The organism is Kitasatospora sp. NPDC048194 (assembly GCF_043202455.1).
Lineage (GTDB): Bacteria > Actinomycetota > Actinomycetes > Streptomycetales > Streptomycetaceae > Kitasatospora.
On sequence record NZ_JBIDAK010000021.1, the window covers coordinates 57444 to 115114 of the forward strand.

The 57671-nt window shown below is 73.4% G+C and carries 46 protein-coding genes (2 of these 46 cut by a window edge); 13 read left to right on the forward strand and 33 right to left on the reverse strand.

The window, feature by feature from the left end:
• Positions 1-1256, forward strand: the 3' portion of a protein-coding gene (locus tag ACGF07_RS23930) for an alpha/beta fold hydrolase (RefSeq protein ID WP_392901858.1). The gene continues 58 nt to the left of window position 1, outside the view; the window shows 1256 of its 1314 coding nt (coding positions 59-1314); its start codon lies beyond the left edge, outside the window; it ends in the stop codon at positions 1254-1256.
• Positions 1257-1287: 31 nt separating this feature from the next.
• Here the strand turns inward: ACGF07_RS23930 and ACGF07_RS23935 are convergent, their stop codons facing one another.
• Positions 1288-2838 (reverse strand): DUF4192 domain-containing protein, encoded by a 1551-nt coding sequence (locus ACGF07_RS23935; protein ID WP_392901860.1) that lies wholly within the window; start codon positions 2836-2838, stop codon positions 1288-1290.
• A 239-nt stretch (positions 2839-3077) separates the two neighbouring features.
• Here ACGF07_RS23935 and ACGF07_RS23940 point away from each other — a divergent pair, with 239 nt between their 5' ends.
• Together ACGF07_RS23940 and ACGF07_RS23945 are read left to right on the forward strand one after the other, a co-directional pair.
• A complete protein-coding gene (locus tag ACGF07_RS23940; protein WP_392901862.1) occupies positions 3078-5273 on the forward strand; it encodes a RecQ family ATP-dependent DNA helicase in 2196 nt (731 codons plus the stop codon).
• Between the two features lie 438 nt (positions 5274-5711).
• Positions 5712-6431, forward strand: coding sequence for a hypothetical protein (locus tag ACGF07_RS23945; RefSeq protein WP_392901864.1), 720 nt, complete (start codon positions 5712-5714; stop codon positions 6429-6431).
• A 354-nt stretch (positions 6432-6785) separates the two neighbouring features.
• On the opposite strand, the gene ACGF07_RS23950 is transcribed toward ACGF07_RS23945, so the two are convergent.
• From ACGF07_RS23950 to ACGF07_RS23960, 3 genes are all read right to left on the reverse strand, one after another.
• A complete protein-coding gene (locus tag ACGF07_RS23950) occupies positions 6786-7469 on the reverse strand; it encodes a hypothetical protein (protein WP_350737949.1) in 684 nt (227 codons plus the stop codon).
• A gap of 101 nt (positions 7470-7570) precedes the next feature.
• On the reverse strand, positions 7571-8269 hold the full coding sequence (locus ACGF07_RS23955; protein ID WP_350737946.1) for a ribonuclease HII: 699 nt from the start codon (positions 8267-8269) through the stop codon (positions 7571-7573).
• Between the two features lie 268 nt (positions 8270-8537).
• Positions 8538-9200 (reverse strand): TetR-like C-terminal domain-containing protein, encoded by a 663-nt coding sequence (locus ACGF07_RS23960; RefSeq protein ID WP_392901866.1) that lies wholly within the window; start codon positions 9198-9200, stop codon positions 8538-8540.
• A 478-nt stretch (positions 9201-9678) separates the two neighbouring features.
• Here ACGF07_RS23960 and ACGF07_RS23965 point away from each other — a divergent pair, with 478 nt between their 5' ends.
• Positions 9679-11229, forward strand: coding sequence for an MFS transporter (locus ACGF07_RS23965; RefSeq protein ID WP_392901868.1), 1551 nt, complete (start codon positions 9679-9681; stop codon positions 11227-11229).
• 293 nt (positions 11230-11522) lie between these two features.
• Here ACGF07_RS23965 and ACGF07_RS23970 read toward each other — a convergent pair whose 3' ends face one another.
• From ACGF07_RS23970 to nrdR, 15 genes are all read right to left on the reverse strand, one after another.
• Positions 11523-13028, reverse strand: a complete 1506-nt coding sequence (locus tag ACGF07_RS23970; protein ID WP_392901870.1) for a DUF4153 domain-containing protein — start codon at positions 13026-13028, stop codon at positions 11523-11525.
• Positions 13029-13295: 267 nt separating this feature from the next.
• Positions 13296-14411: a carbohydrate ABC transporter permease gene (locus ACGF07_RS23975; protein WP_392901872.1), complete on the reverse strand. Its 1116-nt coding sequence runs from the start codon at positions 14409-14411 to the stop codon at positions 13296-13298.
• Entirely contained in the window at positions 14408-15445 is a 1038-nt protein-coding gene (locus tag ACGF07_RS23980; RefSeq protein ID WP_392901873.1) for a carbohydrate ABC transporter permease, read from the reverse strand. Before ACGF07_RS23980 ends, ACGF07_RS23975 begins: the two co-directional genes overlap by 4 nt.
• 163 nt (positions 15446-15608) lie before the next feature.
• Positions 15609-16994, reverse strand: a complete 1386-nt coding sequence (locus ACGF07_RS23985; RefSeq protein WP_392901875.1) for an ABC transporter substrate-binding protein — start codon at positions 16992-16994, stop codon at positions 15609-15611.
• A 400-nt stretch (positions 16995-17394) separates the two neighbouring features.
• Positions 17395-18609, reverse strand: coding sequence for a cytochrome P450 (locus tag ACGF07_RS23990; protein WP_350737926.1), 1215 nt, complete (start codon positions 18607-18609; stop codon positions 17395-17397).
• 96 nt (positions 18610-18705) lie between these two features.
• The gene (locus ACGF07_RS23995; protein ID WP_350737923.1) at positions 18706-19950 is read right to left on the reverse strand and encodes a cytochrome P450; all 1245 of its coding nucleotides are present in this window, start codon (positions 19948-19950) and stop codon (positions 18706-18708) included.
• On the reverse strand, positions 19947-20582 hold the full coding sequence (locus ACGF07_RS24000; RefSeq protein ID WP_392901877.1) for an ATP/GTP-binding protein: 636 nt from the start codon (positions 20580-20582) through the stop codon (positions 19947-19949). The genes ACGF07_RS23995 and ACGF07_RS24000 overlap by 4 nt, the downstream gene beginning before the upstream one ends.
• A complete protein-coding gene (locus ACGF07_RS24005) occupies positions 20563-20931 on the reverse strand; it encodes a DUF742 domain-containing protein (protein WP_350737917.1) in 369 nt (122 codons plus the stop codon). The genes ACGF07_RS24000 and ACGF07_RS24005 overlap by 20 nt, the downstream gene beginning before the upstream one ends.
• Entirely contained in the window at positions 20928-21437 is a 510-nt protein-coding gene (locus ACGF07_RS24010; RefSeq protein ID WP_392901879.1) for a roadblock/LC7 domain-containing protein, read from the reverse strand. Before ACGF07_RS24010 ends, ACGF07_RS24005 begins: the two co-directional genes overlap by 4 nt.
• Complete coding sequence (locus ACGF07_RS24015) at positions 21437-23329, reverse strand: sensor histidine kinase (protein WP_392901881.1); 1893 nt, start codon at positions 23327-23329, stop codon at positions 21437-21439. Before ACGF07_RS24015 ends, ACGF07_RS24010 begins: the two co-directional genes overlap by 1 nt.
• Positions 23330-23656: 327 nt before the next feature.
• Complete coding sequence (locus ACGF07_RS24020) at positions 23657-24220, reverse strand: Clp protease N-terminal domain-containing protein (protein WP_392901883.1); 564 nt, start codon at positions 24218-24220, stop codon at positions 23657-23659.
• Between the two features lie 3 nt (positions 24221-24223).
• Positions 24224-24460: an RNA polymerase subunit sigma-70 gene (locus ACGF07_RS24025; protein WP_350737908.1), complete on the reverse strand. Its 237-nt coding sequence runs from the start codon at positions 24458-24460 to the stop codon at positions 24224-24226.
• Positions 24461-24492: 32 nt separating this feature from the next.
• Entirely contained in the window at positions 24493-25272 is a 780-nt protein-coding gene (locus tag ACGF07_RS24030) for an SDR family oxidoreductase (protein WP_392901885.1), read from the reverse strand.
• 213 nt (positions 25273-25485) lie between these two features.
• A complete protein-coding gene (locus tag ACGF07_RS24035) occupies positions 25486-28353 on the reverse strand; it encodes a vitamin B12-dependent ribonucleotide reductase (RefSeq protein ID WP_392901887.1) in 2868 nt (955 codons plus the stop codon).
• Positions 28354-28557: 204 nt separating this feature from the next.
• Positions 28558-29055, reverse strand: a complete 498-nt coding sequence (gene nrdR, locus ACGF07_RS24040) for a transcriptional regulator NrdR (protein ID WP_350737899.1) — start codon at positions 29053-29055, stop codon at positions 28558-28560.
• Between the two features lie 343 nt (positions 29056-29398).
• Between nrdR and lexA the strand changes: the two genes are divergently transcribed.
• Complete coding sequence (gene lexA / locus ACGF07_RS24045; protein ID WP_392901889.1) at positions 29399-30280, forward strand: transcriptional repressor LexA; 882 nt, start codon at positions 29399-29401, stop codon at positions 30278-30280.
• Between the two features lie 290 nt (positions 30281-30570).
• Here lexA and ACGF07_RS24050 read toward each other — a convergent pair whose 3' ends face one another.
• From ACGF07_RS24050 to ACGF07_RS24070, 5 genes are read right to left on the reverse strand one after another with little or no spacing between them, the layout of a single operon-like run.
• Positions 30571-32679 (reverse strand): ATP-dependent DNA helicase, encoded by a 2109-nt coding sequence (locus tag ACGF07_RS24050; RefSeq protein ID WP_350737896.1) that lies wholly within the window; start codon positions 32677-32679, stop codon positions 30571-30573.
• A gap of 12 nt (positions 32680-32691) precedes the next feature.
• Complete coding sequence (locus ACGF07_RS24055; RefSeq protein ID WP_392901891.1) at positions 32692-34515, reverse strand: IucA/IucC family protein; 1824 nt, start codon at positions 34513-34515, stop codon at positions 32692-32694.
• Complete coding sequence (locus tag ACGF07_RS24060) at positions 34493-35902, reverse strand: SidA/IucD/PvdA family monooxygenase (RefSeq protein WP_350737890.1); 1410 nt, start codon at positions 35900-35902, stop codon at positions 34493-34495. The genes ACGF07_RS24055 and ACGF07_RS24060 overlap by 23 nt, the downstream gene beginning before the upstream one ends.
• Before the next feature lie 7 nt (positions 35903-35909).
• The gene (locus tag ACGF07_RS24065; protein WP_392901936.1) at positions 35910-36605 is read right to left on the reverse strand and encodes a GNAT family N-acetyltransferase; all 696 of its coding nucleotides are present in this window, start codon (positions 36603-36605) and stop codon (positions 35910-35912) included.
• Positions 36497-38356, reverse strand: a complete 1860-nt coding sequence (locus tag ACGF07_RS24070; protein ID WP_392901893.1) for an IucA/IucC family protein — start codon at positions 38354-38356, stop codon at positions 36497-36499. Before ACGF07_RS24070 ends, ACGF07_RS24065 begins: the two co-directional genes overlap by 109 nt.
• 337 nt (positions 38357-38693) lie before the next feature.
• On the opposite strand from ACGF07_RS24070, the gene ACGF07_RS24075 reads away from it, so the two are divergent.
• Positions 38694-39920 (forward strand): trypsin-like serine peptidase, encoded by a 1227-nt coding sequence (locus tag ACGF07_RS24075; RefSeq protein WP_392901894.1) that lies wholly within the window; start codon positions 38694-38696, stop codon positions 39918-39920.
• Positions 39921-39948: 28 nt separating this feature from the next.
• Positions 39949-41079, forward strand: a complete 1131-nt coding sequence (locus ACGF07_RS24080) for a trypsin-like serine peptidase (protein WP_392901896.1) — start codon at positions 39949-39951, stop codon at positions 41077-41079.
• A 142-nt stretch (positions 41080-41221) separates the two neighbouring features.
• Here ACGF07_RS24080 and hflX read toward each other — a convergent pair whose 3' ends face one another.
• From hflX to miaA, 5 genes are all read right to left on the reverse strand, one after another.
• The gene (hflX, locus tag ACGF07_RS24085) at positions 41222-42724 is read right to left on the reverse strand and encodes a GTPase HflX (protein ID WP_350748354.1); all 1503 of its coding nucleotides are present in this window, start codon (positions 42722-42724) and stop codon (positions 41222-41224) included.
• Positions 42721-45072: a RelA/SpoT family protein gene (locus ACGF07_RS24090; protein WP_392901898.1), complete on the reverse strand. Its 2352-nt coding sequence runs from the start codon at positions 45070-45072 to the stop codon at positions 42721-42723. The genes hflX and ACGF07_RS24090 overlap by 4 nt, the downstream gene beginning before the upstream one ends.
• A gap of 188 nt (positions 45073-45260) precedes the next feature.
• Positions 45261-46172 (reverse strand): diaminopimelate epimerase, encoded by a 912-nt coding sequence (dapF, locus tag ACGF07_RS24095; protein WP_350748360.1) that lies wholly within the window; start codon positions 46170-46172, stop codon positions 45261-45263.
• Positions 46173-46295: 123 nt separating this feature from the next.
• Positions 46296-46808: a hypothetical protein gene (locus ACGF07_RS24100; protein WP_350748361.1), complete on the reverse strand. Its 513-nt coding sequence runs from the start codon at positions 46806-46808 to the stop codon at positions 46296-46298.
• A 228-nt stretch (positions 46809-47036) separates the two neighbouring features.
• Positions 47037-47996, reverse strand: a complete 960-nt coding sequence (miaA, locus tag ACGF07_RS24105) for a tRNA (adenosine(37)-N6)-dimethylallyltransferase MiaA (RefSeq protein ID WP_350748364.1) — start codon at positions 47994-47996, stop codon at positions 47037-47039.
• A gap of 153 nt (positions 47997-48149) precedes the next feature.
• Here miaA and ACGF07_RS24110 point away from each other — a divergent pair, with 153 nt between their 5' ends.
• Positions 48150-48395: an antitoxin gene (locus ACGF07_RS24110; RefSeq protein ID WP_392901901.1), complete on the forward strand. Its 246-nt coding sequence runs from the start codon at positions 48150-48152 to the stop codon at positions 48393-48395.
• A 133-nt stretch (positions 48396-48528) separates the two neighbouring features.
• Here the strand turns inward: ACGF07_RS24110 and ACGF07_RS24115 are convergent, their stop codons facing one another.
• Both ACGF07_RS24115 and miaB read right to left on the reverse strand, forming a co-directional pair.
• Positions 48529-49227: a hypothetical protein gene (locus tag ACGF07_RS24115; protein WP_392901903.1), complete on the reverse strand. Its 699-nt coding sequence runs from the start codon at positions 49225-49227 to the stop codon at positions 48529-48531.
• Between the two features lie 82 nt (positions 49228-49309).
• Positions 49310-50848: a tRNA (N6-isopentenyl adenosine(37)-C2)-methylthiotransferase MiaB gene (miaB, locus tag ACGF07_RS24120; protein ID WP_350739838.1), complete on the reverse strand. Its 1539-nt coding sequence runs from the start codon at positions 50846-50848 to the stop codon at positions 49310-49312.
• Positions 50849-50944: 96 nt separating this feature from the next.
• Here miaB and ACGF07_RS24125 point away from each other — a divergent pair, with 96 nt between their 5' ends.
• Positions 50945-51964 carry a TAXI family TRAP transporter solute-binding subunit gene (locus tag ACGF07_RS24125; RefSeq protein ID WP_392901905.1) on the forward strand — a complete coding sequence of 340 codons (1020 nt, stop codon included), beginning with the start codon at positions 50945-50947 and terminating at the stop codon, positions 51962-51964.
• Between the two features lie 19 nt (positions 51965-51983).
• On the opposite strand, the gene ACGF07_RS24130 is transcribed toward ACGF07_RS24125, so the two are convergent.
• Together ACGF07_RS24130 and ACGF07_RS24135 are read right to left on the reverse strand one after the other, a co-directional pair.
• Complete coding sequence (locus tag ACGF07_RS24130) at positions 51984-53417, reverse strand: sensor histidine kinase (RefSeq protein ID WP_392901907.1); 1434 nt, start codon at positions 53415-53417, stop codon at positions 51984-51986.
• 6 nt (positions 53418-53423) lie between these two features.
• The gene (locus ACGF07_RS24135) at positions 53424-54182 is read right to left on the reverse strand and encodes a response regulator transcription factor (RefSeq protein WP_350739905.1); all 759 of its coding nucleotides are present in this window, start codon (positions 54180-54182) and stop codon (positions 53424-53426) included.
• A 380-nt stretch (positions 54183-54562) separates the two neighbouring features.
• Between ACGF07_RS24135 and ACGF07_RS24140 the strand changes: the two genes are divergently transcribed.
• From ACGF07_RS24140 to ACGF07_RS24155, 4 genes are all read left to right on the forward strand, one after another.
• Positions 54563-55336: an amino acid ABC transporter ATP-binding protein gene (locus tag ACGF07_RS24140; protein ID WP_350739846.1), complete on the forward strand. Its 774-nt coding sequence runs from the start codon at positions 54563-54565 to the stop codon at positions 55334-55336.
• Between the two features lie 118 nt (positions 55337-55454).
• Positions 55455-56360 carry a glutamate ABC transporter substrate-binding protein gene (locus ACGF07_RS24145; RefSeq protein WP_350739849.1) on the forward strand — a complete coding sequence of 302 codons (906 nt, stop codon included), beginning with the start codon at positions 55455-55457 and terminating at the stop codon, positions 56358-56360.
• Between the two features lie 54 nt (positions 56361-56414).
• Complete coding sequence (locus ACGF07_RS24150) at positions 56415-57065, forward strand: amino acid ABC transporter permease (RefSeq protein ID WP_350739852.1); 651 nt, start codon at positions 56415-56417, stop codon at positions 57063-57065.
• Positions 57062-57671 carry the 5' portion of an amino acid ABC transporter permease gene (locus ACGF07_RS24155; protein ID WP_350739855.1) on the forward strand. 239 nt of this gene lie beyond the right edge of the window, so only the first 610 of its 849 coding nucleotides appear in the window; the start codon lies at positions 57062-57064; the stop codon falls past the right edge of the window. The genes ACGF07_RS24150 and ACGF07_RS24155 overlap by 4 nt, the downstream gene beginning before the upstream one ends.

A 57671-nucleotide genomic window follows, 5' to 3' on the forward strand; every position in this document is an offset into this window, starting at 1 on the left:
CCCTCGACCACAGCGCCCCCGACGGCGAGCAGATCGAGGTGTACGCCCGCGAGGTGGTGGCCTGCGGCCGTGAGAAGGACGACCTGCCCTGGCTGGTCTTCCTCCAGGGCGGCCCCGGTGGCAAGGCCGCCCGCCCGCTCGGCCGCGACACCTGGCTGGACCGCGCCCTGGAGGACTACCGGGTCCTGCTGCTCGACCAGCGCGGTACCGGACGGTCCACGCCCGCGACCCGGCAGACCCTCGCTCGGCGCGGCGGCCCGCAGGAGCAGGCCGACTACCTGGCGCACTTCCGCGCGGACTCGATCGTGCGGGACGCCGAGCTGATCCGCCGGCGCCTGCTCGGCGCCGACAGGCGCTGGAGCGTGCTCGGCCAGAGCTTCGGCGGCTTCTGCACCCTCACCTACCTCTCCTTCGCTCCTGAAGGTCTGACCGAGGCCTTCATCACCGGCGGCCTCGCCGGTCTCGACAGCTCCGCCGATGACGTCTACCGCGCCGCCTACCCGCGCGTGATCGACAAGAACGAGGCCCACTACGCCCGCTTCCCGCAGGACGTCCAGGCCGTGCGGCGGATCGCCGCCCATCTCGCCGACGCCCCCGCCACCCTGCCCGACGGGGGGCTGCTGACCGTCGAGGCCTTCCAGTCCCTCGGACTCATGCTCGGCCGCGGCAGCGGCTCTGGCGCCCTCCACTACCTGCTGGAGGAGGCCTGGGTGGAGGGCCCGGCCGGGCCCGAGCTCTCCGACACCTTCCTGGCCGGCGTGCAGGCCCGGCTCTCCTTCGCCGAGGGACCGCTCTACGCCGTGCTCCACGAGTCGATCTACGGCCAGCGCTCGGTGGACCAGGGCGGCACCGCGTGGTCGGCCGAGCGGGTCCGCAAGGAGTTCCCCCGGTTCGACGCCCGGGCCGCGCTGGCGTCCGACGCGCCGGTGCTGTTCACCGGGGAAATGATCTACCCCTGGATGTTCGACACCGACCCGGCGCTGCGCCCGCTGAAGGAGACCGCGGACCTGCTCGCCGCCCACGCCGACTGGCCCGACCTGTACGACCCGGCCCGCCTGGCCGCCAACACGGTGCCGGTCGTGGCGGCGGTGTACCACGACGACATGTACGTGGACACCGCCGACTCGCTCCGAACCGCCCGTGCCGTGCGCGGCCTGCGGACCTGGGTCACCAACGAGTGGGAGCACGACGGCCTGTCGGTGAGTGGCGGCAAGGTGCTGGACCGGCTGATCAAGATGGCCCACGGCGAGGTGTAGCAGCCGCGGGAGGGCCGGCACGGCGAGCGGATCAGTGCGCACGACGGCCCGCTCTCGCCGCCTGCCGGGCGCCCCGGCACCGATGGAGCCCTGTACCGGCTCGGACGGCGGCCGACGCACACGCCGCCGCCCGACCGAGCCGGATGCCCCGGGCAGGCCGGCGCCCGGCCACCGGCCCGCCACCCGGCGTCGGTCCGCACCCGAGCGCCGGGAGCACGGCCGCAGACCCGGGCCCTGGCCCGTTCCCGTCCGGTACCGGCCCGGGTGAGCCTCCGGAGTCGCTGGATCCGCCGACGCCGCCGGGGCCGCGTTCGGCCGGGGTGGGAGCCGTAGCCGCCCCCTTCCGGCGAGCGCCCCGTCGGCGTCGACGCCCACCCCCGGACGACCCGGACCGCCCACCGGGAGCTTCGGGGTCCTCACCCGCAGTCGGAACGGACCCCGGTCCGGGGCCGCCGTCCTCTGCGACCCTGGGCCTTGACGCCGACTCAGCCACGCGTTCCTCACGGCGCCGCCGCTGGGCCTCGACGGCGGCCATCAGTGCGTTGGGCGTCATACCGTCGTTCATCGACTCGTACAGCAGCTCGGCCAGCAGGTAGCCGGGGGCGAGCCGCAGGACATGGCCGAGCACCACCCGAGCGGTCGCCGTATCCCCCGCGGCCCAGGAGGCCCAGGCCAGCAGAGTGAGCGGAGCCACCGCACAGCCCTCGTACGGCGGCACGGCGCGCCGGGCGAGGAAGCGCCACAGGCGTTCGGCGGAAGCGAGTTCGGCGGGCCTGACGTACTCGACGCCGCGGTCCCGGGTGAGGCGGTCCCGCAGGGCGAGCAGCAACCTGGCCGTGCGCTCCTCGTCGAGCTCCCGGGCGCCGGCCGCGAACTCGGCGAAGGCCTGCTCCAGCAGTGCGATGCCGTGCTCCCGGGAGACCGCGCCGGCGACGGCCTCGGCGCGGGCGAGCGCCGCGCGCTGGACGGCGTCCTCCGGCGGGCCGACCGGGGCCAGTCCGCCCGTGATCGCCTTCCGGCTGCCGCGCGGCACCAGGCCGGCCACCGTCGCCGCGGCGGCCGCCGGGCCCGGACCGGGCCCGCGCCGCACCGGATTGCCGGCCGGGTCGCAGCACCCCTCGCGACGGCACAGGAAGGACCACCACCGGCCGTCGGAGACGCACAGCGACTCCTTCACCGCCACTCCCCTGCGCCCGAAGGCCGCGCGGAGGTGGTCGGCCAGCGGCCTCAGGCGCTCCACCACGGGCGGGGCGTGCGCCGTGCCCCGGTCCTGGCAGAGGTAGAGGAGCACCTGGAGCGGCCTACTGCCGTGCCGCTCCGAGAGGGCAACCAGCAGAGCGGCCGTCTCCTCGGCCGCCGCGGTCCAGTCCGCGGGCGAAGCCGGGAGGTCTGCCCGGATGACACCGCCCTGGTGAAGGTCGGAGCCCTGGAGGCCGACCGCGACGATGCTGTCGTCGGGGTAGAACCCCAGGAGGTAGGGCAACAGCTCGGCCATGTCGGCCGGACCGCGCATGACGACGGGCCGCTGCTCGGAAGCCGGGCCGAGGGACAGGGTGACGTGTTCGTTGTTCATCGCGTTCATGGCCGCAAGACTGAACGCAATCCGAGATCAGCGCCTGACTTCCTTTTTTCCTGTGGATAACCCCGGCCACGAATTTCCCATCGCTCATTCGGAGCACACTAAACCCACACCGTCGAGTGGATTTCGACGGCCGTTCAGCGGATCAACAGATGAATTCCACCCCGCCATCCACCCTGCCTTCCCCCTGCGAGCCCCGCCCCGTTCGCCCCTTGTCGGCGCCATGGGGTTACATCGACGCCATGCAGCAGCCCGACATCCACACCACCGCCACCGCCGACCGCGAGCAGGTCCGGGCCCGGGCCGAGTCCGTCCTCCAGGAGCTGGCCGGCCCCGCCGCCGCCCTGCGCGAGGACCAGTGGACGGCCATCGAGGCCCTCGTGGTCGACCACCGCCGCGCCCTGGTCGTCCAGCGCACCGGCTGGGGGAAGTCCGCGGTCTACTTCATCGCCACCGCCCTGCTCCGCGCCCGGGGCGCCGGGCCGACGGTGATCGTCTCCCCGCTGCTCGCCCTGATGCGCAACCAGGTCGACTCCGCGGCGCGGGCCGGCATCCACGCCCGCACCATCAACTCGGCCAACACCGAGGAGTGGGACGAGATCCAGGCCGAGGTCGCCGCCGGGAAGGTCGACATCCTGCTGGTCAGTCCCGAGCGCCTGAACAACCCGGACTTCCGCGACCAGGTGCTGCCGAAGCTCGCCGCCTCCACCGGTCTGCTCGTGGTCGACGAGGCCCACTGCATCTCCGACTGGGGCCACGACTTCCGGCCCGACTACCGACGGCTGCGCACCATGCTCGCGGAGCTCCCGCCCGGCGTCCCGGTACTGGCCACCACCGCCACCGCCAACGCCCGGGTCACCGCGGACGTCGCCGAGCAACTCGGTACGGGCACCACCGACGAGCACGCCCTGGTGCTGCGCGGCCCGCTCGACCGGGAGAGCCTCACCCTGGGCGTGCTCTCCCTGCCCGACCCGGCCCACCGGCTCGCCTGGCTGGCCGACCACCTCGACCGGCTCCCCGGCTCGGGCATCGTCTACACCCTGACGGTGGCCGCGGCCGAGGAGGTGACGGCCTTCCTGCGCGAGCGCGGCTTCCCGGTGGCCTCCTACTCCGGCCGCACCGAGGACGCCGAGCGCCGCACCGCCGAGGCCGACCTGCTGGCCAACCGGGTCAAGGCGCTGGTCGCCACCTCCGCGCTCGGCATGGGCTTCGACAAGCCCGACCTCGGCTTCGTCGTCCACCTGGGCTCGCCCAGCTCGCCGATCGCCTACTACCAGCAGGTCGGCCGGGCCGGGCGCGGTGTGGACCGAGCGGAGGTGCTGCTGCTGCCCGGGCGCGAGGACGAGGCGATCTGGCGCTACTTCGCGTCGCTGGCCTTCCCGCCGGAGGAGCAGGTGCGCCGCACCATCGACGCCTTGGCCGAGGCCGGCCGGCCGCTCTCCACCGCCGCCCTGGAGCCCCGGGTGGACCTGCGCCGCGCCCGGCTGGAGACCATGCTCAAGGTGCTGGACGTGGACGGCGCCGTCCGCCGGGTCAAGGGCGGTTGGACGGCCACCGGGCAGAGCTGGGAGTACGACACCGCCCGCTACGCCAAGGTGGCGGCCTCCCGGGAGGCGGAGCAGCGGGCGATGCGCGACTACGCGGCCGCCACCGGGTGCCGGATGGAGTTCCTGCGCCGCCAGCTGGACGACGAGCAGGCCGCGCCGTGCGGGCGGTGCGACAACTGCGCGGGCCCCCTGCACACCCCGGAGGTCTCCGACGAGACGCTGGCCGCGGCCCGGGCCGCGCTCGGCCGCCCGGGGGTGAGCTTCGAGCCCCGCCGACTCTGGCCCACCGGGATGGATGCGCTCGGAGTGCCGCTCAAGGGCCGGATCCCGGCGGGCGAGCAGGCGGAGACGGGGCGAGCGCTCGGCCGGCTCTCCGACATCGGCTGGGGCAACCGGCTGCGCACCCTGCTGGCCGAGCAGGCACCGGACGTGCCGGTACCCGGCGAGGCGGTGGACGCGCTGGTGGCGGTGCTGGCCGACTGGGCGCGCGGCCCGGGCGGCTGGGCCGGGCCGGCGACCACGGACGGCGCCCGGCTGGACCGGCCCGTCGGCGTGGTGGCCATGGTCTCCGCCACCCGCCCCCGACTGGTCGGAACTCTCGCCGCACGGATCGCCGAGATCGGTCGGCTGCCGCTGCTCGGCCGGATCGAGTACGCGGGCGGCCTGCCGCCGCACGGAGCCCGCAGCAACAGCGCCCAACGGCTGCACTCGCTGGCCGGAGCGCTGGTACTGCCGCCGGAGCTGGAGCAGGCGGTGGCGGCGGCCAGCGGGCCGGTGCTGCTGGTCGACGACCTCGTCGACTCGGGTTGGACGGTCACCGTGGCCGCCCGGCTGCTGCACCGGGCGGGGGCGAGCGCGGTGCTGCCACTGGTCCTGGCCGTGCAGGGCTGAGCGGGCGGCGTCGGACCGCCGCAAGGCCGTGCCACCCGGCCAGGGCGGTCACCAACCGCCACCACGACCGCCAGCACGACCGTCGCCACCGACTGGGTAACCAACTGCCATCACTCGAATGGCCTAACGAAAGGGGGCTGCCAGGAGATTCCGATCACGCGGCGGACCGACCCGAGAAAGGAGAGCGCACCATGCCGAAGGGGGTTCACCGCACCTTTTGCGCGATGTGGATCAAGGCTGTGCGGCGTCTCCGCGACGCTCGGGCAGTTGTGGAACATATCCGACAGAACATGGGCTATCGGGTGGCGTTCATCATTTCATCATTGCCGGTCTGCCCCCGTTACCCCGAGAATTGGGAGGTACCCGAAACTCGATCCGCTGGATCCGTCCTTCGGTGTACGCAGGCGCCCGACCGCCCACGGGCCAGGAAGGAGGATCGTGGTCAACGGTATCGACCGAGGTCAACATCCCCTCTCCGGGAGGCCGGCGCCAAGACGGCTGCTCGACCTGGAGACCTGGACCGCCTCGGGGTTCCCGTTGCTACGCGATCCGCGCGCATTCGTCCTGGAGTTGCACCAGCGCCACCTGCCCCAGCCGGGGACGGTCGTGGTCGGTGTTCTGGACGCGAGCCACCACTTGGCCGCCTCGGCCTCGTTCACGCCCTGGCCGCACGACACCGACGGCTGGCAGCACCGGAACGACGTGCTGGCACACCTGCGCCGGATCACTCCGCACGACCTGCGACGACCCGAGCCGACCCGCACGGCCGTGCTGCTGCGCTGCCGCGAGGGCGCCCCCGGCTGGACCGAGCAGGACGGGGCCTGGATGTGGGCGCTGCGGGACGCGTCCGCGCTGCACGGGCTGCGCTGCGGCTCGTACATCGGGCTCACCCCGGCGGGCTGGCAGATCCTCGGCGACGGGCGCAGCGGGCGCCACCCGCACGCCGGTTCATGGGCGGAAGGACCGGTGCACACCGTGACCGAGCTGCCTCCGAGATCGGCGCTCGACGACGCTCCGCGCCGACGGCATGCCCGGCAGCAGGCGGCCGAGCAGACCAAGCGCGTGGACGGTCCGCAGCGCGCCCACCCCTCCGAGACCCCGTGGGCCCCGGCGCGGGTCACGGCCGTCGAGTCGAGCCGCCGCACCGGCACCCGCTGAGCCGCGGCCACGGAAAGCCGCGCTGCGGGAATCGGCGGGACGACAGGGCGCCGCACCCATCGGCCGAGTGGTGGACGACGGGTCGGCACCAGGTGGCTGAGGGGCCGGCGATGGGCCCCGGTCGGTCGGGGCTGCGCGGCGAGCGGTTCGGACGGACCCCGGGCTCGGCGCCGTACGGCACCGGGCCCGGGGCGGGAACGGCTGTCGGTCCCTGGCCGTCAGACCTGGGTCTGTCGGGCCTGGGTTCTGTCGGGCCTGGGCTGTGTCACCCCTGGGTTCTGTCGGGCCTGGGCTGTGTCACCCCTGGGCTCTGTCAGGCCTGGGTGGACCTGGGCTCTGTCGGCCTCGGCCCGGTCAGGCCTTGACCGGGCGCCCCGGCGCGCCGCCGGACACTCCGGCAGCGGTCGGGCCGGCCTCTCCGCAGACCACCAGCAGCGCGGTCGCGTGGCCGAGCGCCTTGGTGTAGGCGTCGGCGGCCCGGGCGGCCGAACCTCCGTTGACCACCAGGACGACCACCTCGCGGCGGACCGGGCGGGTCAGCGCGGCGTCGGCGTAGAACACGTCCCCGCCCTCGGCGAGTTGCGCCCAGTAGCGCTCCTCACCGAAGGAGAGCTCGTGCTGCTGCCAGGGGTGGGCGTCCCCGACGGTCAGCACCAGGATGTCGCCCGGGTTCCGGCCGGAGTCCAGCAGCAGGTCGACCGCGTCGTCGGCCCGCTCGAGCGCCTGGGCCGGGGCGGCGGCGATCCGCTGGACCTCGACCTGCGGCACGGGGGCGGCCGGCCGGCGCGGTGCGGGCCCCGGCTTGGGGATCAGGCGCGGCGGGCCCGAGCGGTCGGCGCGCGGCGGAGCCGGGCGCGGTGGCGCCGGCCGGGGGCCGGGCACCGGGGCCGGCGCGGCGGTGACGGTGGCGGGTGCGGTGGTGGGCACGCTGCCGGTGGCAGGCGCGTGGAGGGCTTGTGCGTCCGACTCGCGGGGGAAGGGAACGCCGGGGCCCGGGAGGCTCTCGTGAATCTCCGGCTCCTCGGGGAAGACAGGCATACCCGGATATCTATCAAATGCCGGTCGGACGCGCACGGGCGCCCCACCCCTTGGCCACCGGACCCCCACCCGCCGTGGCTGGGGCAATTCCAGACGGACTGTCAGAAACCGAGCACGAGCTGTTCGTCAGCGGACCCCTGAGCCGCACCGGGAAGGTCCCTGATGCGCTTGAGGTGCCGCCACTTCGGCAGGGCGTCCAGGTAGGCCCAGGAGAGCCGGTGCAACTCGGTGGGACCGTGCTCCTCCAGCGCGGCGCGGTGCACCGGGGACGGATAGCCCGCGTTGTCCGCGAAGCCGTACTCGGGGTGGGCCTCCCCCAGTTCGGCCATCAGGCCGTCGCGGTGGACCTTGGCGAGCACCGAGGCGGCGGCGACGCAGATGCAGGACTGGTCGCCCTTGATCACCGTGCGCACCCGCCAGGGGCCGCCGAGGTAGTCGTGCTTGCCGTCCAGGATCACCGCGTCCGGCTCGACCGGAAGCGCCTCCAACGCGCGGACGGCGGCCAGCCGCAGCGCCGCCGTCATGCCCAGCTCGTCGCACTCCTGCGGCGAGGCGTGCCCCAGCGCGTACGCGGTGACCCAGTCGGCGAGCACCGGCGCCAGCGCCTCACGGCGCAGTTCGGTGAGCAGCTTGGAGTCGGTCAGCCCCTCGGGCGCCCTGCGCAGTCCGGTGACGGCCGCGCCGACGGTGACCGGCCCGGCCCAGGCCCCGCGTCCGACCTCGTCCAGGCCGACCACGACCTTTGCGCCGGCCCGGCGCAGCGAGCGTTCGACGGAGTGCGTCGGCGGGACGATGGGCATCGCAGGGGCTCCGTTCGGCAAAACAGCCCCTTTCCACTGGGGACAGCCTCCAGCCTAAGCCGTCTTACGAGCGCCCAGAACCGGCCCTTCACGACCCGACACCCGGACCGGCACCGCCCTGGCCCCACCTCGGACCGAGCCCGACCCCACCGCGGCCCCACCGCGGGACCGAGCCCCACCCGACCCCGGCCCCACCCCAGGACGGGGCCCCGCCCGACCCCCGTCCCGGACCGGGCCCCGCCCGACCCCCGCCCCGGACCGGGCCACCCTACGGTTGCCGGATCAGCGGCACCAGCACGTCGTCCATCAGCCGGGCCGCGAAGTCGGGGGCCATCTCCCGGTCGTGGATCTTCACCCGGTACAGCAGCATCGCGGGTATGACGTCGGCCACCAGCGGACTGACCGCTCCGGGCCGGACGTCGCCGCGCTCGGCGCCCCTGCGGAGGATGTCCAGGATGGCGTCCTTGGTCGGTTCCATCACCCGCTGCACGATGAAGTCCTTGCACACCTCGGCCTGCTGCTGGGAGAGCTCGCCCATCAGCACGTGCAGCGCGGCACCCGCCCGGGAGCCGATCGCATCGGTGAACAGCTCGACGAGGTGCAGCAATTCGGCCCTGGCCGACCCGAGGTCGGGGACGCCGTGAGGACGTGGGAGAGTGGAGTCCAGGGCGTCGATGACGAGTTCCATCTTGGACGCCCAACGCCGGTAGAGCGCGGCCTTCCCGGTCCGTGCCGCAGCGGCGACGCCCTCCATCGTCAGTCGCGCGTAACCGCCGGAGGTGAGCTGGTCGAGCGCGGCCTCGAAGATCGCGCTCTCCAACTCCTTCCCCCGGCGCCGCGCGGGCCGGGCCAGCGCCTCCCGGGCGGCCCGCACCGCGCAACGCGGCTCCGGCTCCCCGTCCGACACCGCCGCGAGCGCCACCGGTTCCACGGGCGGCGATGCCGCCGGCCCCGGAACCGCCGGCATCGCGGACGACCGAACCGCGCCGTCCGCCGGTCGGGCGGCCGCCCGACCGGATGCCCGGTCCGCCGTGAGTCGCCGCACCAACCGTTCCATCGCCACCGCCCTTAAGGAACGCTTGCGTTCACTATCTTGCCCAGGATATCTTCCAGATTAGTGAACGGGACCGTTCCTTCCCAGCCCGCAGCGCGCCGCGCAGCGACCCGCCCGTGTCCGCGCACAGCAGCAGACCGGACCCGCGTTCGGCCGGATACCGGGCACTGAGCCAACGAGCACCGAGCACCGAGCACCGAGCACCGAGTCAGCGAACACCGGATCACGGAACGCCGGCTCACCGAACACCGAGCACCGAATCGGCAAGGGCCGAGACGCCGAGCGCCAGAACAGCAAGCACCGAGTCACCGAGTCACCGAGTCACCGAGCACGTAGCCAGCAGGGGGAAGCATCCATGGCCATCTCCGACACGCTCAGCAAGAACGCACCACCGAAGGGCCGCCAAGGTCGGGGAAAGGGCATCACCCTGACCGTCATCGCGGCCACGCAGCTCATGGTCGTGCTCGACGCGACCATCGTGAACATCGCGCTGCCGCACATCAAGGACGCGCTGAACTTCTCGACCACGGACCTGTCCTGGGTCATCAACGCCTACACGCTGACCTTCGGCGGCCTGCTGCTGCTCGGCGGTCGTGCGGGTGACATCCTGGGCCGCCGCCGGGTGTTCATCTTCGGCACCCTGCTGTTCGGCCTGGCCTCGCTGCTGGGCGGCTTGGCGCAGGACAGCGGTCTGCTGCTGGCGGCCCGCGCGCTCCAGGGCATCGGTGGCGCGATCTGTTCACCGACCGCCTTCGCCCTGATCGCCACCAACTTCGACGAAGGGCCCGAACGCAACAAGGCGTTCGGGGTGTTCTCGGCGGTGGCCGGCTCGGGTGCCGCGATCGGCCTGCTGGCCGGCGGTGTGCTCACCGAGTACCTGAACTGGCGCTGGGTGTTCTTCGTGAACGTGCCGATCGCGATCCTGATCGCGATCGCCGCGCCGCGCTACATCGCCGAGTCCGAGCGCCACCCGGGCCGCTTCGACGTGCCCGGCGCGCTCACCTCGACGCTCGGTCTGGTCGGCCTGGTCTACGGGTTCATCCGGGCCGCCTCGGACGGCTGGTCGGACGGCATCACGCTCGGCTCCTTCGCGGCGGGCGCGATCCTGCTGGCGGCCTTCTTCGTGATCGAGAACCGCACCGCCCAGCCGATCACCCCGCTGCACCTGTTCGCCGACCGCAACCGCACCGGCGGCCTGGTGATGATGCTCTGCCTGGCCGCGGCCATGTTCGGGATCTTCTTCTACGTCGTCCTGTTCGTGCAGGGACCGCTCGGCTACTCGCCGCTCAAGGCGGGCGTGTCGTTCCTTCCGATCAGCGTCGCGATCATCATCGCCGCGCAGATCGCCTCGGCCCTGCAGGTCAAGTACGGGCCGAAGCCGTTCATGGCGGGCGGCGCGCTGCTGGTCACCATCGGCCTCTCCTGGCTGACCCAGATGGACAAGGACAGCGGCTACCTGGACGGGGTGCTCGGCCCCACGGTGGTCTTCGGCTTCGGCATGGGCCTGATCTTCGTCCCGGTGATGCTGCTCTCGGTCGCGGGTGTGCCGGGCGAGGAGACCGGCGCCGCCTCCGGCCTGCTCAACTCGATGCAGCAGATCGGTGGTTCGCTCGGCCTGTCGATCCTGACCACGGTGTTCGCGCACTACGCGACGGCCGAGGCCAAGGCCCAACTGCCGGGGTTCATGCAGAGCGCATCCCCCACGGAGCTCGGCTACTTCCAGCAGCACCACGAGTTCCTCCCGGGCACCGACCCCGCCAACTCCGTCCTCGCCCAGGGGATTTCGCACGGCTTCATCGTCGGCGCGGCACTCGCGGGAGTCGCCCTGCTGATCGCCCTCTTCGTGATCAAGGCGAAGGCCAGCGACCTGCCCAGCGGCGACTCCGCCGGCGTGGCGATGCACTGAGCCGCGACGGAAGGACAGCGGCGCACCAGCGTCACCACGACTGCGGCGCCACAGACCGTACGGGCCCGCCGGGAGCACCTCGCCCCCGGCGGGCCCGTTTCGTGCGCCGGGCCGGGCAGTGCCGGGCCGAGCTGAGCGACGCCGGGCCGGGGCGGCCAAGGCCGGGCCGGGCAAGACCGCGCCGAGCCACGCCGGGCCGGGCCGGTTGTCAGGCCGTCCGTCCACCCGTCCGCCCGCCCAAGCGCCCGTCCGAACACCCACCCGTTCGTCCGCCCATCCGTCCATCCCGTCCGTCAGGGGTTCGGCCCGACCCGTAGCCCCGCCCACGCGCAGGCGGTCGCGCCATCGGAGTCCCCGTCACTCAACGGCCGGGCGGCCAGGATCCCGCGGGCCTGCTCGGCGGAGCGGCTGGTGGCGTACCAGCCCGGGGAGTGGCCCGCCAGGTCGGTGCGGATCAACTGCAGCGCGCAGGTCCGCTGGGGTTCGGGGAGACGGTCCAGGGCGGGGACCGCGTCCGCGGAGAGTTCGCGGACGTTGCGCAGGTCGATCTGCTGCGAGCGCTCGAAGCGGTCGACGTTCTGCTCCGCGACGATCGAGTCCGGCCCCATCAGCCCGTACACCGCGACGGTGAGCATGCCGCTGAGGACGACGACGCGCGGCAGCCAGTCGGCGCGCCGGGTGAGCCCGGCGGTGATCAGCAGCAGGAAGACGACGCCCAGCCAGGATTCGACCACCAGCACCCACAGCCGCAGCCGGGTGAGCCCGGAGGCGTCGACGTAGAACCACATCCGGCCGAGCGCCGAGGCGACCACCACCAGCGCGAGCAGGCAGAGCAGCCCGAGCAGGACCCTGGCCACCCGGCGGTCGCCGGGTGTGGTGCGCGGGGCCCAGCGCTTGGCGACGGCCACCACGACGAGGGTCAGCGCGGTGATCGCGCTCAGCTGCCAGAAGCCCTGCCGCGCGTACTCGGAGCGGCTCATGCCGGTGTCGCGAAGCACGGCGTCGGCCCCGCCGAGCACCACCACGGCCTGGATCACGGCGAAGGCGCCGAACAGCAGGTCGAGCCCGACCAGCGGCAGGGCCCACTCCAGACGGCGCCGTTCCCGCCCCGGGGCGGCGGTCATGCGGTCCCAGCGGCGCGGGCCGGCCGCGGTGTGCGCGAAGCCGAGTGCGGTGACCGCGCCGACCAGGAACAGCAGCGTCCGCAGTGGCAGTTGACCGAAGTCGACGCTGGGGCTGAGGTCGCTCAGCAGGTCCGCCATGCCGACGTCGGCGCTGGCGAACAGCAGGCCGAAGACGGTCAGCAGAACGGCGGCGACGGCGAGCGCCTTGAGCACCGGGACGATCCGGGCCCGGCCCGGGAGGCCCCTTCCCCGCAGGCCGCTCCAGGCCCAGGCCACGCCCGGTACCGGCTGCCAGACGGCGGCGGGCAGCGCCAACAGCACTCCCGCCCAGCGCCGCCCGCCGTGCAGCGCCAGCGAGGCCAGTCCGAGCGCTCCCGCGACGGCCAGCAGGGCGGCCGGGCCGGCGTCCCGCAGGGCCGGGACGGCGAGCAGGGCGAGGGCGAGCAGGCTCCAGACCACCGTCCACGGCCGGATCCGGCGCCCGGCTCCTCGGGCGACGACACCGGCCCCGACGGCGGTGGCGGCGCCGCAGATCAGCAGGTTGGCACCGACGCCGTCGTACAGCAGCCAGGCCGTCAGGAGGCCGGTGGCCAGGGCCGCCAGGAGGACGCGGGGCGTGGGCGCCGCCCGGTGGTCGGGCTCCGTGCGGCGCAGTCGGTCTCCGTGCGAGGGCACGGGCACGCCGGGCGACCGGAAGGGGCCCGTCGGGCGGTGCCAGGCAGCGGGTAGCGGATCGGTCGGGGCAGGCGTGGACGGACCTGACATGAGTCCCCCTCAGTGGTCGGCGGGCATGCGGAAGCCACCCTCGGGGTGGTCCGCCCGGTGGGCGCGCTGGCCCGGCGGCCGGGGCGCCGTGTGCCTCGGCCGCTGCCGACTGTAGACCATTCTGAACAAGTTCAAAAGTTTGCTCTGAACGTGTTCAGAACCCTCTGATCACCTGCGCTACCCCTTGACCGACCCGGCCAGCAACCCGCGGACGAAGTACCGCTGGAGGCTGAAGAAGACGATCAGCGGCACGATGATCGACAGGAACGCCCCGGCCGTGAGCAGCTCCCAGCGGCCGCCGAACGAACCGGACAGCTGCGCCAGCCGGACCGTCATCGGTGCCACCTCCGGCGTGCCACCGGCGAAGGTGAGGGCCACCAGCAGGTCGTTCCAGACCCAGAGGAACTGGAAGATCGCGAACGAGGCCAGCGCCGGAGCGCACAACGGCAGCACGATGGACCGGAAGATCTTGAAGTGCGAGGCGCCGTCCACCACAGCCGCCTCCATCAGGTCACGCGGCAGCTGGGCGATGAAGTTGTGCAGCAGGAACACCGCGAGCGGCATCGCGAACATGGTGTGCGCCAGCCAGACGGGCGCGTAACTGCCCTTCAGGTCCACCGCCGGGATCAGCGTCAGGGAGCCCAGGTGCGCCCCGCTGGAGAACAGCCGCAACAGCGGGATCAGCGCCATCTGGAGCGGCACGACCTGGAGCGCGAACACCGTGAAGAACACCGCGTCGCTCCCCCGGAACCGCACCCAGGCCAGCGCGTAGGCCGCCATCGCCGCCAGCACCAGCGGGAAGAGGGTGGCCGGGACGCTGATCGCCAGCGAGTTCACCAGGAAGGGCATCAGGCCGGTGGAGACGCCGGAGCCGCCCTCGAACAGCACCGCGTGGTAGTTGCCGAGGCCGAAGTCGGGGTGCAGCAGGGCGTTCCACCACCCGTCGGCGGTCACGTCCTGCTTGGGGCGCAGCGAGGTGACCAGCAGGCCGAGGGTCGGGATCGTCCAGAGCACCGTCATCGCGATCACGAACGCCGAGGCCAGCGGGCTGCTGAAGGCCTTCCGGACGGGGCTCCCCGCGCCGCCGCGACGGCCGGCGGGCTTCCGGCCGAGCGGACCCGGGCCGACCGGCCGATCCCCGCCGGCCTCCCGACGCCTGCCGGCCGCCCGATCCCCGTCGGCCGTCGCGCCCACCGCGTCCGCCACGTCCACCGCGCCCACCGCGTCCGCCTCCGGTCCCCCGCCGGGCCCCGCTCCGACCGCCGCCGCTTCCTCCTCCTCACGAGCGCTCACCGCACCTCACGCTCCCTCCGCAGCTGGATGATGTTGTAGGCCACCAGCGGCAGCACCGCCAGGAACAGCAGGACCGCGAGGGCGCTGCCCCGTCCGTCGTTGAACTGCACGAAGGACTGCGAGTACATCTCGTTGGCCAGCACCTGGGTGCCGAAGTTGCCGCCGGTCATGGTGCGGACGATGTCGAAGGCCTTCAGGGTGATGATCATGACGGTGGTCAGCACGACCATCACCGTGGTCCGGATCATGGGCACGGTGACGGACCAGAACAGCCGCAGGCCGGTCGCGCCGTCCAACCGGGCCGCCTCCGTCACCTCGGCCGGGATCGCCTTGATCGCCGCCGACAGCACCACCATCGCGAAACCGGTCTGCACCCAGACCATGACCACCATCAACAGGAAGGTGTTCAGCGGCTGGCTGAGCAGCCAGTTCGGCGGATCCGACCAGCCGACCGCATGGGCGAGTTGGCTGAGCAGCCCGATCTGCGGCTGGTCCTTCCCGCGCGCCTCGTAGACGAACTTGAAGATGATCGAGGCGCCGACCAGCGAGATCGCCATCGGCATGAAGATCAGCGACTTGTACACCGCCTGACCGCGCATCCGGTCCACCAGCAGCGCCAGCACCAGGCCCAGTCCGGTCGCCGCCAGCGGCGCGACCACCAGCCACAACAGGGTGTTGAGCAGCACCTGCCGGACCGAGTCCGTGGTGAAGGCCCAGCCGAAGTTCTCGCCGCCGACGAAGCGGCTGCCGTCGGAGTTCTGCAGGCTCAGGTAGACGGTCCGCACCAGCGGCACCACCAGCCCGACCGCCAGCAGCACCACGGCGGGCCCGAGGAACACCAGCACGGCCAGCGGTCGGGCCAGGCGGCCCCGGGCCCGGCCGGCCACCAGGAAGACCACCAGCAGGATGCCCAGGAAGCCGGCGATCGCGCCGATGCTGTTGCCGAACTTGACCGCCGCGTCGCCCAGGGTGCCGGCGGCCAGGGGGTCGGCGACCGACGGGTCGACGGACGGCGGGGAGCCGGATACCGGCATGGCTGTGTCCCTTCGGATCCGGTGGGTGAGGGGAAGGGGCGGGCGGTGCGGGTGGGTGGCCCCGCACCGCCCTCGGCAGGTGGTCCTCGTACGCGCGCCCGACGCGCCCACAGCGCCCGACGACCCGAACGGGCCCGGGCGAGCCCGCCCGGGCCCGGCCGTCCTACTTCGGCCAGGCGGCGTCGATGTCCGCGGCGGTCTTCTGGATCGACTGCCCCTCGGCGAACCAGGCGGTCAGCGACTTCCACTCCTGCCCGGAGCCGATGGCCGCGGGCATCAGGTCGGAGGCGTCGAAGCGGAAGGTCGCGCTCGGGTCGGTCAGCGCCTCCGCCGAGAGCTTGTCGATCGGGTCCGTGTAGAGGCTCTTGTCCACGCCCTGGTTGGCCGAGACCCAGCCGGGCGCGGTCTTCACCCGGCTGCTCGCCCAGTCCGAGCTGGACAGGTAGTTCTGCACGGCCTGCACCTCCGGCCGGCTGGAGAACGCGGCCAGGAACTCGCCGCCGCCCTCGACCGGGTTGGCGACCGACGGGTTCACGGCGGGCAGGTGGAAGGCGAAGACGTCGCCGTCCGGGCCGACCTTGGTGCCCTTGGGCCACTGGGCCTCGTAGAAGGAGGCCTGCTGGAGCATGGCGCACTTGCCGGTGAGGATCGGCGCTCCCGCGTCCTGGAAGGTGGTCGTGGCGATCGACTTGACGTCACCGTAACCGCCGTTGACCCAGGCCGGGTTCTGCATCCAGTCGGCGACGGTCCGCATCGCCGTGGTGACCTTCTCGTCGGAGAACTTCACCTGGTGGCCCACCCACTGGTCGTAGACCTCGCCGCCGTAGGTGCCCAGCACCACCTCCTCCAGCCAGTCGGTGGCCGGCCAGCCGGTGGCCGTGCCGGAGGCGATGCCGCCGCACCAGGGCTTGGGGCCGCCCGCCTTGGCGATCCGGTCGCTGAGCGCCACCAGGTCCGCCCAGGTCTTCGGCACCTCGTAGCCGGCCGCTTTGAAGGCCTTCGGCGAGTACCAGACCAGCGACTTCATGTTGGCGCTCATCGGGGCGGCGTAGAAGGTGCCGTCGACGGAGCCGTACGTCTTCCAGACCGGGCTCCACTTCTCCTGGTTGGTGACGGTCTGGGCGGGTGGCTTGACGACCTTGCCGCTCTTGACCATCTGCGCCAGCAGGCCCGGTTGGGGGACGATCGCGAAGTCCGGGGCGTTGCCGCCGGCCACCCGGACCGGCAGCTGGGACTCGAAGTCGTTGGACCCCTCGTAGCTGATCCTTATCCCGGTGCACTTGCTGAAGTCGGCCCAGGACTTCTCCAGGTTGTCCGACTCCGGGCTGAGGATGGAGGCGAACATCGTCACCGTGGTGCCCGAATGTCCGGCGTACGGCTGGTACTTGGCGCAGTCACCGGTCAGGGTCTGGGCTGCTCCGTCACCACCGCCCGAACCGCCGGAACTGTTCGAGCAGGCCGCGGTCAGGGCCAGTGCCGCCAACAGGGCTGGGGCTGCGGCCAGCCGGCGGCGGGAACTCCGTGATGACGCGGTCGAGTTGAGGGCCAATGCGGTACTCCTCGCCAGGGCGTGCTGTCGACGTGGGGTGAACGACGTTGCGCTGTACCTGAGATGGGCGTACGGAGATCGCGGACGAGCGACGGCTGAACCGATTCGACGACGTTAACGCAGCCGTCGGCCGCCGCCAAGGTCCATGGTCGACCTTCGTCCGCCGGCACCCGACCAGCGGCTCCGGAAACCGGCGGCCGCCTCTCGATCACGCCGGCAGCTACCTCCCGATCATGCCGGCGACCGCCCCCCGATCACACCCACAGCCACCCCCCGATCACACCGGCGACCGCCCCCCGATCACACCCACAGCCACCTCCCGACACGCCGGCAGCCCCCCGGCCCGATCACGCCGACGGCCCCGCCCGGAAACCGGACGGGGCCGCGACTCCACCACGGGTCACACCAGTCGGACCGGCAGCTCCAGCAGGCTGTTCACCACCAGCGTCGGGCTCGGCCGCAGCTCGGCGTCCGGCACCGCCAGCGACAGCGCGGGGAACCGCTCGAACAGCGCCGGCAGCGCGATCCCCGCCTCCAGCCGGGCCAGCGGCGCCCCCGGGCAGACGTGCGGGCCGTGCCCGAAGGACAGGTGGCGGGTCGGCTCCCGGGTGATGTCGAACAGCTCCGCGGTCACCCCGTGCTGCAGCGGGTCCCGGCCGATCGCGTTGTACGAGATCAGCACCGGCTCGCCGGCCGGGACCACCACGCCGTCGACCTCGATGTCCGCGGCCGCGAAGCGGAACAGGAAGTTGCTGGTCGGCGGGGTCCAGCGGAGCGACTCCTCGACCACCGCGTCCCAGGACACCTTCCCCGACCGCACGAGCTCCAGCTGGTCCGGGTGGGTCAGCAGCGCCCGCACGGCGTTGCCGATCAGGTTCACCGTCGTCTCGTGGCCGGCCGCGATGATCACCCGCAGGGTGGCCGCCGCCTCGGCGTCGGTGAGCGCCCCGCCCTCGGTGTCGGCCGCGAGCAGCGCGCTCGCCAGGTCCTCGCCGGGCGCCGAACGGCGCTGCGCCACCAGGTCGTCGACGAAGGCGTTCAGCCCGGCGATGGTCGCCTGGATGCCCGCCGGGTCGGGCTTGATGCCGAAGAACCGCTCGTACAGGTCGCGCAGCACGCCGTGGTCCGACTCCGGCACGCCCAGCAGCGAGCAGATCACCGTCATGGGCAGCGGGAAGGCGAAGGCGGTCTTCAGGTCGACCACCGGCTCCCCGGCCGCCAGGCCGTCCAGCAGCGCACGGGTGATCGCCTCGACCCGCGGGCGCATCAGCTCGACCCGCCGCGGGGTGAAGGCCTGGGCTACCAGCGCCCGCAGCCGGCGGTGCTCGGCGCCGTCCGTCGTCACCATGCTCGGGCCCGGCACCGCGAGGCCGATCAGCGGCCAGGTCTTCGGCACCTCGCCGCGCTGGTAGGCCGCCCAGTGCCCGGCGTCCTTCACCAGCCGGGCGTCGGTGAGCAGCTCACGGGCGGCCGCGTGCCGGGTCACCGCCCAGGCGGCGACCCCACCCGGCAGCACCACCGGCACCACCGGGCCGGCGGCCCGCAGCAGGGCGCCCTCGGCCGCGTTGTCACGGGCCAGCGGGTCGAGGGCGATCGGGGCCGGGGCAGCGCTCATCGGCGGCAACTCTCTTTCAGGTACCGGAACTTCGAACGATTGTGCACGTCCTGTGGATCTTGGCTGCCCGGGCCCGGTTTCCGCAAGACGTGCCCGCTACCCCAGCTGGCCCGGAGTGAACGAGACCGGCAGCGCGACCAGCCCGCGGACCCAGGCCGAGGGGCGCCACACCAGCGCGTGTTCGGCCACCGCCAGCCGCAGGTCCGGCAACCGGTCCAGCAGCACCTCGATCGCCGTGGTGGCGATCACCTCGGCCGCCTCCTGGGCCGGGAACGGGCAGCCGTGCTCGCCGTACGAGTAGCTCATGTGCGCCCGGTTGCCCTCCGCCGGACGGCCGTCCGGCTGCCGGACGGCCGGGTCCGCGTTGGCCCCGGCGAAACCGAGCAGCAGCATGTCCCCCTCGGCGATCCGCTGACCGCCCAGCTGGGTGTCCCGCACGGCCCAGCGGCCGGCGAAGATCTGCGTCGGGGTGTCCTCCCAGAGCGCCTCGTTGAGCGCCTGGCTGATGCTGCGCCGGCCACCCGCCAGCGAGGCCGCGAACCGCTCGTCGGTGAGCATCAGCCGCAGCGCGTTGGAGATCCAGTACGAGCTCGGCTGGTGGCCGGCGATCAGCAGCACCCGCAGGTCGCGCATCACCTCGTCGTGGGTGAGCCCCGCCGGGTGCTCCAGCATCCGCGAGGCCACGTCCGCACCCGGGTGCTCGGCCTTCTCCTCCACCAGGGCGAGCATCAGCTCCAGCAGCCGCTGGGCCCCGGCCGGTGCGTCCGCGCCGCCGTCCAGCATGGCCAGCAGCGCCGCGATCAACTGCGGCGCCTGCTCCTCGTCCAGGCCCAGCACCCGGCACAGCACCAGCAGCGGCATCCGGTGCGCGTACTCGGCGACCAGGTCGGCCTCGCCGCGCCCGGCGAACTCGTCGATCAGCCGGTCGGCGATCTCCTCGGAGTGCTTGCGCAGCTCGTACGGGTCGATCGCGGCCAGCGCGTCGGTGACGGCGCGGGAGCGGCGCACGTGCTCCTCGCCCTCGGCGTACAGGATCGACGGCACCGGCGCCATCATCGGCCTCAGCGGCCAGTCCTCCGGCAGCGTCGCCCAGGCGTGCCAGCGGCTGGAGTCGCGGCCGAACAGCTGCGGCTGGCCGGTGACCTGCTGCAGCTCGCGGTAGCCGATCACCAGCCAGGCGGGCACGCCGCCGGCCAGCTCGACCGGGGCGACCGGCCCGTGCGCGGCCCGCAGCTCGCGGTAGAGCTGCGCCGGGTCGGTCTGGAAGCGCGGCCCGTACAGCGGCGTGGCGCCGGCGTGCGCCGGGCAGCCCGGGGGCGGGGTGGCGGCGGGCTGGGTCACGGGGTGCTCTCCTCGTAGATCGCGTCGGCCGCTCCTGCCAGGGCGGCCAGGTGGTGGACGAGTTCGATCAGCACCCGCTTGCCGGACTCCCGGTCGCGGGCGTCGCAGTCCACCAGCGGCACCTCGGGCGGCAGGTCCAGGGCCTCCCGGACCTGCTCCAGGGTGTGGGTGGGCTCGCCGAAGTTGTTGCGGGCGACGATGAACGGGGTGCCGTGGTGCTCCAGCCGGTCGATCGCGTACCAGGAGTCCTCCAGCCGCCGGGTGTCCACCAGGACGACCGCGCCCAGGGCGCCGCTGAACAGGCGGTCCCAGAGGAACCAGAAGCGCTCCTGGCCGGGCGCGCCGAACAGGTAGAGCACCTGGCGCTCGGACAGGGTGATCCGTCCGAAGTCGAAGGCGACCGTGGTGGAGCGCTTGCCCCAGGTGCCGGCCGGGTCGATGCCCTCCCCCGCCCGGGTCATCACCTCCTCGGTGTTCAGCGGACGGATCTCGCTGACCGAGCTGACCAGGGTGGTCTTGCCGACCCCGAAGCCGCCGACCACGACGATCTTCAGCGCGTTGTCGGCGGTCGCCCGCAGCGGGGTGCGCCCCGCGGGCCGGGCGTCCTGGAGGTCAGAGCCGTTGGAGGCCATGCAGCACCTGCTTCAGCGTGTCGAGGTCGGGCAGCCGGGCCTTGTTCGGCGCGAACCGGGGGTGGCGGGCGGTGACCGCCCCGGACTCCAGCAGGTCGCCGAGCAGGATCTTCACCACCGAGATGGGCAGCGCCAGCTCCGCCGCCACCTCCACGACGGCGGTCGGGGCCTCGCACATCCGCAGGATCCGGGCGTGCTCCGACTGCATGCCGGGCACCGGCTCCCGCTCCGCGACGATCAGGGTGACCAGGTCGAAGGCGTTCTCCGGGGCGCGGCTGCGGCCCCCGGTGATGGTGTAGAGGCGGTCCGGGTCGTCGTCCCGGCCCGGCAGCACCGGCCCGCCGTTCATATCCCTGCGCTCTCTTGTGTGGCGGCGGCCTCCGTGGGGGCGCCGCCCTCCCCGCCGGCGGGCCCCCCGGCGGCGGGCTCCCCGGCGGTGCTCTCCGCGGCGGCGGACTCGGCCCGGGCGGGTGCGCTGAGGTGCACCCCGATCTGCTCGATCAGACCGTGCATGTTGTGGCCGACGACGCCCACGTCGGCGTCCTCGTCCGTGACCACCGCGAGGTGGGCGCCCTCACCGGCCGCCACGATGCACAGGATGCCGCCGTGGAACTCGGTCATCGACTGCCGCACGCCGCCGCTGCCGTCGCCGAACTCGATCGAGGCTCCGTGCGCCAGGCTCTGCAGGCCGGAGGCGATCGCGGCCAGCTGGTCGGCCTGGTCGGCGCTCAGCCCGTCGGTGTGGCACAGCTTGAGGCCGTCGGCGGAGAGGACCAGGGCGTGCCGGGTGCCGGGGGTTGCCGCCAGCAGGTTGTCCAACAGCCAGTCGAGGTCGCGGTCGGTGGCGCTGCTCATCAGGAGTCCTTCTTCGTGACGGGGGAAGCGTCGGGCGTGGTGTCGGTGTCCGCGGTCGGCGCCGCCGCTGCGGACGCCGCGGGTGCCGCGGGGGCCGCGGGGGCCGGCTCGCCGGCCGGTACGGGCGCGGCGGCCGGTACGGGAACCGCCGGCTGGGCGGCGCGGCGGAAGGCGCCGAACCGGGCGGCGGCCCGCGCGGCGTCGGTCCGTACGGGCCGCGCGGCGGGGGTGGGCGGGGCGGCCGCCGTGGTGGTGGCCAGGGTCTGCCCACGGCGCCGCTGGGGCAGGCCGCTGTCGGTCGTCCGCACGGGCACGGCCGGGCTCGCGGCGGGAACGCCCTGGGCTGGAGCGCCCTGGGTGGGAGCGCCCTGGGCTGGAGCGCCCTGGGTGGGAGCGCCCTGGGTGGGAGTGCTCCGGGCGGGGAGGGCGGTCGCCGGGACCGCCGGGGCGGCGCTCGGCGCGGTGGGCGCGGGCGGCAGCGGGGCGGGCGCCGGGCGGGCGGGGGTGAGTGCCGGGCGCGCGGACTCCACGGCGGGCGCCTGGCGCGCGGCGGGCGCGGGGGCCTGGAGGGACGCCGGGGACGGGTGGGTGACCAGCTGCTGCGGGATCAGCATCACCACCCCCGTGCCGCCGCGCGCCGACGGCCGGAACGAGATCTGCAGGCCGTACTTGCGCGCCAGCACGCCGACCACCGCGAGGCCCAGCCGGGTGCCGGCGGAGAGCGTGGCGAGGTCCAGCGGCTCGGCGGACACGGCCCGTTCGGCCCGGCGCAGCCAACTGTCGCTCAGGCCCAGGCCGCTGTCCTCGACGGTGACCGCCAGACCGGCCGGCACCTCCTCGACGTAGACGTGCACCTCGGCGGGCGGGGCGGAGAAGTTGGTGGCGTTGTCCAGCAGTTCGGCCAGCGCGTGCATCACGCCCTCGGCCGCGTACCCGGCGACCGCCGCGCTGCTCGCGTTGTGCAGCCGCACCCGCTGGTAGGCGCCGATCCGGCCGAGCGCCCCGCGCAGCACCGACTCCACCGCGATCGGCTTGGCCCAGCGGCGTCCCGAGCGGGCTCCGGTGAGCACCGCGATCCCGTCCGCCATCCGGCCCGCCTGGGCGGTCGAGTGGTCCAGCCGGAGCAGGTCGCCGAGGACCTCCTCGTCGTGCCGGTGCTGCATCTCCCGCAGTTCGGCGTGCATGCTCGTGGCCAGTGCCTGCACCCGCCCGGCGGCGGTCGCGCAGACGGCCAGCGCGGCCGCCCGCAGCCGCTCGCCGCGGCCGATCTCCTCGCCGACGGCGCGCAGCAGCGCGTACTGGGGGTGCTTGCGGTGCGCAGCCAGCGCGCTGTCCACGGACGCGCCCCCACGCAGCTTCTTCACCACGTCGGGCAGCACGCCCTCGGGGATCCGGTCCAGTTCGGCCCGCTCGGCGGCGGCCTGCTCCCGCGCGGCCTCGACCTCGGCCCGGGCCGCCTCGAGCTCGGCCCCCAGCCGGTCCAGCTCGGTGCGTGCGGCGGCGACCTCCGCCTCGGCACGGGCCTGCTCGGCGCGGGCGGCGTCCCGTTCGGCCTGCGCCGCGGTGGCACGTTCCTTGGCCGCCGTCTCGGCCTGCCGGGCGGTTCCTGCGACGACCAGGGCCGACATCGCCTCCTGGCGCTGCGCCTCCACGTCCTCGGCCAGCCGGCGGGAACGCTCGGCCCCGAGGGCCGCCAGGCCGACCGCGATCAGCCACAGCACCGTGACGGCACCGACCGCCAGGGCGGTCAGCGGCTGGTTCGCGTGCAGGGCCCGGCCGATGCCGACCGGGCCGGCGACCAGGGCCAGCAGGACGGCGGCCGCCGTGAGGGCGACGGTGCGCGGCGCCGGGCGGCGACGCGGCTGACCCTCGGGGCTGGTGGCTTCTCTCATCGGTGCGGTCCTCGGCAACGTCGGCGGGCGGCGGCGCGGGCGGCGGATCGGCGACGGTCGCGGCCGCCGACAGCGGGTCGAGCGCATACCAGACCGCCCGGCGACGTCGTGAAACGTCTCCGGGCGGCTGATCCGTTCACGCTTTCGGCCGATCATATCGATTCAGACTTTGCCCTCAAGCGGCAAGTTGACGGGCCATCTCGTTCAGGCACGTCACTCACACCGGGCCGCGACATCTGGTGGCCGCCCGATGAAGCCGGAGGGACGCCGGAAGGAGGGGTCACAGGCAGGTCACAGGCACCCCGATCGACCGTGCCGCACCGTCGCTCAGGCCAGCTTCGCCTCCACTGCCTGCCGGACGGCGCCCAGGTCCAGCCCGTGGTCGACGATCACCCGAACCCCGAGCCCCTCCGCCTCCCGGATCACCCCGAGCAGCAGGTGGCCGACCGCGATCTGGCCCGACTTCAGCCGTAGCGACTCCCGCAGCGACAGCTCCAGCGCCTTCTTGGCCCGGCCCGTGAAGCGACCGCGTCGGCCTTTCGGCTCCGATCGGAACCAGCCGCGCCGCTTCGGCTCCTCCTCCCCGGGGGCGTCCAGCGCCCCCTCCCCGAAGGCGGCCTCCACCGACGACCGGACGGCGTCCAGGTCGATCCCGATCGAGGCCAGCGCGGCGGCGTCGTCGCCCGGGCCGAGCAGCGCGCACACCGCCCGCCGCGCGGTCTCCTGGTCCAGGCCGCTCTCGATCAGGACGGCGGCGGCCGGATCGTCGGGCACCCCGAGGAGGGCCAGCAGCAGGTGCTCCGTGCCGATCTGCGCGTGCCCCAGCGCTGCGGCCTCCTCGTGGGCCGAGGTCACCACGTTCCGGGCCTGGTCCGTGAATCTCTCGAACATCGCTCAGTCTCCGTCCTGGTCCGGGCCGGCCCCGCGCCGGGCGTACTTCTTGTGCACCGCCTGCCGGGTCACCCCGAGGCAGACCGCGATGTGCTGCCAGGACCAGCCCTGCGCACGCGCGTTGCCCACTTGCAGGCTCTCCAGCCGGTCCGCCAGATCGCGCAGCGCCCGGACCGCCCGGAGCCCCACGGCGGGGTCGCGGCTGCTCGCGGCGGCCGCGAGGTCTCCACTGTCGCTCATGCCGTCAACTTTGGTTGACGTGACCGCTGATGTCAACCCTGGTTGACATCGGCGGTCCCGAAACGCCGCTCCAGCGCCTCCTCGAAGGTCCCCCGCCCCACCGCCCGCTCCGGGGCCGTGAGCCCGCCGGCCCGCAGCGCCCGGCCCGCCGGCCCCGGGAGCGGCACCGGCAGGAGCACCCGCCGGCGCCCAGCGGCCCGCAGGTACGCCTCGGCCAGGTCCCGGTGTGTCCGCACCTGCGGCCCACCCACCTCCGGCGCGTAGCCGGACGGGCCCTCCCCCACCAGACCCGCCACGTGCTCGGCCACCTCCCGGACGTCCACCGGCTGGATCCGGGCGCCGCGCACCACCGGGAACACCGGCAGCTTCGCCGACGCGTCGGAGAACCTCAGCAGCAGGTCGTGGAACTGGGTGGCCCGGAGCACCGTCCAGCCCAGCCCCGACTCCCGCACGACCCGCTCGCAGGCGAGCTTCGCCCGGTAGTAGGCGAGCGGCACCCGGTCGATCCCCACGATCGACACGTACACCAGGTGCCGGACCCCTGCCCGCCGGGCCTGCTCCACCAGCCGCTCGACCCCGGTCACGTCCTTCTTCCCCTGGGTGGTCGCGCAGTCCAGCACCGTCTCCACCCCGGCGAGCGCCTCGGCGATCCCCTCGCCGGTCACCAGGTCCCCGACCACCCACTCGACCCCGTCGCCCCCGGGCCGCGCCCGCCGGCTCAGCCCCCGCACCGCGGCGCCGCGCGCCACCAGCAGCCGCACCACCTCCCGGCCCAAGGTCCCCGTCGCGCCGGTCACCAGCACCGTTCCCATCACCACACCGTTCCTCTCGGTCGCAGCCTTCACCAGTACCGACCGGACACCGGACCCGTCCGTGACATCGGCGCGCCCGGGAACACGGAGAGGATCGAGCGAGGACCGTCAGCGCCCCGAGAACGCGGAAAGGGCGGGGCGAGGACGTCATGTCCTCGCCCCGCCCTCGGCGGCTCACCTCGTGGTCACCTCATCCGAGGCGACCACCGGTGGTCAGCTGCAGCCGCTGGTGGAGCCGCACCCCTCGCAGAGGTAGCAGCTGCCGGCGCGGCGCATCTTGGTGCCGCAGGAGAAGCACAGCGGCGCGTCGGCGTTGAGGCCGAGCTGGATCTCCATCAGCTCCGTGGAGTTGTGGGCCTGCTTCGGGGCCGCCTTGGGCGCCTCGACGGCCGGGGCCGGCTTGGCGACCACGGGGGCGGACTGGGCGAGCGACTCGGTGTCGATCTCCTCGGCCTCCAGCGGCTCGTAGGAGCCCGTCTCCAGGTGGCGCTGGCGCTCCTCGACGGAGTGGATGCCGAGCGCCGAGCGGGTCTCGAACGGCAGGAAGTCCAGCGCCAGGCGGCGGAAGATGTAGTCAACGATCGACTGCGCCATCCGCACGTCCGGGTCGTCCGTCAGGCCGGCCGGTTCGAAGCGCATGTTGGTGAACTTGGAGACGTAGGTCTCCAGCGGCACGCCGTACTGCAGGCCGACCGAGACGGCGATGGAGAAGGCGTCCATCATGCCCGCGAGGGTCGAGCCCTGCTTGGACATCTTCAGGAAGACCTCGCCGAGGCCGTCGTCCGGGTAGGAGTTGGCGGTCATGTAGCCCTCGGCGCCACCGACCGTGAAGGAGGTGGTGATGCCCGGGCGGCCCTTGGGGAGGCGCTTGCGGACCGGGCGGTACTCGACGACCTTCTCGACCGCGGCGGGGGCCTCGGCCGCGGCCGCCTTCTCGTCCTTCTTCTTGGCCGAGAGCGGCTGGCCGACCTTCGAGTTCTCGCGGTAGATGGCGAGCGCCTTGACGCCCATCTTCCACGCCTCGAAGTAGATCTCCTCGACGTCCTCGACGGTCGCGCCGGCCGGCATGTTGACCGTCTTGGAGATCGCGCCGGAGATCCACGGCTGGATCGCCGCCATCATCCGCACGTGCCCCATCGGGGAGATGGAGCGCTCGCCCATCGCGCAGTCGAAGACCTCGTAGTGCTCGGTCTTCAGGCCCGGCGCGTCCACCACGTTGCCGTGCTCGGCGATGTGGGCGACGATCGCCTCGATCTGCTCGTCCTGGTAGCCGAGGCGCTTGAGGGCGCGCGGGACGGTGCCGTTGACGATCTGCATCGAGCCGCCGCCGACCAGCTTCTTGAACTTCACCAGGGCGAGGTCGGGCTCGACGCCGGTGGTGTCGCAGTCCATCATCAGGCCGATGGTGCCGGTCGGGGCGAGGACCGAGGCCTGGGCGTTGCGGAAACCGTTCTGCGCGCCGATGCGCAGCACGTCCTGCCAGGTCTTGTTGGCCGCGAGCCAGACCGGGGCGTCCAGCTCGTCGGAGGAGACGGCGTCCAGCGAGGCGTCGGCGTGCTGCTTCATGACCCGCTGGTGCGCGACCGCGTTGCGGGCGTAGCCGTCGTACGGGCCCACCACGCCGGCGAGTTCGGCGCCGCGGCGGTAGGCGGTGCCGGTCATCAGCGAGGTGATGGCGCCGGCCAGGGCGCGGCCGCCCTCGCTGTCGTAGGCGTGGCCGGTGGCCATCAGCAGGGCGCCGAGGTTGGCGTAGCCGATGCCGAGCTGGCGGAAGGCGCGGGTGGTCTCGCCGATCTTCTCGGTCGGGAAGTCGGCGAAGCAGATCGAGATGTCCATCGCGGTGATGACCAGCTCGACGACCTTGGCGAAGGTCTCCGCGTCGAAGGAGTCGTCCTCGCGCAGGAACTTCATCAGGTTCAGCGAGGCGAGGTTGCAGCTGGAGTTGTCCAGGTGCATGTACTCCGAGCACGGGTTGGACGCGTTGATGCGGCCGGACTCCGGGCAGGTGTGCCAGTGGTTGATGGTGCTGTCGTACTGGATTCCGGGGTCGGCGCAGGCCCAGGCGGCCTCGGCCATCTTGCGGAACAGCTTCTTGGCGTCGACGGTCTCGATGACCTCGCCGGTGAGGCGGGCGCGCAGGCCGAATTCGGTGCCGTTCTCGACGGCGGTCATGAATTCGTCGTTGACGCGGACCGAGTTGTTGGCGTTCTGGTACTGGACGGACGTGATGTCGTCGCCGCCGAGGTCCATGTCGAAGCCCGCGTCGCGCAGGGCGCGGATCTTCTCCTCCTCCTTCACCTTGGTCTCGATGAAGGCCTCGACGTCCGGGTGGTCGACGTCCAGCACGACCATCTTGGCCGCGCGGCGGGTGGCGCCGCCGGACTTGATGGTGCCGGCGGAGGCGTCGGCGCCGCGCATGAACGAGACCGGGCCGGAGGCGTTGCCGCCGGAGGAGAGCAGTTCCTTGGAGGAGCGGATGCGGGAGAGGTTGAGGCCGGCGCCGGAGCCGCCCTTGAAGATCATGCCCTCTTCCTTGTACCAGTCGAGGATCGACTCCATGGAGTCGTCGACGGACAGGATGAAGCAGGCGCTGACCTGCTGGGGCTGCTTGGTGCCGACGTTGAACCAGACCGGCGAGTTGAAGCTGAACACCTGGTGGAGGAGGGCGTGGGTCAGCTCGTGCTCGAAGATCTCGGCGTCGTCCGCGGTGGCGAAGTAGCCGTGCTTCTCCCCGGCCGCGCGGTAGGTGAGGACCACGCGGTCGATGATCTGCTTGAGGCTCCACTCGCGCTGCGGGGTGCCGACGGCGCCGCGGAAGTACTTCGACGTGACGATGTTGACGGCGTTGACCGACCAGAAGTCCGGGAACTCGACGCCGCGCTGCTCGAAGTTGATCGAGCCGTCGCGCCAGTTGGTCATGACGACGTCGCGCCGCTCCCAGCGGACCGCGTCGTAGGGGTGCACGCCAGGAGTGGTGTAGATGCGCTCCATCCGGAGACCGCCCTTCGGGGCCTTCGCGCCCTTGGCCGCAGCCTTCTCGGACTTCGACCCGCGCGCGGAACCGCTCGTGGTGTCTGTCACTTCTCGCTCCTCCTCCTGGGCAAACGCCCGAAGTGCCCCGAAAAATCCGGGCACCGCTGGTTCGTTCTTCCGGTGTGCGGGCAGCCGGAGACCTCGCCTGCTCGCACACGGTTCGTTGTGTTCCGTGCCCCGGTTTCGGGCACGCGGGGGCCCCGGAGGGCCGTGTGGTACTGGCTGGAGGCCCCGGCGGGGCCCCGGCGCCGCCTAGGGCGCGCTGGCGGGAACGGGCACGGGGGTGCCGTCCGCCTCGGGGACGGGCCGCTCGGCGCGGAGTTCCGCGATGGCGGCCTCGAAGTCTTCGAGTCCGTCGTACGCCTGGTACACGCTGGCGAAGCGCAGGTAGGCGACCACGTCGAGTTCCTTGAGCGGGCCGAGTATGGCCAGCCCGACGTCGTGGGTGGTCAGCTCGGCGTTGCCGCTGGCGCGCACGCACTCCTCGACCCGCTGCCCGAGCTGGGCGAGGGCGTCCTCGGTGACCGGGCGGCCCTGGCAGGCCTTGCGGACGCCGGTGATGACCTTCTGCCGGGAGAACGGCTCGGTGACGCCGCTGCGCTTGACGACCATGAGCGCGGCCGTCTCCACGGTGGTGAAACGGCGGCCGCAGTCGGGGCACTGTCGACGACGGCGGATGCAGCTGCCGTCCTCGGTGGTCCGGCTGTCGACAACGCGGCTGTCGGAATGCCGGCAGAAGGGGCAGTGCACCGGGGGATCCCTCCCTGGCAGGACGTGCGGACCGGGTGAGTCTATGCGATGCGCCCCCGGCCTCGGCAAGCTGATCATGTGACGCGACCACTAGTACTGGGCACGCGGAGGACTCTAGCCACTACATCTAGGTTTCGGGGGGAGGCGACACCCCAGGCGTGTCGACGCCGATTAGACTTCCGGCGTCGACATCCGGTCGAACGTTTACTCGATCTACAGCAAAGCCTTGATCGAGTCAGCCAACTCCCGAATAATTCACTCGAACGTGTGTTTGGCGCAACCTTTCGATAGGAGGTGCGTTGGGCTGGAAAAGGGGAGAGGACAGCCGTCGAGAGGGGCCGCCGTGAACACCGTCGAAACCAACACCATCCCGGTGCAGGAACACTCCCAGTTCAAGGTGGGGCAGCGCACCGTGAATCAGCAGAGCGTGGACATCAGCATGGACCGTAGCGAAGACCACCGCCTTTCCGGCCCCGCGCTCTCCACCGCGAGCCGCGTTCCCGACCAGCCGATCGAACACACCCCCGCGATGGACGACACCCACCCCTCCCCCGCCCGCGCGATGCCCGGCCGCCCCCCCGGGATCCGCACCGACGAGGCCGGCCTCACCGAGCGCCAGCGCCGGGTGATCGAGGTCATCCGCGACTCCGTCCAGCGCCGGGGCTACCCGCCGTCCATGCGCGAGATCGGCCAGGCCGTCGGCCTGTCCAGCACCTCCTCGGTCGCCCACCAGCTGATGGCCCTGGAGCGCAAGGGCTTCCTCCGCCGGGATCCGCACCGGCCGCGCGCCTACGAGGTCCGCGGCGTCGAGGTCGCCCGCCCCAACACCGCCGAGACGGCCGGCCGCCCGTCCACCTCCTACGTGCCGCTGGTCGGCCGGATCGCCGCCGGCGGCCCGATCCTGGCCGAGCAGACGGTCGAGGACGTCTTCCCGCTGCCCCGCCAGCTGGTCGGCGAGGGCGAGCTCTTCGCGCTCACCGTGCGCGGCGACTCGATGATCGAGGCGGCCATCTGCGACGGCGACTGGGTCACCGTCCGCCGCCAGCCGGTCGCCGAGAACGGCGACATCGTGGCCGCGATGATCGACGGCGAGGCCACCGTCAAGCGGCTCAAGCGCGAGGACGGCCGGATCTGGCTGATGCCGCACAACCCGGCGTACGAGCCGATCAACGGCGACAACGCGACCATCCTGGGCAAGGTCGTCGCGGTCCTGCGCCGCCTCTGACAGCCGGACGCACCGCCTCCGCCCGCAACGGCGGCGGCCAGGCCTCCGGCACCCACGGCGCGTCTCCGACCAACGGCGCGTCTGCGGCACGCACGGGCGCGTCTCCGACACTCACGGCGTCGGCGGCACCCGCGGCAGGTCGGCGGCAACCACGGCACGCCTGCGCCACCCGCAGCGCGTCCGCAGCTCGGGCGGCCCCCACCGGGAAGGGGCTCCACCGCGTCAGCGGGGAGCCCCTCCGTCGTTTCCCGGCGCCGGCCGAGGGTCCTCAGCCGGCCGAAGGGCCGCCCTCAGCCCCGCTTCGCCACCGGCCGCACCGGCGCCGCCGACGCGTCGATCGCCGCCAGCGAGCGGCGCACCTGGTTGCGGTCCGTGGTGTACCAGAACTCCGGCATCGAGGACCGGAAGAAGCTCCCGTACCGCTTGGTCTCCACCCGCGGGTCGAGCACCGCCACCACGCCCCGGTCGTCCGCCGCACGCACCAGCCGGCCCGCGCCCTGCGCCATCAGCAGCGCCGCGTGCGTCGCCGCGACCGCCATGAAGCCGTTCCCGCCGTGCTGTTCGACGTCCTTCTGCCGCGCGCTCATCAGCGGGTCGTCCGGCCGGGGGAAGGGGATCCGGTCCATCACGACCAGCTGGCAGGCCGAGCCGGGCACGTCCACGCCCTGCCACAGCGAGAGCGTGCCGAACAGGCAGGTCGTGGCGTCCGAGGCGAACTCGCGGATCAGCTCCCCCAGCGTCTCCTCCCCCTGGAGCAGGATCCGGTGGTCCAGCCGCTCCCGCATCGCCTCGGCCGCCGCCTGGGCGCCGCGCATCGAGGAGAACAGCCCCAGCGTCCGGCCGCCCGCCGCGCCGATCAGCTCGGCCAACTCGTCGAGCATGTCCGGCCGTTCCGGATCGCGCCCGGGCTCGGCGAGGTGCTTGGCGACGTACAGGATGCCCTGCTTGGGGTACTTGAACGGCGAGCCGACGTCGATGCCCCGCCAGTACGGGACGACGTCCTCCCCGAAACCGGTCTCGGGGTTGTCGCCGGGCGTGCGCTCGTCCGGCAGCCGGGCCTCCTTGGGCAGGCCGACCGAGCCGGCCACCCCGTTGAAGTCGCCGCCCAGCTTGAGCGTGGCCGAGGTGAGCACGACCGAGCGCTCCTTGTACAGCCCCTCGCGCAGCAGCCCGGAGACGCTCAGCGGCGCGACCCGCAGCGAGGCGGTGCCGAGCCCGTAGCGGTCGCTCCGCTCGATCCAGATCACGTCGTACTCGGAGTTCTCCAGCAGCCGGTCGGCGGTCTCGTGCAGCGTCTCGGCCGAGGCCATCGCCTGCTTGCGGACCGCGTCCTCGTCGCTGAGCCCCTTGTCCCTGGTCTCGCCGAGCGAGGTGATCACCTGCCGGGCGGCGTCCCGGATCGCGGTGACCGCGTACGCCAGGTACTCGGGCAGCTCCTCGACCCGGCCGGGCTGGGCGGTCTCCATCAGGCCGTGGTAGTTCTCGGCGGCGGCCTGCAGCGCGTCCACGGCCTTCTCGTTGGCCAGCCGGGCCGCCCGCTTCACCGCCCGGTTGACCGCGCCGACGGTGAGTTCGGCGGTGGCGGCACCGGTGACCCGGTTGACCAGCTCGTGCGCCTCGTCCACGATCAGCAGCCCGTGCTCCGGCAGCACCGGCGCGCCCTCGATGGCGTCGATCGCGAGCATCGCGTGGTTGGTGACCACGACGTCCGCCAGCTTGGCCCGCTCCCGCGCCTTCTCCGCGAAGCACTCCTGCCCGTACGCGCAGCGCGTCGCGCCCAGGCACTCCTTGGAGGTGACCGCCAGCTGCGCCCAGGCCTTGTCCGAGACGCCGGGGCTGAGGTCGTCGCGGTCCCCGGTGTCGGTCTCGTCCGCCCAGTCGCGCAGTCGCAGCACCTCCTGGCCGAGCTTCCCGGTGGGGCCGCCGAGCGCGTCCACCGGATCGAAGAGGCCCTCGCCCTCGTCGCTCGGGGTACCCTCGTTGGCCCGGTGCAGGCACAGGTAGTTGGAGCGGCCCTTGAGCATCGCGAACAGCGGGCGGCGGCGCAGCACCGGGTGCAGCGCCTCGACCGTGCGCGGCAAGTCCCGCTCCACCAGCTGGCGTTGCAGCGCCAGGGTGGCGGTGGCGACCACCACGCGGTCCCCGTGGGCGAGCGCCGGCACCAGGTAGGCCAGGGACTTCCCGGTGCCGGTGCCGGCCTGGACGAGCAGGTGCTCGCCGTGGTCGACCGCGTCGGCGACGGCCTCGGCCATCCGCACCTGGCCGGGGCGCTCCACGCCGCCGACGGCCGTCACCGCGGCGTGCAGGAGTTCGGGGATCCGCGAACGCGGGACGGCGACGGCTTCCTCGGCCTCGTCACCGAGGTCCGCCGCGGGCTGGGATTCGGAGTCGTTCGTCATGACCCCTCCACCCTACGGGGCGGGGGTGACAATGCGGTCCCGTTGGGCCGGAACGCTCCCGTCCACGGCGACCAGCGCGTTCGGGACGGTCCCGTGCCGGGCGGCGTGCGGGCGGTGCGGGCGGTCCTGGTAGCCGTCCAGCAGCAGCCGGTTGCGGTTGAGGCAGAGCCGGGTGATCCGGGGCTGGAACAGGTCGAACAGCTCGAAGCGCTCGCGCAGCTCGGGGAAGCGGTCCTGGTAGCGGTGGACCTCGGCGCGCAGGAGGGCCCAGAACGCGGTCTCGGGCAGTCCGGTCTGGACCTCCAGCAGCGGGGCGAGGTAGCGGAACACGCCGATGAACAGCCCGGAGTGGATGAACTGGCAGAGCTCCGGGGGACTGTCCCGCAGCAGGACGCCGGCGACCTCGGCGGGCAGGCCGCGCAGTTCGGGCAGGTCCTGGTCGCTGAGGTTGACGTCGTCGACGAAGTCCTTGACCGCCAGCCGGGTCGGGGTGTCGTGGTCGTCGAAGACCACGATGGCGTTCTCGCCGTGCGGGGAGAAGACCAGTCCGTAGCGGTACAGGAAGTGCAGCAGCGGCGGCATCATCGCGGCGAACAGCCGGCCGGTCCACTCGGCGGGGGCGAGGCCGGAGCGGGCGATCAGCTCGGCGGCCAGCGACCGCCCGTCCGAGCCGGTCTGCAGCAGCGCGGCCAGGGTCCGGGCACGCTCGCCCCCGGTGAGGAAGGGGCCGAGCGGCTCGCGCCAGATCGCGCCGAGCAGTTCTTTGTACTGGTACGGCGACTCGGGCATCTCCCGGTACACCGGGTGGTCGACGGTGACGGAGGCGATCTCGCCGAGCAGGATCACCCGGCACTCGTCCCGCAGGTACGGGTCGGCGTCGCGCAGCCCGTGCAGCCAGGCGGTGACGGCGGGCGCGGCGAGGGTCCGCTCGACCGGCAGCCCGCGCCAGACCAGGGTGTTGAGGATGGACAGGGGCAGCTTGACGGTGCAGCGCTCGGGGTGGGCGGTGTTGAAGAACGAGCGGATGGACTGCTGGGGCAGCCGTGGGTCGCCGTCCGAGGGCAGCGGGACGATCTCGCCGGACGCGATCCAGGGCGCGAACAGCGGCAGGACCGTCTCGTCCCACTGCCAGGGGTGGACGGGCAGCAGCAGGTAGTCGTCGGCGTCCGGGCCGAGCGGGGCGCGCAGCGCGTCCACGTCGTCCAGTTCCCGGGCGTACAGCTGCTCGGGCCGCTCCAGGCCGGGCACCCCGCGGTACTCGGCGAGCCGGCGGTGGACGGCGATCCAGGGCAGCGGGCGCGGGCTGCGCGCCTCCGGGGTCCAGCGGGCGGCGTCGGTGCCGGAGAAGCCGATCCGGCCCTTGTTGGGGACGATCCACGGGTGGCCGCCCTGCCGCCCCTCCAGCGCGGGGTGGTCGAGGTCGGCGAGTTCGGCGGCGGTGAGCGCGGTGGCGAGCTGGCGGGCGTCGGCGGTCAGGGTGGCGGACAGCTCGCGGATCAGGTGGGCGGTCGTCTCGCCCCCCGTCCCGAGGGTCTGCCGGGCGTACAGGAGGAAGCGCAGCGGGTCCAGGCCGTCCGGGCGGGAGCAGCGGACGGACTCCGGGTCGACGTGCCAGCTGTCGTAGGCGCCCCGGCGGGCGGTGAAGCGGTACTCGGCCTCGGGCAGTTTCACCAGGTACTCGCCGTCGAGGGCGCCGGGTGCGGGGATGAGCAGCTCCTCGTAGGAGAACTCGGCGAACATCTTGGCCAGCAGGGCGCGGCCGGCCCGCTGCCAGTGCCCGGCGGTGAGGTGCGGGGGCAGGTAGAGCGGCGGTTCAGCGGCCGACGGTTGCGGCACGGGTCAGCTCCTGGGGGCGGGGGACGACGGAGGTGGGCTGGGCGGCCCGGCCGGCGGGGGCGGGCGGCGCGAAGCCGGTCCAGGCGGTCCGGTCGGGCAGTCGGTGGACGGTGCGGCCGGTGACGGCGTTGAGGATGACGGCAGCCCGGTGGGCGCCGAGGCCGAGGTCGGGGGTGCCGACGCCGTGGGTGTGCAGTTCGGCGTTCTGGACGTAGAGGCCGCCGGTGAGCTCGGGCCGGGTGGCGACCCGGTGGTCGAGGTCGACCCGGTAGCGCCCGGACCGGTCCCAGTCGATCAGGTGGGCGAGCGGTTCGATCGCGGCGGGGCGGGCGGCGCGGTAGCCGGTGGCGAGCACCACGGCGTCGGTGCGCAGCACGTGCTCGGTGCCGGAGTCGGTGTGCCGGCAGTGCAGTTCGAGGCCGCCGCAGGGGCCGGGCCGGGCGTCGGTGACGGCGGTGCCGGGGGTGATCTCGACCGGTGCGGTGTCGATCGGCCGGCCGATGGTGCGCTCGTACAGGTGGTCGTGGATCTCGGCGAGGGTCTCGGCGCTGGCGGCCTTGTGCAGCTGCCACTGGGCGGTGACGAGGGAGTCCCGCACGGTTTCGGGCAGGCCGTGGAAGTAGCGGGTGTAGTCGGGGGTGAAGTGTTCGAGGCCGAGCTTGGAGTACTCCATGGGGGCGAGCGCCCGGGTGCGGGTGAGCCAGCGCAGCCGCACGCCGTCGCCGTCGTGGCGGCGCAGGAGGTCGAGGAAGACCTCGGCGCCGGACTGCCCGCTGCCCACCACGGTGATGTCCCGGGCGCCGGCCAGGTCGGCGCGCCGGTCGAGGTACTCGGCGGAGTGGAAGGCCCTCGGGTGGTCCGCGAGCCCCGCGAAGGCCTCGGGCAGGACGGGCCGGGTGCCGACGCCGAGCGCGAGGTTGCGGGCCCGTACGGCGGAGCGCCGGCCGGTCGCGGTGTCGGTCAGCTCGGCCAGGAACAGCGGGCCGTGCTCCGGGGTGGTGGTCCAGTGCAGCGCGGTGACCTCGGTGCCGAAGCGGCAGTTGGCCAGTCCTTCGGCGGCCCACCGGCAGTAGTGGTCGTACTCGCGGCGGGGCAGCTGGAAGCGCTCGGAGAAGTAGAACGGGAACAGGCGGTCCTGGGCGCGCAGGTAGTTGAGGAAGGACCACGGGTTGGTCGGGTCGACCAGGGAGACCAGGTCGGCGAGGAAGGGCACCTGCATCCGCGCCCCGTCCACCAGCATCCCGTGGTGCCAGCGGAACTCCGGGCGTTGGTCGCAGAAGAGGGTGCGCAGGCCCGGTACGGGCTCGGCGAGTGCGGCGAGCGAGAGGTTGAACGGGCCGATGCCGACGCCGAGCAGGTCGTAGGGAGGGGGTGTCGAGGTGTCCACAGGTGTCCTAGGCGGGGAGTTGGGCCTGTCCCGGGGCGGGCCGGGGGTCGCGGTCACGGACCATCAGGGCGGCGCGCTTGTCGGGCAGGTGGAGTTCGGCCGCGGCCCGGAACCCGGCCCGTTCGAAGGCCCGGACCGAGCGCCGGTTGCGCACGTCCGGTTCGGCCACCACCCTTTCGCAGTCCGGCCGCCGGTGCAGGACCAGCTCGGCCGCGGCGGCCAGCAGCCGGGCGCCCAGGCCCCGGCCGCGGCTGGCGGCGGGGCCGAGCAGCAGGTGCAGGCCGGTGTCGTGCGGTCGGGCCTGGTAGTACCCGGCGAGCGGGTCGAGGTCGGCGCGGTAGACCTCCCAGTAGCTCATCGGCGCGCCGTCGAGCAGCCCCAGGCAGGGCACGCTGCGGCCGTCGCCGTCGAGTTGGGCGCGGACGTGCCGCTCGGTGGTTCCGGGCGGCCCGGCCAGGTCCCAGAACTCGTCGACCTCGGGGTCGTTCATCCAGCCGACCAGCAGGTCCAGGTCGGCGGGCAGCCGTACGGGGCTGAGCCGGAACTCGCCGACCGGGGTGGGGACGGCGCCCCACCCGGGCAGGTCGTCCAACATCAGCGGCCCGCCACCGGGTTGGGGATGTCCACGTACACGGACTGGGAGGCGACCGGGCCGACCAGCTCGTCCAGGCCGTTGATCCGGGTGAGCAGGTTGGCCTTGCAGGGCAGGGTCGGCGCGTCCAGCAGCAGGGCGGGCAGCGCCGAGCCGGTGGCGGCCGCCCGGGGGCCGGCCAGGAAGCGGCGCAGCCCGGCGATCAGCACCGTCTCGTCGGCCAGCCCCTGGGAGCCCAGGGCGCCGACCAGTCCGAGCACGTGGTTGATGCCGAGGTAGTAGGCGAAGTGGTGGTCGATCACCGCGTCCGGCAGGAAGGTGTCGCTCTGCGCGCCGAGGCCGGGCAGCCGTGCGGTGAGCCGTTCTGCGGCGCTGTCCCGGTAGTAGTAGCCCTGGTTGTCGCGGTAGCGGCCGCCGCAGGGCCAGCCCTCGGCGTCCAGCAGCACGATGCTGTTCTGCTGGTGGGCCTCCAGGGCGATGCCGCCCCGGCCGTCGAGCCACAGGACGGGCAGGACGACGGCGTCCAGGTACCGCAGGAACCATTCGGCGGCCACCGTGGGCAGCGGGCGGCCGGTGCGGGCGGCGAGCGAGCGCAGGGTGTCGCCGAGCCGGGACGGCACGGTGGCGCCGGTGCCGAGCGGCTGTTCGGCGACCAGCCCGGCCACGCACAGCGCCCGGTCGGCGGGCGCGAAGGGCTGGGCGCGCAGGACGGTGTCCAGACCGCCCGGGTCGCCGAGGTCGGGGTGGTCGACGCCGATCCAGGCCGGGTCGCGGACGACGTCGAAGCCGGGGTGGGCGGCCCGCCACTCGGCGGCCAGGCCGCTCTCCAGCAGCCGGTGCATCTCCAGGCCGCGGTGGAGCTCCTTGCGCAGGTTCTCCCGGCGGGAGTTGGTGATCCGCAGGCCGAGCGAGAGCTTGAGCATCCACGGCACGCCGGGCCGGTAGACGGTGCGCACCGAGGAGGTGGGGTACCAGGGCTCGCCGGCCGGCCCGAGGTCGTGCAGCAGCCCGTCGGCGAGCAGCGCGGCCACGGCCGGGCGGTGGGCGAGTTCGCGGGCCTGCCAGGGGTGCAGGGGCAGGGCGGCGGTGCCGGGCGGCAGGGCGGCGCGGCCGTCGAGCAGGGCGGCGGTGAGCCGGTCGGCGCTGTCGTCGACGGCGGAGCCGGCCGCGAGCAGGTCGCGGTCCACCGCGTACCAGTGCAGCTGGAAGGAGCCGTGCAGTTCCGGCGAGTACGCGGCGCTCTGGGCGGGGCCGAGGCCGTCGCGGCTCTTGGGGGTGGGGTGCAGCGGGTGGCCGAGCAGCAGGGACTGTTCGGCGGCGAGGAAGTGCGAGCGCTCGGGGCCGCCGGGTTCGGCGCCGGTGCGGCGGTGGGCGAGGATCTCGGCGGTGCGCACCACCGAGTCGGCGACCCGGGCGGCGAGGTCGGCGACCTGCCCGGGGTCGGGCCGTTCGGCGGCCGCGGCGGCGAGCAGCGCGGCGGTGGTGACGGCGTCCACCGGGGCCTCGGCGGTGCCCTCGCCCGCCGAGAGGGTGGCCGCTCCGAACCGGTGCCACCCGCCGGGGGACCAGTAGCGGACCGGCGCGGTGAGCCGGGCGGCGCCGCCGAGGACGTCGATCCGCAGCCGCCCGTCCGCGCCGGGCCGGGCGCCGGTCTCCCTGGTCCAGCAGCGCAACAGGGCTTCCAGGGCTGCCTGTTCGGCGGCGACGGCCGGGTCCCGGTGCAGCAGCGGGTCGGGCCCGGGCCGGTGGTCCCCGCTCGTGCCCGGGTGCTCCCGGCCCGGCGTCGGGACGCCCCGCTGGTCGCGAGGCGGCTCCGCGGGCTGCGGGGATTCGGGCGGGGCTCCGGTGAGGGCGGTGCTCAAGGCTGCTCCTTGGTGGCGCGTGGGGGTGCGGACGCGCGCTGGTGGCGGAGGGGATCGGCGGGCGCTCGCACCGTCGCGTCAGGTAAGGGTTACCTATCCCTGACGGGTGATCACAAGGACGGCTCACTCGTCCGGGTGAAGATCGGGGATTGTCCGCCTCGGGGGCGGAGGGCCCTGCTGTGCCAACGAGTCGGCCTGTCCGGCGTCACGGATCGGTGACCTCGGGTCAGCTCCGCAACCCGGGGGCCGGGCAGGGCCGTCCTGGACGGCGATGGAAGACTCCATGGCGGCGAGCCGCCGCACCGACGCCCGACCGAGCACAGGGGGAAGCGCACAGATGCCATCGATCCACCGGTCAGCCCTGGCCGCCGCCCTCGTCGCCGGAACGCTGCTCGCCACGAGCGCCTGCGGGCCGGACGGCCCGCCCGGTGACGGCGGCCGGACCGCCGCGGCGCCGCCGGACGCGGCTGTCGCGAGCGGAGCCGCCGCTCCCGGCGGTGGTGGCGGCGTCATCGGCGGGATCACCCTGCCTTCCGGTCTGCCGACCGGCCTGCTGGAGGGCCTGCCGCGGAGCTGGGACGACCTGAAGAAGTGGAAGTTCGAGGACTGGGACAGGTGGGCGTCCAAGCACGTCTTCCACAACCCGGTGGTGAAGGACTTCTGGGACCCGGACACGATGGGCGACGCCAAGCCCGCGGACCCTGCCCCGCCCGCCGCCAAGCCGTCGCCGTCCACCCCGGCGCCGTCCACCCAGGGCCCCGCCGCCGGCGACGGCGTGACCGATCCCGAGCCCGCAGTGGTGAAGGCCGTCCCGGTGCCCCGGCCGTACCTCGGCCAGCCCTCCGGCAAGGTGTTCTTCTCCGCCCAGGGAGGCCGGGGCAACTGCTCGGCCACCGTGGTGGCCGACCCGCAGCACCCGGGCAGGAGCAACCTGGTCTGGACGGCCGCGCACTGCGTACACGAGGGCAAGGGCGGGAACTTCTACAAGGACCTGGTCTTCGTCCCCGCCTACAACAACTCCGGCGCCTCCAGCGGCGGCAGGAAGGCACCGCTGTCCGAGCTGGCCCCGCTCGGCACCTGGTGGGCCGAGCAGGTCACCACCTCCCCGCAGTGGATGGTCGAGGGCGGCCGGAGCGGCGACGCCGCCAACCAGTACGACTTCGCGGTGATGCGCGTGCGCAGCCAGAACGACACCGGCAAGTCCCTCGAGGAGACGGTCGGTTCGGCCGTTCCGGTGTGGTTCGAGGCACCCCGTGACCAGCTCCGGGTGTCGGCCGCCGGCTATCCCCTGGTCAAGCCGTTCGACGGCCAGGAGCTCTACCGGTGCGACGGCGGCAGGCCCACCCGGCTGTCCTTCGACGCCAAGCGCCCGGCGATGCTGACCATCGGCTGCGACATGACCCAGGGCGCCAGCGGGGGCGGCTGGTTCGCCACCCTGCCGGACGGCAGGAAGGCCCTGGTCAGCAACACCTCGATCGGCACCCAGGAGCACACGTCGCTGAGCGGCCCCTACCTGGAGACGGTCGCCAAGCAGGCCCTGGACTGGATCTCCAGGAAGCAGTGACCGGTACCGCGACGTGGGACGAACGAGCATGCGCACGCTCGGCACCAGGACGCGCAGGGCCGCCACGGCCGGCGCCGCCCTGCTCGCCGCCCTGACCCTCACCGCGGCCGCCTGCGGGCCCGAGGGCCCCGCCGTCCCGGCCGCACCACCCGCCGCCCTGCCGAAGGCCGCGCCGACCAGCCTGGGCGACCTGAGCGGCTGGAAGGTCGAGGACTGGGCGCGGTACGTCGCCGAGAGCGGCTTCACCAACCCGGTGGCCCCGGGCTACTGGTCCGTCTCCCGGATGGAGACCGCCAGGGCCAGGCCCACCCCGGAGTACTCGCTGACGGCCTCCGCGCCCGCCACCGGACCCGGCGCCGTCCAGCGCGACGCCCCGCCCGCCGCCGTCCCGGCCGTACCGCAGCAGCACCCGTACGGCCCGGACTCCGCCGTGGTCGGCAAGCTGTTCATGACCACGCCCCAGGGCGACGCGGTGTGCTCCGCAACGGTCGTCTCCGACCCGCTCGACCCCGGCCGCAGCAACCTGGTGTACACCGCCGCCCACTGCCTGCATGACGGCAGGGGCGGCGGCTGGGCGAGGAACCTGGTCTTCGTGCCCGGTTTCAACCGGGACGGCCGAGCCCGCCGCGGCCGCCCGTACGACGACCAGCAGGCCGCCCCGTACGGCCGGTGGACGGTGGTCCGGGCGCTGGTGTCACCGACCTGGCTGAAGGAGAGCGGCGTGGGCGCCCACGAGCAGTACGACTTCGCGGTCCTGCGGGTGCGCGGCGAGGCCGACTCCGGGCCGTCCCTGGAGGAGGCGGTCGGCGGCTCCGTCCCGGTGTGGTTCAACGCCCCCCGGGACCAGGTCGGTTCGGTGGTCTCCTACGGCTACCCGGTGGAGCGGCCGTTCGACGGCATGGAGCTGGACCGCTGCGGCTCCCCCACCGCACCTGGCCTGCTCTCCTTCGACCGGACCCGGCCCCCGATGTACGTGGTCGGCTGCACCATGACCGGTGGCGCGGGCGGCGGCGGCTGGTTCGTCACCAAGGACGGCAAGCCCAACCTGGTGAGCGTCAGCGCGCTCGGCGACCGCAACCCGGCCGGCTACCTGGCCGGGCCCGCGCTGCTGGACCAGGCGAAGCAGGCCTTCGACTACTTCACCAAGAACGTGAAGTAGCGCTCCGACAGGTAGCCCCGAAGGGGAACGCGCAGGGCCCCCGGACGCGATCGTCCGGGGGCCCTACGCGGAGAAGCCGTGCGAACCGGCGGCCGGCCTGCCCCGTGCAGCCGGGGCAGGCGAGCCGTGCAGCGCGGCCCGGTCAGCCCTGCAGGGCCACCGAGAAGTGCTCCAGCTCCGCGGCCAGCTCAGCCGGCACCTTGGCGTGCAGCAGCGTGCCCTCGCCGGTGTGCTCGGTGGCGAGCAGCTCGCCCTCCTTGTGCACCCGGGACACCAGCGCGCCCTGGGTGTAGGGCACCAGGGCCCGCACCTCGACGGCCGGGCGCGGCAGCTCGTCGTCGATGAGCTGCAGCAGCTCGTCGATCCCCGCCCCACTGCGGGCCGACACCACGATTGCGTGCGGCTCGCGGCGCAGCAGGCGCTGCAGCACGTGCGGGTCGGCGGCGTCCGCCTTGTTGATCACCACGATCTCGGGCACGTCCTGCGCCTCGACCGAGACGATGACCTCCCGGACGGCGGCCAGCTGCGTCTCCGGCTCGGGGTGCGAGCCGTCCACCACGTGCAGGATGAGGTCCGCGTCGGCGACCTCCTCCATGGTCGAGCGGAAGGCCTCGACCAGGTGGTGCGGCAGGTGCCGGACGAAGCCGACGGTGTCCGCCAGGGTGTAGAGCCGCCCGCTCGGGGTCTGGGCCCGGCGCACGGTCGGGTCCAGGGTGGCGAACAGCGCGTTCTCCACCAGCACGCCCGCACCGGTGAGCCGGTTGAGCAGGGAGGACTTGCCGGCATTGGTGTAGCCCGCGATGGCCACGGACGGCACCTGGTGGCGCTTGCGCTCCTGGCGCTTGGTGTCGCGGCCCTTCTTCATCTCGGCGATCTCCTTGCGGAGCTTCGCCATCTTCTCCCGGATCCGGCGCCGGTCGGTCTCGATCTTGGTCTCACCGGGACCACGGGTGGCCATGCCGCCGCCCGAGGAGCCGGAGCCGCCGCCACCCATCTGCCGGGACAGCGACTGACCCCAACCGCGCAGACGCGGCAGCATGTACTGCATCTGGGCCAGCGAGACCTGCGCCTTGCCCTCCCGGGACTTGGCGTGCTGGGCGAAGATGTCCAGGATCAGGGCCGTCCGGTCGACGACCTTGACCTTGACCACGTCCTCCAGGTGGATGAGCTGGCCGGGGGTGAGCTCACCGTCGCAGACCACGGTGTCGGCGCCGGTGGAGGCGACGATGTCGCGCAGCTCCTGCGCCTTGCCGGAGCCGATGTAGGTGGCCGCGTCGGGCTTGTCGCGGCGCTGGATGACGCCGTCCAGCACCTGGGAGCCGGCCGTCTCGGCCAGCGCGGCGAGCTCGGCCATCGAGTTCTCCGCCTCCTCCAGCGTGCCGTCCGTCCACACGCCGACGAGCACCACGCGCTCCAGGCGGAGCTGGCGGTACTCGACCTCGGTGACGTCTTCGAGCTCGGTGGAGAGGCCGACGACCCGGCGCAGGGCGGCGCGCTCGCTGCGGTCGTACTGGTCGCCGTCGTAGGTGTGGCCGAGGTCCTCGTCGATGGCCGCGAGGTCCTCGTCCATGAGGGCTTCAGCCCGTCGACCGTCGATGCGGCGCGGGGCGTCGGCGTGGTCGCGGGTGTCGAACGTGGAGGTCATTCTGTCCTTTGGTCGCTGTACGGCTGTGGCGAGGACCCTCGACCGTCACCGGGGCCCATGTGCCCTGACAACGCCGTGGACCGGCCGTGAATTCCCCACGATGGTCGCACGCCCGGCGCGGGCCGGTCACCCCCATTTTCCCCGGAGTGGCGGCCCCGGGCGCCCTCCGGAGCGTGCGGGCGGCTCACGTCGTACACCCCGGACACCCGGAGCATCGCCCGCATCAGCGCGGGCAGCGCACCCGGCTCGGGCAGTTCGACGGTGTAGGTGTGGCGGACCCGCAGCTCCTGCGGCGGCTCGACCTCGGCCGAGACGATGCCGACGCCCTCGGCGGAGATCGCCGCGGTGAGGTCGGCGAGCAGCCGGGGCCGGTTCAGCGCCTCGGCCAGCAGGGTGGCGCGGTGCCTCGCCGTCGGGGCGTCCTCGGACCGCCAGCGGACCTGGAGCTCGGTGCGGCCGTCCGCGCGCAGCCGCTGACCGGCCGGGCAGCCGGTGCGGTGCACGGCCACCGCGCCGCCGCGGATCGGGTAGCCGGCCACCTCGTCCGGCGGGACGGGCGTGCAGCAGCGGGCCAGCCGCACCGTCGCCCCGGGCCGCCCGGCCACGGCGACGGGGGCGGACCGGCGCTCCCCGGCCCGGTGCGCGGGCGGGGCGGGCTGGCCGCCGGCCGGCCCGGTGCGCACCACCGGCAGCCGGGCCGGGTGGTCGGCCAGCCAGCGCTCGATGGCCAGCCGGGCGGCGGGGGTGCGGGCGTGCGCCAGCCACTCCGGTGACGGGCCCGAGGGTTCGGCGCCGCGCTGCCCGCCGTCGGCCGGGGGGCCCTCGGTGAGGACGGCGAGCACGTCCCCGTCGCGCAGGACGGTGGACAGGGCGGTGAGCCGGCCGTTGACCCGGGCACCGATACATCGGTGGCCGGTCTCCTCGCCGAGCAGGTAGGCCGCGTCCACACAGGTGGCGCCCGCCCTCAGCTGAAGCGTTTCGCCACTCTCCGTCACCACGGTGATCTCGCGGTCGCCGGCCAGGTCGGCGGTGAGCGCCGACCAGAACGCGTCCGGGTCGGGCGTCTCCTGCTGCCACTCCAGCAGCCGGCTGAGCCAGCCGGGCCGGGCCGGGTCGGTGCGGTCCAGCTCGTCGGTGTCCTGGGCGGGGCCGGCCGGGGTCGGGTCCCCGAGCGCGACCACCCCGGTCTCGGCCACCTCGTGCATCCGGCGGGTCCGCACCAGCACCTCGACCACCGCGCCGCCCTCCAGCGCCACCGCGGTGTGCAGCGACTGGTAGAGGTTGAACTTGGGCGCGGCCACGAAGTCCTTGAACTCGCCCGGCAGCGGCGTCCAGCAGGTGTGCAGCTCGCCGAGCACGGCGTAGCAGTCGGCGTTCTCCTCGACCACCACCAGCAACCGCCCGAAGTCGGCCGGCTGCGGCCCCCGGGGCTGGCCGTCCGGCCCGGGCGCGGCCGCCCGTTCGAGCAGCACCCGGTGCAGCGAGACGCAGTGCCGGGGCCGCACCGTGACCTCGGCGGCGATCCCCGCCTCGGCCAGCTGGCGGGCCAGCCGGCCGGCGAACGGCCCCAGCACGGTGTCCGGCTCGGCCTCGTGATCGGCCATCAGGGCGCGGGTGCGGGCGTGCTCCTCGGGGTGCAGGGTGGCGAAGACGATGTCCTCCAGCTCCGCCTTGAGCACCTGGATGCCGAGCCGCTCGGCCAGCGGGATGAGCACGTCCCGGGTGACCTTGGCGATCCGCACCTGGCTGGCCGGCTTCATGTGCCGGATGGTGCGCATGTTGTGCAGCCGGTCGGCGAGCTTGATCACCATCACCCGGACGTCGTCCCCGGTGGCGACCAGCATCTTGCGGAAGGTCTCGGCCTCGGCGGCCGCGCCGAAGTCGACCTTCTCCAGCTTCGTCACCCCGTCGACCAGGTAGGCGACTTCGGGCCCGAACCCGGCGCTCACCTGGTCCAGCGTCAGGTCGGTGTCCTCGACGGTGTCGTGGAGCAGCGAGGCGACCAGGGTGGTGGTCCCGGCGCCGAGTTGGGCCAGGATCATGGTGACGGCCAGCGGGTGGGTGATGTACGGCTCGCCGCTCTTGCGCTTCTGGCCGCGGTGGCTGGCCTCGGCCAGCCGGTACGCCCGCGCGAGCAGGGCCAGGTCGCCCTGCGGGTGGTGCTGCCGGTGGACCCGGACGAGCGGCTCCAGGGCGTCCGGCACCGGCGGTCGCCCGGTGGCGAGTAACGCGGCGCGTCCGGCCCGGCCGAGGGCGGCCAGGCCGAGCTCCCCCAGGGGCCTCCGGGCCCCGGCCTGCCGTGCGGTCGTCGGCTGCCCCGCGAGGGGCTGCCCGGCTTCGATGGTCATCGGCACCTCCGGCAACGGTCGCCGGGTGCTGCCCCTCCCGGGGGGTGGTCTGCCACCCCTCCCGGGGGACGACCCGGTGGTCCATGCTACCGAGCAGAGCACGGTCCGCGATGCCGTGGTTCCCGTCCGCGACCGGTATCACCCGATCGGGGGGATTCGTCGCCGTACGAAATGGGCAAACCGGCCCGTCAGCCTCGGCTCAGTGACCCCCACCAGCGCGGGTCGAGCCGCCCCTCGGCCACGATCACCGCCGGCCCGGCCATCTCGACCCGGCCGTCCGGGTGTTCCGTGATGACGAGCCGGCCGCCCAGTACGTCCACGGTGTACGAGACCGCCTCGCCGGTGGCCGCCGGGTCCAGGCCGTCACGGCGGATCGCGGCCACCGCGACGGCGCAGGCGCCGGTGCCGCAGGAGCGGGTCTCGCCGGAGCCGCGCTCGTGCACCCGCATCGCGACGTGCCGCGGGCCGCGGTCCACCACGAACTCGACGTTGACGCCCTCCGGGTAGACGCCCTCGGGGCTGGTGAGCGGAGCGGTGCGCAGCTCACCGGCGTGGTCGAGGCTCTCGACGAAGGCCACCGCGTGCGGGTTGCCCATGTTGACGTTCAGCGCGGGCCAGCGCCGTTCGCCGACCGCGACCTCGATGCCGTCCGGCCCGGGCAGCCCGGCGCGGCCCATGTCGATGGTGACCTCACCGGGGGTGCCGTCCGCGGCGTCCTCGGCGACCGTCGCGGTGCGCACGCCGGATCGGGTGGCGATCGCCTGCTCGCCGGGCTTGGCGAGACCGGCCTCGACCAGGAAGCGGGCGAAGACCCGCAGGCCGTTGCCGCACATCTCGGCGATGCTGCCGTCGGAGTTGCGGTAGTCCATGAACCACTCGGCCCGGTCGGCCAGGTGGGCGGCGGCCGGGTCGGCGGCGGCCCGCACCACCCGCAGCAGCCCGTCCCCGCCGATGCCGGCCCGCCGGTCGCACAGCGCGGCGACGGCCTCCGGGCCGATCTCCAGCACGCCGTCCGGGTCCGGCACGATCACGAAGTCGTTCTGGGTGCCGTGTCCCTTGAAGAAGGGGAGACCGGCCTGCTGGGGAGAGGATGCGCTCACCCCTCCGATGGTACTGATGCCCACCCGCCCGGCTCGGCGCGGGAAGGGGCCCGCGGCCGCCCGGCGGGCACGGGCGCCCGCCGCGACCCGCTCGGCACGGGCACGGACCGCCGGAAAACCCGGTCAGCGCAGGTAGGCGACCCGCCAGACCGCGAGCGCGCAGGCGACCAGTGCGATCAGGGTGTACACCACGATCGCCTTCCAGCCGGCCCGCTGCCCCGAACCCCGGCGCGGCAGCCCGGGCCACTTGTACCCCGCGTGCCGGGCGGCCATCGCGCCCCAGCCGACCGAGGCGGCCGTGAGCAGCAGCCCCAGCATCCCGACCATGGTGGCGCGCGCCCCGGCGGAGCCGAAGGCGAGCGGGAAGGCGAACATCAACGAGCCGAGGGTGCCGAGCAGCGCGATCGGCAGGGTCTGCCACCAGCGGAGCCGGCGCCGCGGCCGGATCTCGCGTTCGTGCACCGCTCCCCCAGGCGGGGTGCGGGTGTCCAGGGCGGGCACCGCGACCGCGTACGAGGTCGGCGCCTCCAGGCCGGTCAGCACCGGGAGGTCCCCTCTCGTCGACTCGTCGAATCCCTCGGCCGGTGCGGTGACGCTCCCGCCCTGTCCGGGTTCGGGGCCGGTACCCGTTGACACACGGCCTCCCCTGACAGTTCGACACGAGCGGACTCGCGGCCGGGCACGGTCGGCCCGCGCGGGCCGACCCCTATGGCATCGATGATGGCATGTCCAGAGGATCCGTTCGGGGCCTGACCGGGGTCCTCGGGTGATCCGTGGCCATCACGTGATCGGGCCGTGACCCCCGGTTCGTCCTGCACGGTCGGCTGCGCGCGCAGGTGCACCGCCGGATTGGCCGGAACCGCGCTACGCGGCCGGAATCCCCTGACGCGCGATCAGTTCGAGGGAACGTTCCAGCAGCTCGACCGGGTCGGTGCCGGTCGGGCGGGAGAGCCAGTGGATCCGGTCGTCCCGGCGGAACCAGGACTCCTGCCGGCGGGCGAAGCGCTTGGTGGCCCGTACGGTTTCGGCCCGCGCCTCGTCCTCGGTGCACTCCCCGGCGAAGTGGTCGAGCACCTGCTGGTAGCCGAGTGCCCGGGAGGCGGTCCTGCCCTCGCGCAGTCCGACCTCCTCCAGCCGCCGCACCTCGTCCAGCAGTCCGGCCTCCCACATCCGGTCGACCCGCAGGGTGATCCGCTCGTCCAGCTCGGGGCGCGGCACCGCGACGCCGATCTGCACGGTCCGGTAGACGGCGGTGTTGCCGGGCAGGTTGGCGGTGAACGGCCGGCCGGTGATCTCGATGACCTCCAGCGCCCGGACGATCCGCCGCCCGTTGCTCGTCAGGATGGCCTCGGCGGCCGCCGGGTCCAGCTCGGCCAGCCGCCGGTGCAGCGCGTACGGGCCGTGCTCCTCCAGTTCGGCCTCCAGCCGGGCGCGCACGGCCGGGTCGGTGCCGGGGAACTCCATCTCGTCGATCGCCGCCCGGACGTACAGGCCGGAGCCGCCGACCAGCACGGGCGTGCGCCCGGCCGCCAGCAGCCGGTCGATCTCGGCCCGGGCCAGCCGCTGGTACTCGGCGACACTGGCGGCCTCGGTGACCTCCCAGACGTCCAGCAGGTGGTGCGGCACGCCCCCGCGCTCCTCCGGGGTGAGCTTGGCGGTGCCGATGTCCATGCCCCGGTACAGCTGCATCGAGTCGGTGTTGATCACCTCGCCGCCGAGGGCGCGGGCAATGGCGACGGCCAGGTCGGACTTGCCGGCGGCGGTGGCGCCGACGACGGAGACCACCTGGGGAGGGGCGGCGTTCGGGGTGCGGGAGCTGCTCACCGCTCCAGTCTCGCAAACCGCGGAGGCCGCGGGGACCGGGCTGCCGCGCCTGCCCCGCCGCGCGACCACGTGACGGGAGGCCGGGGCCCGGTTTTGCGAACGCTTTACCGGTCCCGTGCGTTGAGCATGGGACAGGGAGAGAAGGAGATCGCCATGGGTCTGATGGACAACCTCAAGGGCAAGGCCGAGGAGCTCAAGGAGAAGGCGAGCGACCTCGCGGGCAAGCACAGCGACCAGATCGAGCAGCTGGTGGACAAGGCCGGCGGCGCGATCGACAAGGCGACCAAGGGCAAGTACAGCGACAAGATCGAGCACGGCGCCGACAAGGCCAAGCACGCGGTGGACGACTTCGCCCACAAGCCGAAGCCGGGCGACGGCGGCCCGGCCCCCAGGCCCTGACGCCCCGCCGCTCGGTGCCCGGCTGCTGGGATGCCCGGCCGTCAGGCGCCCGGCCGTTCGGTGCCCGGCCGCTCGGTGCCCGGCCCCGGGCCGGACGCCTGGCCGGGGCCGAACGCCGGCCCGGCCCCGGCACTCAGCTCCAGGACGCCACGAAGTACCCCACCCCGTACGGCGCGTCCTGGTAGCGAAGCCGCGCGGTGAGGCCGGCGCCCTCCGCGGCGCCGGCCAGCACCTGCCAGGGGGCCCGGCCCTCGGCCTTGAGCTCGGCGGCGAGCCCGCTGTCCAGGGCGGCGAGGGCGGCCAGGTCGGCCGATCCCAGGGCAGCGGCCAGCGCGGCGTCGAACCCCTCGGCGCGCTCGTCCAGGTAGCCGGGCGCCCGCACCGTGCGGCAGGCACTGCCGTCGCCCAGCACCAGCAGGGCGACCCGGTCGGCGAGTCCGGCCAGGCCCTGACCGAGCCCGAGCATCCGGTCGGCGGGAGCGTCCGGGGGCACCGCGCAGGCGTGCGTGGGCAGGGTGATTCCGGCGCGCTCCAGCAGCCAGGCGCCGACGGTCAGCGAGGGCGCCAGCTCCGGCCCCTCGACCCGCCCGCCGGGCAGCTTGGCGACCAGCGGCACCCCGTACCGGTGGAAGGAGCCGGCCCCGCCCTCGGTCCAGACCTCGGCCTCCGGCCCGGTACCGACCGCCACCACCAGCTGCGGCTCGGCCGCGACCAGCGCCGCCAGCGCCTCGTCGCAGGCGGCGCGCAGCCCGTCCAGCTCGGGCGCGGCCCCGGCGGCGATCTCGGGGACGATCAGCGGCGGACAGGGGCACACGGCGGCGGCTACCAGCATGTGGATCACTCTAGCCGGGCGGACGGACGGCCCGGTGGGAGTCCGGACTCCCACCGGGCCGCGACCGCGCCGGAGCGGACCGTCAGTCTCCGCAGCAGGCGCCGCCCGCCGGCGCGGCGAGCGGCAGCCCGGCCGGGGCACCGATCCCCGGCAGCCCGAGCATCACGCCGGCCGGCTTGGCGGCGGGCTTGGCCTGGCGCTTCTCCCAGGCGTCGCCGGCCCGGGTGCGGCGCACGGCCAGCGCCGGGCCCTCGGCCAGCAGGTGGTGCGGGGCGGCGTAGGTGATCTCGACGGTCACCATGTCCCCGGGGCGCACCGGTACGTCCGGCTCCGCGCCGTGTTCGTCGCCCGCTCCCCGCAGGGTCGGGTTGAAGTGCACCAGGCGGTTGTCGGGCGCGCGGCCGGAGAGGCGACGGGTCCGGTCGTCCTTCTTGCCCTCGCCCTCCGCGACCAGGATCTCCAGGGTCCGGCCGACCTGCTTCTTGTTCTCCTCCCAGGAGATCTCCTCCTGGAGGGCGATCAGCCGGTCGTATCGGGCCTGGACGACCTCCTTCGGCACCTGGTCCGCCATCTCGGCGGCGGGGGTGCCGGGGCGCTTGGAGTACTGGAAGGTGAAGGCGTTGGCGAAGCGGGCCTCGCGGACGACGTGCATCGTCTCCTCGAAGTCCTCCTCGGTCTCGCCGGGGAAGCCGACGATGATGTCGGTGGAGATGGCCGCGTCCGGCATCGCCTCGCGGACCTTGCGGATGATCCCGAGGAAACGCTCCTGCCGGTAGGAGCGGCGCATCGCCTTGAGCACCCGGTCCGAACCGGACTGCAGCGGCATGTGCAGCTGGTGCATCACGCTCGGCGTCTGCGCCATCGCGGCGATCACGTCGTCGGTGAAGTCGCGCGGGTGCGGCGAGGTGAAGCGGATCCGCTCCAGGCCCTCGATCTGGCCGGCCGCCCGCAGCAGCTTGGAGAAGGCCTCGCGGTCGCCCAGGTCGGAGCCGTAGGCGTTGACGTTCTGGCCGAGCAGCGTCACCTCGATGACGCCCTCGTCCACCAGCGCCTCGATCTCGGCGAGGACGTCGCCCGGGCGGCGGTCCTCCTCCTTGCCGCGCAGCGCGGGGACGATGCAGAAGGTGCAGGTGTTGTTGCAGCCGACCGAGATGGCGACCCAGGCGGCGTACGCGGACTCGCGGCGGGTGGGCAGGGTGGAGGGGAAGGTCTCCAGCGACTCCAGGATCTCGACCTGGGCCTTGCGCTCGACCGCGGCCCGCTCCAGCAGCGCCGGCAGGTGGCCGATGTTGTGGGTGCCGAACACCACGTCCACCCACGGGGCCCGCTTGACGATGGTCTCGCGGTCCTTCTGGGCCAGGCAGCCGCCGACGGCGATCTGCATGCCCCGGTGGCGGCTCTTGACCGGCGCGAGCTGGCCGAGGTTGCCGTACAGCTTGTTGTCGGCGTTCTCCCGCACCGCGCAGGTGTTGAACACGACCAGGTCCGGGTCGCCCTCGGGGCCGGCCTTGACGTAGCCCGCGTCCTCCAGCAGGCCGGACAGCCGCTCGGAGTCGTGGACGTTCATCTGGCAGCCGTGCGTGACGACCTTGTAGCTCTTCAATCCGCTCTCACCGCTCACCAGACCAGGGTACGGGCAGCCGCGAGCCGGTTTTCCCCGAGCTTTGCACGGGCCGTTCCCCTCCCGTTCGGGGAGAGCGCCTGGCAGTATCCCTGCATGACCCCCACCGATCCGTCACGTCTCGGCGCCGCCGTCCGCCGCGCGGCCCGCAGCCCGTTGTGGCGGACGGTGCTGGTGCTGGTGCTGGTGGCCGGCGGCCTGGGCGGCTGGTGGCTGTCGGCGGGCCGCTCCCCGGCGTACCCCCTCGGCGAGACCCGCTTCGCGACCGGTGTGCAGCGCGGCGTCTACGACCGGTACGGGCAGCTGCTGCAGGGCCACGTCTCCCGGGCCATGCCGGGGGTGCGGCTGGCCCTGGACAACACCGAGGGCTCGGTCGACAACCTCACCCGGGTGATCACCGGCCAGGACACCTTCGCGATCGCCACCGCCGACGCGGTCGCCGGCTACCAGGGCCCGGGCAAGGACCGGCTGCGGGCGATCGCCCGGCTGTACGACGACTACCTCCAGCTGATCGTCCCGGCCTCCTCCCCGGTGCGCCGCACCGCCGACCTCAAGGGCCTGCGGGTGGGCGTGGGCCTGCCGCAGTCGGGGGTGAACCCGGTGACCAAGCGGCTGCTGGCGGCGGCCGGCCTGGACCCGGACCACGACATAACGCCCGTGATGGCGGGCGTCGGCGACGCCGCCGACCAGCTGCGCGAGGGCAAGCTGGACGCCTTCTTCTGGTCCGGCGGCCTGCCGACCAGCGCGCTCACCGACCTCTCGGACCGCTTCCGGATCCGGCTCGTCCCGCTGAGCGACCTCTCCGAGGCGCTGCACAAGGCCGAGGGCGGCGGCACCGACGCCTACCGCGCGGCCACCATGCCCAAGGGCACCTACCCGAACGCCGAACCCAAGGACGCCGTCGCGACCGTGGCCGTGCCCAACCTCATGATCACCCGGGACGACGTGGACCCGGACCTGGTCGAGGGCATGACCCGGGCGGTGATCGACAGCCGCGACCAGATCGGCGCCCAGGTGCACGCCGCCCAACTGGTCGACCTGCGCACCGCCGTCTACACCGACCCGCTCCCCCTGCACGAGGGTGCGGCGCGCTACTACCGCTCCGTGAAGCCCTGAGACCCGCCCGGACGGGCGCTCAGGACGCCTCCGGCCGCGGCACCGCCAGGGTCACCGCGAGCCCGGTCGGCTCGACCGGGGCGAACCGGAGCGAGCCGCCGCCGGCCGCCAGCAGGGTGCGGGCGATGGACAGGCCCAGCCCGGAGCCGTCCACGTTCTGGTGCCGCGGGCTGCGCCAGAACCGGTCACCGGCCCGGGACAGCTCGTCCTCGGTCAGGCCCGGCCCGGCGTCGGTGACGGTCACCGCGACCTCGTCCCCGAGCACGGCGACCCGCAGCCGCACCGCACTCCCGGACGGGCTGAACTTGAGCGCGTTGTCGAGGACGGCGTCCAGCGCGGAGCCGAAGCCGATCGGGTCCGCCATGCCGATCGCCAGCGCCGGCCCGTCCCAGGTCAGCCGGATCCCGCGCCGCTCGGCCACCGGCTGCCAGCCGTCCACCCGGGCCAGGGTCAGCCTGGTGAGGTCGGTCTGCTCGGGTTCGGGGCGGGCGTGTTCGGCGGTGGCCAGGCCCAGCAGGTCGTCCAGCACCCGGGCCAGCCGGGCGCCCTCCTCCCGGACGCCGCTGAGCTCCTCCTCGTGGCCCTCGGGCAGCTCCAGGCCGAGCACCTCGACCCGCAGCAGCAGCGCCGACAGCGGGTTGCGCAGCTGGTGCGAGGCGTCCGCGACGAAGGCCTTCTGCTGGTCCATGGCGTGCACCACGTGGTCCGCCATCTCGTTGAACGAGCGGGCCAGCCGCTGGAGCTCGGGCGGTCCGCCGCCGGGCGCGACGCGGGCGGCCATCCGGCCGGTGGCGATGTCGTGGGTCGCCCGGTCCAGGGTGCGCACCGGGCGCAGCACCCACTCGGTGAGCCGGACGGCCAGCAGCACGGCGACGATCATCGCGACCGCCTCGCCGCCGGCGACCACCAGCCACTTGTGCAGCACCCGGGTGCGCAGCGCCCCGGTCGGGGACTCGCTGAGCACCACCGCGACCACGTCACCGTCGCGCACCACCGGGGCGGCGACGGTGATCGTCCGGTCCTCCGTCCACGGCCAGACCTGCGGCGGGTTGTGGCTGCGCCGCCCGTCCAGCGCCTCCTGGAACGCCTGGGCACCCCAGCCGACGGCGGGCACCCGCCAGTCCGCGGGGGCGACCGCAATCGGCGTGCCGTCGCGCTGGAAGATGCCCAGCCGCACGCCGTACAGGTCGTAGTAGCGCCGGACCTCGGCGTCGATCGCGTGCCGGCGGCTGAGGTCGCCGGGGGCCGGTTCCGGGTCGCCCTTGCGGGCGGAGTCCAGCGCGGCGGCGCCGGAGGTGGGCAGGTCCTGGGCGAAGCGGGCGGCGTCGTCGAGCCGGTCGACGACCACCTTGCTCTGCTCGGCCGCCGCGAACGCCGCCGCGAGCGGCAGCCCCAGGGCGGCCAGGACGCAGAGCATGAGGGCGATCAGGATGCCGAGCAGGCGGGTGCGCACGTGCGGTCAGTGCTCCGCGGGGGCGGGCGGGGCCGGGTCGGCCGCAGGGGTCGCAGGGCTGTCCGGGATCAGGCGGTAGCCGACGCCGCGGACGGCCTCGACCAGGCCGGGCAGCGCGAGCTTGTTGCGCAGCGAGCCTATGTGCACCTCCAGGGTGCGGCCGTTGCCCTCCCAGCCGCTGCGCCAGACCTCGCTGAAGATCTGCTCGCGCCGGTAGACCACGCCGGGGCTCTGGGCGAGCAGCGCCAGCAGGTCGAACTCCTTGCGGGTGAGCGGCACGTCGCGGCCCTCCACGCTGACCCGGCGGCGCTCGCGGTCGATCCGTATGCCGCGCGACTCCAGCGGCCCGCGCTGCTGGGGCACGGTGTCGAGGGCGGGCGCCGACCCCGGGTTGGGCACGGCACCGCGCCGGGCGACGGCGTGGATGCGGGCGAGCAGCTCGCCCATGTCGTACGGCTTGGTGACGTAGTCGTCGGCGCCGAGGTTGAGGCCGTGGATCCGGGAGCGGATGTCGGCGCGGGCGGTCACCATGATCACCGGCACTCCGCTGCCGGCCCGGATCCGGCTGCACACCTCGAAGCCGTCGCGGTCGGGCAGCCCGAGGTCGAGCAGCACCACCCGGTACGGCTCGTTGCCGTCCGGCACCAGGGCGTCCAGTGCCTCGTGCCCGCTGCGGGCGTGGCGCACCTGGAAGCCGTGCCGGCCCAGCACCGCGACCAGCGCCGCGGCCACCCGTTCGTCGTCCTCCACCAGCAGCAGTCGCATCCCGTTCTCCTCCTCTCCCCACGTGGTCACCGGGCCCGATCGGCCGGTGCCCGGTCCTGCGCAGTATGGGCCAGCGGGCGGCCCGGCGCCAGGTAGGACGGCGCACCGGGCCCGTGGGGACGGGGAGCACCGGCGTGGATTCCCGCTGTGACATGCCCCGTCCTCACCTTCGCGAACAGCGGGTACGCGTCGTGTGGCCGTTTCGTGATCCTCAAGTTCCGCTCAGATCGGCTGACGGGGCACCGTCAGCGCTCCTATGGTCGCCCCACCGGGGGCTGCGGCTCCGCCGGTCGCGGCTCCCGGATTCGTACCACCATTGCCGCCCAAGGGAGTTGACACTCCTCGGGTAGGCGTGATCCGACACAGAGGGAGCAGGCGCGATGACCGAGAGCCCGGTCGAGGACTCCACCCCCGCAGCCGCCCCACTGGTCGTGCTGAGCAACGTCAACAAGCACTACGGCGCGCTGCACGTGCTGCAGGACATCGACCTCGAGATCCACCAGGGCGAGGTCGTCGTCCTGATCGGCCCGTCCGGCTCGGGCAAGTCCACGCTCTGCCGGACGATCAACCGGCTGGAGCCCATCGACTCCGGCACCATCACCATCGACGGCCGCCCGCTGCCCGCCGAGGGCAAGGAGCTCGCCCGGCTGCGCGCCGAGGTCGGCATGGTGTTCCAGAGCTTCAACCTGTTCGCGCACAAGACCGTGCTGGAGAACGTGGTCATCGGCCAGGTCAAGGTGCGCAAGGTGATCCGCTCGCACGCCGAGCAGACGGCCCGTGCCCTGCTGGAGCGGGTCGGCCTGGCGGCGCACGCCGACAAGTACCCGGCCCAGCTCTCCGGCGGCCAGCAGCAGCGGGTGGCGATCGCCCGCGCGCTGGCGATGAAGCCCAAGGTGATGCTCTTCGACGAGCCGACCTCGGCGCTCGACCCGGAGATGGTCAACGAGGTGCTGGAGGTCATGCGCCAGCTGGCCGCCGACGGCATGACCATGGTCGTGGTCACCCACGAGATGGGCTTCGCCCGCTCCGCCGCGAACCGCGTGCTGTTCATGGCCGACGGCCGGATCGTCGAGCAGGACACCCCGGACGCCTTCTTCACCGCGCCGCGCTCCGAGCGCGCCAAGGACTTCCTCTCGAAGATCCTGCACCACTGAGACTTCGAGACCACGCGGGGCAGTTCCGGCAACGGCGCCGGTCCGCCCTGCCCGTGCACGACTTCCCGACGCCAGAGCCCGGTTCACCCCGTGGCCCAGCCCCAGGAGAACAACCCTCATGAGGACTTCTCGCACCCTCGCCGTGGCGCTCTGTGCCGTCGCGCTCACCGCCACCGCCGCCTGCGGCAAGGACGGTTCCCCGGGCGGATCCGCCGCCTCGAGCGCGAGCAACGCCCCGGCGCTGCCGACCTACACCGTCAAGACCGACGTCAAGGTCGACTCCCCGGTGATCGCCGAGGCCAAGAAGCGCGGCCAGCTGATCATCGGCGCCAAGGCCGACCAGCCGTTCCTCGGCTGGGAGGACGTGGCCAGCGGCGACCGCAGCGGCTTCGACATCGAGATCGCCAAGATGATCGCCGCCGACCTCGGCTTCACCCCGCAGCAGATCAAGTGGCAGACGCTGGTCTCCTCGCAGCGCGAGCCCGCCATCGCCAAGGGCCAGATCGACTTCTACGTCGGCACCTACAGCATCAACGACGAGCGCAAGAAGACGGTCTCCTTCGCCGGCCCGTACTACATCGCCGGCCAGGACCTGCTGGTGAAGAACGACAACACCTCGATCACCGGCCCGGAGAGCGTCAGCGGCAAGAACGTCTGCACCGCCACCGGCTCGACCTCGATCAAGAACATCCAGCAGTACAACCCCAAGATCACGCAGTTCGACACCTACTCGGCCTGCGTCGAGAAGCTGCTGTCCGGCGAGGTCGACGCCGTCACCACCGACGACGCGATCCTCAAGGGCTACGCCTCCAAGTACGCCGGCAAGCTCAAGGTGGTCGGAAAGCCGTTCACCAAGGAGAACTACGGCGTCGGCCTCAACAAGGACGACAAGACGCTGCGCGACGCGATCAGCGACGCCCTCAAGGCCCACGAGGACAACGGCGACTGGAAGAAGGCGTACGACGCGACCCTGGGCCTGTCCGGCTCCGCCGCGCCGGCGGTCCCGACCCTCGAGCGCTACTGACCCCGCGCCGTACCGACCAACCGTCCTGACCATCTGTGAGAGGAGGGCCGCCGGATGGGGTTCCTGTTCGAGCAGGACAACTTCGCGTTGTTCCGCGACGGCTTCCTGCAGACGATCGAGCTGAGCGCGCTCAGCGCCCTGCTCGCCCTGCTGCTGGGCACCCTGCTGGCGGCCTTCCGGGTCTCCCCGGTGCCGATCCTGCGCGCCTTCGGCACCACCTGGGTGACGCTGTTCCGCAACACCCCGCTGACCCTGCTGTTCTTCGCCGTCACCTTCGGCCTGCCACCGCTGGGCGTGCACTTCAGCCACCTGGTCTTCGCGGTGCTGGCGCTCGGCGGGTACACCGCCTCGTTCGTCTGCGAGGTGATCCGCTCGGGCATCAACACGGTGCCGCTCGGCCAGGCCGAGGCCGCCCGCAGCCTGGGCATGAGCTTCGGCCAGACCCTCACCCTGGTCGTCCTGCCGCAGGCCACCCGCACCGTGCTCGCGCCGATGAGCAGCGTGTTCATCGCGCTGCCCAGGAACTCGGCGATCGCCGGCGCGTTCAGCGTCCCGGAGCTGTACAGCGCCCAGCAGACCTTCTCCGAACGCGGCTACTCGATCTTCGCGATCTTCTTCTGGGTGGCCTGCGCCTACCTGCTGATCAGCGCGACGATCGCCACCCTGTTCCGCTTCCTGGAAACCCGACTGGCGGTGGCCCGATGAGCCTGTTCGACCGGCCCGCTACGGCCAGCGTCCTCTACGACGTCCCCGGCCCCAAGGCCCGCGCCCGCTACCGCCTGTTCGGCATCCTCTCGCTGCTCGGCGTCGCCGGACTGCTCTGGTACGTCATCGCCACGCTCGCCGACAACGGCCAGTTCGACGCCGACCTCTGGGACCCGTTCCAGTACAACGCCGTCCAGCAGATGATCGTGGACGGCCTGCTGTCCACCCTGAAGGCCTTCGGCCTGGCCGCGGCCCTCTCGCTCACCCTGGGCGCGCTGCTGGCCACCGGTCAGCTGTCCGACCACCGGCCGGTCCGCTGGACCTGCACCGCCGTCGTCCAGTTCTTCCGGGCGATGCCGCTGCTGATCCTGATCGTCGCGCTCTACTACGCGTTCTTCGCCAAGGACCCGATGTGGGCGCTGGTGCTCGGCCTCACCCTCTACAACGGCTCCGTCCAGGCCGAGATCATCCGCAGCGGCGTCAACGCCGTCGCACGGGGCCAGGGCGAGGCGGCGTACGCCCTCGGGATGCGCAAGTCCCAGGTGATGTCGTCCATCCTGGTGCCGCAGGCCGTCCGCTCGATGCTGCCGTCGATGATCGGCCAGC

Excerpts from the sequence above, each read along its gene's own strand:
- ACGF07_RS23935 (WP_392901860.1), bottom strand. The coding sequence starts at position 2,838 with ATGAACGCGATGAACAACGAACACGTCACCCTGTCCCTCGGCCCGGCT.
- ACGF07_RS23940 (WP_392901862.1), top strand. The coding sequence starts at position 3,078 with ATGCAGCAGCCCGACATCCACACCACCGCCACCGCCGACCGCGAGCAG.
- ACGF07_RS23950 (WP_350737949.1), bottom strand. The coding sequence starts at position 7,469 with ATGCCTGTCTTCCCCGAGGAGCCGGAGATTCACGAGAGCCTCCCGGGC.
- ACGF07_RS23955 (WP_350737946.1), bottom strand. The coding sequence starts at position 8,269 with ATGCCCATCGTCCCGCCGACGCACTCCGTCGAACGCTCGCTGCGCCGG.
- ACGF07_RS23965 (WP_392901868.1), top strand. The coding sequence starts at position 9,679 with ATGGCCATCTCCGACACGCTCAGCAAGAACGCACCACCGAAGGGCCGC.
- ACGF07_RS23980 (WP_392901873.1), bottom strand. The coding sequence starts at position 15,445 with ATGCCGGTATCCGGCTCCCCGCCGTCCGTCGACCCGTCGGTCGCCGAC.
- ACGF07_RS23990 (WP_350737926.1), bottom strand. The coding sequence starts at position 18,609 with ATGAGCGCTGCCCCGGCCCCGATCGCCCTCGACCCGCTGGCCCGTGAC.
- ACGF07_RS24000 (WP_392901877.1), bottom strand. The coding sequence starts at position 20,582 with ATGGCCTCCAACGGCTCTGACCTCCAGGACGCCCGGCCCGCGGGGCGC.
- ACGF07_RS24005 (WP_350737917.1), bottom strand. The coding sequence starts at position 20,931 with ATGAACGGCGGGCCGGTGCTGCCGGGCCGGGACGACGACCCGGACCGC.
- ACGF07_RS24010 (WP_392901879.1), bottom strand. The coding sequence starts at position 21,437 with ATGAGCAGCGCCACCGACCGCGACCTCGACTGGCTGTTGGACAACCTG.
- ACGF07_RS24015 (WP_392901881.1), bottom strand. The coding sequence starts at position 23,329 with ATGAGAGAAGCCACCAGCCCCGAGGGTCAGCCGCGTCGCCGCCCGGCG.
- ACGF07_RS24020 (WP_392901883.1), bottom strand. The coding sequence starts at position 24,220 with ATGTTCGAGAGATTCACGGACCAGGCCCGGAACGTGGTGACCTCGGCC.
- ACGF07_RS24025 (WP_350737908.1), bottom strand. The coding sequence starts at position 24,460 with ATGAGCGACAGTGGAGACCTCGCGGCCGCCGCGAGCAGCCGCGACCCC.
- ACGF07_RS24030 (WP_392901885.1), bottom strand. The coding sequence starts at position 25,272 with ATGGGAACGGTGCTGGTGACCGGCGCGACGGGGACCTTGGGCCGGGAG.
- ACGF07_RS24050 (WP_350737896.1), bottom strand. The coding sequence starts at position 32,679 with ATGACGAACGACTCCGAATCCCAGCCCGCGGCGGACCTCGGTGACGAG.
- ACGF07_RS24075 (WP_392901894.1), top strand. The coding sequence starts at position 38,694 with ATGCCATCGATCCACCGGTCAGCCCTGGCCGCCGCCCTCGTCGCCGGA.
- ACGF07_RS24080 (WP_392901896.1), top strand. The coding sequence starts at position 39,949 with ATGCGCACGCTCGGCACCAGGACGCGCAGGGCCGCCACGGCCGGCGCC.
- hflX (WP_350748354.1), bottom strand. The coding sequence starts at position 42,724 with ATGACCTCCACGTTCGACACCCGCGACCACGCCGACGCCCCGCGCCGC.
- ACGF07_RS24090 (WP_392901898.1), bottom strand. The coding sequence starts at position 45,072 with ATGACCATCGAAGCCGGGCAGCCCCTCGCGGGGCAGCCGACGACCGCA.
- ACGF07_RS24110 (WP_392901901.1), top strand. The coding sequence starts at position 48,150 with ATGGGTCTGATGGACAACCTCAAGGGCAAGGCCGAGGAGCTCAAGGAG.
- ACGF07_RS24115 (WP_392901903.1), bottom strand. The coding sequence starts at position 49,227 with ATGCTGGTAGCCGCCGCCGTGTGCCCCTGTCCGCCGCTGATCGTCCCC.
- ACGF07_RS24125 (WP_392901905.1), top strand. The coding sequence starts at position 50,945 with ATGACCCCCACCGATCCGTCACGTCTCGGCGCCGCCGTCCGCCGCGCG.
- ACGF07_RS24135 (WP_350739905.1), bottom strand. The coding sequence starts at position 54,182 with ATGCGACTGCTGCTGGTGGAGGACGACGAACGGGTGGCCGCGGCGCTG.
- ACGF07_RS24140 (WP_350739846.1), top strand. The coding sequence starts at position 54,563 with ATGACCGAGAGCCCGGTCGAGGACTCCACCCCCGCAGCCGCCCCACTG.
- ACGF07_RS24145 (WP_350739849.1), top strand. The coding sequence starts at position 55,455 with ATGAGGACTTCTCGCACCCTCGCCGTGGCGCTCTGTGCCGTCGCGCTC.
- ACGF07_RS24150 (WP_350739852.1), top strand. The coding sequence starts at position 56,415 with ATGGGGTTCCTGTTCGAGCAGGACAACTTCGCGTTGTTCCGCGACGGC.